The organism is Pseudomonas persica (assembly GCF_900291015.1).
Taxonomy (GTDB): Bacteria; Pseudomonadota; Gammaproteobacteria; order Pseudomonadales; family Pseudomonadaceae; genus Aquipseudomonas.
This window is the reverse complement of record NZ_OLKL01000006.1, coordinates 114,985-171,849: the sequence shown is the minus strand read 5'-3', so window position 1 is coordinate 171,849 and position 56,865 is coordinate 114,985. Positions and strand designations below refer to the sequence as shown.

The window sequence follows — 56,865 nt, the reverse complement described above, 5'->3', positions numbered from 1 at the left end:
TGGCATTCCTCACGACAGCCCTGCACCTCTGCCGCGGTCTCCCGCGCCAGGTCGGAAATCCCCTGCACCGTGCGGTTGATTTCCTCGGTCACCGCCGACTGCTCTTCCGTCGCCGTGGCCACCTGATGGTTCATGTCGCTGATGTGTTCCACCTGATCGGTAATCGCACCCAACGACGCCCCGGTACACTGGCTCGACGCCACCCCACTACCCGTCGCCTGCTGCCCCGCCTGCATCGAGCTCACCGCCGAACCCGCACCGTGTTTCAAGCGCTGGATCATCTGCTGCACTTCATCGGTGGACAGCTGCGTGCGCCGGGCCAGCGTGCGTACCTCATCGGCCACCACGGCAAATCCACGCCCCATCTCCCCTGCCCTGGCCGCCTCGATGGCGGCATTCAGCGCCAGCAGGTTGGTCTGCTCGGAAATGCTACGGATCACCGCCAAAACTTCATCGATCGAGGCCACTTCATCGGCCAATTGGCTGACCGCATCGGCCGCTTTGCCGATATCCCCCGACATACCCTCGATACCACGAATCGAGCGTTGCACCACCTCACGCGCCTGCAAGGCTTCTTCCCGCGCCGACTGCGAGGCCTGCGCCGCATCGCCGGCGTTGCGGGCAATGTCCTGCACGGTCAAACCCATTTCATGCACGGCAGTGGCGACCATCTCGGTCATTTCCTGCTGGCGCCCGGAACGCTCAGCGGTGTTGTCCACCACCTGCGTCACCTGCGCGACCGCCTGGTGCAGCCGCTCGGAGGTGTGCAGGACCTCGCCGATCAGCCGGCGCTGGCTGTCGAGAAAGCGGTTGAAGCCACGCGCCAGGTCGCCCAGTTCGTCCTGGCGTGAATCGTCCAGCCGGTGGCTGAGATCACCCGCACCACCGCCGATCTGCACCAACGCCGCAGTGACGCGGCGGATCGGCCGCACCAGGCCACGCGCCAGCAGCACCACCAGCAACAGCGACACCAGGGCCACGGCACCACCGATCAGGCTGGTCAGCCATACCGCCTGATGCATTTGTGCGTAGATCTCCTCCTCCGGCACCTCGGCCACCAAGGTCCAGTTGAGGTCGCGCAGGGGCATAGCGAGCGCCAGGTAGCTTTCGCCGTCACGGCTGAAGCGGCTGCTGCGCAGGCCTTCGCCACCGGTCATCAGCGCCTTGGCGGCATCCGCGCCGAGTTGTTCGGTGAGCTGGCGTTTACCGCTGAAGGCAGCGTCCGGGTGCACCTGGATCAGGCCATCGTTACGCACCAGGAACACCTTGCCGTGCTCGGCAAAGTTGAAGTCATGGATCAGCTTCGACAGCTCGGTCATGCGCAGGCCCATACCGGCTACGCCAACCAGTTGGCCATTCTTTTCCATGCGATAGTCGATGAACAGCGCGAGTTCGCCGGTGGTACCGTCGATGTCGATATTGATCAGGCGCTCGGCACCGCTGTCGATGTAGCCGTAGAACCATTTGTCCTTGGGGTTGCTGCGACTGAGGGTACGGTCCAGGCCATTCTCGTTGTAGTAGTGGCCGGTTTCGGTCGAGACGAACAGGGTGGTGAAGGCCTGATTGCGCTGCTTGGCGGCAGTCAGGTATTCGACGAAGGGTTCGGCCTGGGCGGGGTCTTCACCAGCGGCAAGCCAGTCGCGCAGCAGGGTGTTGCCGGCAATGTCCGCCGCGGCCACCAGAGGCTGGCCTAGCATGCGCTCGATATCGTTGCGGATGGCCTCGATACTGGCGGGCAGTGCGGTATCGACCAGGTAGCGTTCGGTGAGGCGATTGAGCGCCACCGTGAAGATAATGACCACCACCAGGATGCTCGCCAGCAGGGCGGCGCCCATGCTGGTGATCAACTGCCACTGGATGCTCTTACGCCAGATACGCATGCCCCTACTCCCCGCACATTATTGTTTTGCGGAAAGTGTATACACTTGCGTATCCAGTTAATCCAGTATTCTGAAGCAATCCGCCGCCCCCCCGTGGGAGCGGGTTCATCCGCGAGATGGTGAGGCCACTGACGCATTCGCGGGTAAACCTGCTCCCACAGGGGCCGGTGCAGGGCCTTATTGCTCGGCAATGGTCCGCACGATGGCATCCACCGTGGCGTCGATCTGCGCCTGGGTACGCTCCAGCGTCCTGCGGTGTTCGTCCTGCAACTCGATCTGTCGCGAACACAGGTTCAGCGCGGCCAGCACCAGCAGCTTGTCGCCGATCAGGGTCGGGTACTGACGCTTGGTCTGGGCCAGGGCGGTGTTGAGCATCTGCACCGCCTGGGCCAGGGTTGCTTCCTGGCCTTCAGGCGCCTTGATCGAATAGTCGTTGCCGAGGATCGACACGACATTGATCGGCTGCGCTCGCAGTGTCATGCGCCGACGACGCCGGCGTTGGCGCGCTCGAGCAGGGCCTGCAGGCGTGCGGCGGTGCTGCCATTTTTCTCTTCCTGCTCCATCAGCGACAGCTGCAGGGTTTCGTTCTCTTCCTTGGCCTGGGCCAGTTCCTGGCCGAGGGCGGCGTTCTGCTCGGTGAGTTGAGCGTTCTTCTGCATCAGGTCGCTGACCAGTTGCTCGATTTGATTCAGGGAAGCTTCCAGCATGGGTCTATCTCAGGTTGTTGCGAGGGGCGCACACGATAAAGAAAAGTGCGGCCCATCGCCATTAAATATCCGATTCACGAGGTGTCTAACCCGCAGATTGACAGAGGAACCAGCCCCTTGTTCCGACCTGGGTCAACCGCCGGTCAGGAAACGCCAGCAGTCGCACAATTTTCGCCGGGCGCACTCAAGCGTGACTCGACCCGACCGATACCCCGGAAAGTCATATTCCGTCGCACTGGGTGCGTCACCTTCACTAGCCTGGATCTGCCCAAACCATGTCATTACGCAACATGAATATCGCTCCGCGCGCGCTGCTCGGCTTTGCCCTTATCGGCCTGCTGATGCTCGGCCTCGGTATCTTCTCCCTGGTGCAGATGGGCAACATCCGCCAGGCCGGCCTGGTCATCGAGCAAATCAGCGTGCCCAGCATCAAGGTTCTCGACGAGATCAATGCGCTGAACCTGCGCCTGCGCAGCCTCTCCTACCGCCTGCTGGTGAACCGCGAGGCGCAGACCCAGCAGGAAACCCTGAACCTGCTGGACCAGCGCAACCTGGAGATCGACCGTGCCCGTCAGGTGTACCTGCCGCTTATCAGCGCCGCCGACGAACAGGCTGCGTACGACCAGTACGTTCAGCTGCTCACCCAGTACCGCCAGCTGGAGTCGCGCATGCGCAGCCTGAGCCAGGCCGGCCGTGTCGACGAACTGCGCGACCTGCTCAACCGCGACCTGCTGGCCAACTCCGAGCAGATCAACAAGATCATGGAGACCCTGGTGCGCATCAACACCGAGCAGACCCGCGCCACCAACCAGACAGCTGCCAGCCAGTACAGCACCGCCTTCACCCTGGTCATCAGCCTGCTGGTCACCGCCACCGTGCTGACCTTGCTCTGTGCCTTCCTGCTGACCCGCAGCATCGTCAAGCCGATCGAAGAAGCCCTCAAGAGCGCCGAGCAAGTCGCCGATGGCGACCTGACCCACGTCATCCGCGCCGAAGGCAGCGACGAAGCCGCCCGCCTGCTGCGTGCCATGGCCCGCATGCAGGACAAGCTGCGCGACACGCTGCAGCTGATTGCCGGCTCCGCCACCCAGCTGGCCTCGGCAGCGGAAGAACTCAACAGCGTCACCGACGAAAGCGCCCGTGGCCTGCAGCAGCAGAACAACGAAATCGAGCAGGCGGCCACCGCCGTGACCGAGATGACCAGTGCCGTGGAAGAAGTGGCGCGCAATGCAGTGAGCACTTCGGAAGCGTCCAGTGAGGCCAGCCGCTCGGCTGGCGATGGCCGTGACCTGGTCATGGAAACCGTGGGCGCCATCGAACGCATGAGCGGCGACGTGCAGGCCACCGCCACGCTGATCACCCACCTGGCTGAGCAGTCGCGTGATATCGGCAAGGTGCTCGATGTGATCCGTGGCCTGGCCGACCAGACCAACCTGCTGGCACTCAACGCGGCGATCGAGGCAGCGCGGGCCGGTGAGGCGGGCCGTGGTTTTGCCGTGGTAGCCGATGAGGTGCGGGCGCTGGCTCATCGCACCCAGCAGTCGACCAGTGAGATCGAGCGGATGATCGGCAGTATTCAAGGGGGTACGGAAGAGGCAGTGGAATCGATGCGCACCAGCACCGAACGCGCTGAGTCCACCCTCAATATTGCCCGTGGCGCGGGTATGGCGCTGGACACCATTGCCGGGGCGGTGGCGCAGATCAACGAGCGCAACCTGGTGATTGCCAGCGCGGCGGAAGAGCAGGCGCAGGTGGCACGGGAAGTGGACCGCAACCTGGTAAACATCAACGACCTGTCGGTACAGAGTGCTACCGGGGCACATCAGACCAGTGCGGCGAGTGCGGAGTTGTCGCGACTTGCTGTAGACCTCAACGGCCTGGTAGCCCGCTTCCGCACCTGAAGAAGCCGGGGCCGCTTTGCGGCCCATCGCCGGCAAGCCCGGCTCCCGCACCGACCGCAAGCGCAGTACCTGTAGGAGCCGCGCTTGCCGGCGATGGACTGCAAAGCAGCCCACTGCATTCCCGGATCAGTAATCGATCCGCACATCCCCTTTCGGCACACTGCAGCACGACAGGATGTAGCCCTCGGCTTCGTCCTCTTCGGTAATGCCGCCGTTGTGCTCCATCTCCACTTCGCCGCCCAGCTTGAGCACCTTGCAGGTACCGCAGATGCCCATGCCGCAGGCTTTCGGGATCATCAGGCCAACCTTGGCCGCCGCCGCGTGCACGGTCTCGCCCGGGGCGATGCGGATGCTCTTCTCGCTGCCGATGAACTCCACCAGGTTGAGGTCGGCCGCGTCCAGTTCCGGCGCGTCGGCAGCCTGCTCGGCGTGCTCCACTGCATCGGCCTTGGCCTCAGGCGGCGTCGCACCGAACGATTCCTCGTGGTAGTTCTTCATGTCGAAGCCGACCGCTTCGAGCATGCGCTTGACCGCGCTCATGTATGGCGTCGGGCCGCAGCAGAACACTACGCGGTCCATGTAGTCCGGCGCGATCAGCTCCATCAGGCGCTGGTTGAGGTAGCCGCGATAACCCGCCCATGGCTCACCCAGGCCATGCTTTTCGCAAATGATATGCAGGCTGAAATTGGGAATGCGCGAAGCCATCTGCTCCAGCTCGCGGTGGTAGATGATGTCCTTCGGCGAACGGGCACTGTGCACGAACACCATGTCGACATTGCCGTTGGTGTCGTAGAACCAGCGCGCCATCGACATGACCGGGGTGATGCCGACACCGCCCGAGAGGTACAGCACCTTCGGCGCCGGGAAGTCGATTGCGTTGAACAGCCCCACCGGGCCATGCACCGGCAGCTCGGTGCCTTCGTGCATGGTGTCGTGGAGGAAGTTGGACACCAGGCCACCCGGCACACGCTTGACGGTGATCGAGAAGCTGTAGGGCACCGACGGCGAACTGGAGATGGTGTAGGAGCGCATCACCGGTTTGCCTTCGATCTCCAGCTCCAGGGTGACGAACTGCCCTGGCTTGAAGAAGAACATGATCGGCTGGTCGGCCATGAAGCAGAACGTGCGCACGTCCCAGGTCTCCTGGATGACCTTGACGCAGCGCACGATGTGGCGGCCGTTGGCCCAGGTCTGGGTAGTGACCGGATTGAGGAAGGTATCGGACATGTTCATCTCCAGCAGCCGACTATTGGCCTTTTATGGCTTGGATAATGCGCAAGCTGAAGGCGACGTACATTCCTGCCAGCGACATCGGCGTGCTTATCGCGACCAGCCCCGCGCTGCAAGGGCTGGCGCGTCGTAATTCAAATCGGCCATGTCGCCCATGGATACGGTTCATGGCGCCTTCGGACGCACACTCCACGGCAAAACAACCAGCTGTTTCTTGATGAGCAGCCTTGCGGCACCACAACAACGATTAGCCACCTTTTGCCGGCCGCACACGGCCCCGAGGAATACACGATGGACGTCACCGCAACCCTGAGTCTGGGCGATCCACTGGAACCTGCACGCAAGGCCACCGCCGAGATGCTGCAGACCCGCGAGCGAACCTACTCGCTGCCCCAGCCTTTCTACAACGACGAGCGTCTGTTCCAGATCGACATGCAGGAGATCTTCCACAAGGAGTGGCTGATCGCCGGCATGACCTGCGAGATCCCGGCCAAGGGCAACTACATCACCCTGCAGATCGGCAAGAACCCGATCATCGTGGTACGTGGCGCCGAAGGTAAAGTGCATGCCTTCCATAACGTCTGCCGCCACCGTGGTTCGCGCCTGTGCGTCAGCGACAAGGGCAAGGTGGCCAAGCTGGTCTGCCCGTACCACCAGTGGACCTACGAGCTGGACGGCCGCCTGCTGTTCGCCGGTACCGAAATGGGTGCCGACTTCGACATGAACCAGTACGGCCTCAAGCCGGTGAACGTGAAGGTCGCCGGTGGCTACATCTTCATCAGCCTGGCGGAAAACCCGCCGGCCATCGACGAGTTCCTGGCCACCCTGGACCACTACATGGAACCGTACGACATGGAGAACACCAAGGTGGCGGTGCAAACCACCTTGATGGAAAAGGCCAACTGGAAGCTGGTGCTGGAAAACAACCGCGAGTGCTACCACTGCAACGGTTCGCACCCGGAGCTGCTGCAAACCCTGCTGGAATGGGACGACACCAACGACCCACGCGCCAGCCAGGAATTCAAGGACCACGTGGCCGCCTCCGCTGCCGCCTGGGAAGCCGAGAAGATCCCGTACCTGCACAAGAGCCACGGCCTGCGTAACCGCATCGTGCGCATGCCGCTGCTCAAAGGCACCGTGTCGATGACCATGGATGGCAAGCAGGCCTGCCAGAAGCTGATGGGCCGCATCAAGAACCCGGACCTGGGCTCGATGCGCATCCTGCACCTGCCGCACTCGTGGAACCACTGCATGGGCGACCACATGATCGTGTTCACCGTGTGGCCGATCAGCGCCCAGGAAACCATGGTTACCACCAAGTGGCTGGTGCACAAGGATGCCGTGGAAGGCGTCGACTACAACCCTGAGAACATGCGCAAGGTGTGGGACGCCACCAACGACCAGGACCGTCGCCTGGCCGAAGAGAACCAGCGTGGCATCAACTCCACCGCATACCAGCCTGGGCCATACTCGAAGACCTACGAGTTTGGCGTGGTCAACTTCATTGACTGGTACAGCCAGCGAGTGTTGAACAACCTGGGGGCGGAGCCGGCGCCTTATCTGAAGGAAGTGCAGGCGCAGTAAGCGATTGCACCGAACTTTGGAGGGGTTGAACCATGGCCCCTCCAATTCACCTCGAATGTCGTCGTTGTCTAACCCCCATCGTATCGCTCTGAAAAGCCCATGAATCTGGAGTCCCCTCGCTGGAACTTACTCGGTTGACTTCCGGAGCAGGACGGTTGATTACAGATTGCCGCACCGGCAGACCACGCTGAGGTGAGGTCTCTACGCTTTCCAATGCAATTTCCGCAGCAACCTCAGCCGGTATTCCCCCTGCCAGCAAATCGAAGTTCTTACTTACCTGCCTTAAAGGACTGGTCCCAGGGCCGACCGCAGCGTTGATAGCGCGTGCACCGGTAGCCGCCAGACTTATCGCCGTACCGACATTCGCCCCAAAAATTGCACCCTCCACTCCTGCGAATTGCGCCGCAGCACTTCCCAAGCTCAACAGTGAGCCGAATGTACTCGTTCGCGCAGCATTAAGCCCCAGACGATCGGTAGGCGAAGGTCCCAGGAAGTTGTACCCCAAGGTCAGTGCATTCGATGCCATCCCCAAACCTCGTAAAGTCAGGGCTGCCGTTTCGAAAACCTGGCCTGTCGGATCGTGCCGATTGACTGGCTCACCACCGCAGTAAGCGTAGACATTGATGCCCCCTCGGCCAAATGGGCTGAGGCTATCAGGGCTCAGAAATCGCATCAGAGTTGGGCTGTAGAAGCGATGACCGTTTCCCAACGGGTAATTGCCAGTCACTGGATCCCGATACTGTCCACAAAAAGCCAGCCCGGCAGCAACGGCTACGTTGATAACGCCGTGAGGCGTATAAGCACGAGGGCCGAAAAATGTTCCCATGAGTTATCCACAAATGCGAAGAATTGCGGACACGGTAATGGCTGGGTGGAACTTGGCATACTGGCAAAAATGTCAGGCCTGCCGTTGATCATTATTTGATCAGAATCGACAAGGACGCATGCTCACTGGGCTACAGCGGAGTTCATACACCTTGTCCACAGATACACCAACAGAGTTTGTGGGCAACTGATGATTTTTCTGCAATCGAGTTGTGGATAAGCGAATCAAGGCCCTGATTATCAAGGATCTCGCTGGATTCAGGAGAGATTGATCGTTTTTTGAACAAATCTATCAAGGCCTTTAACTACGCTGCTTGCAGCCGCTATCGAACAGATTATCCACAGACCGGCTAACAGCGATTGTGGGCAAAATCAGGAAGAGACTGACGCTTGCGCATGCGAAGGCAGGGAGAAATCCTGATCGTTTTTTGATCAACACCTTGAAGGCGCCGTAATACGAGGCCTGCAGCCATGCGCCAACACTTTATCCACACCTTGGCGAACAGATTTGGTGGGCAAAAACAGTTGTACCTGCAGTGCCTGTCTGTTTCGCAGGATTTGCCACAGTATCTGGATGCCAAATGCTTTTTGGTACCGCCCAGAGCGTTACTTATGCACAGCTTGAACGAGACATTGGGCAACTGGCGTTCAATGTGCTTCGGCAATGCCACTATGCTGCCTGCACCGGCCTCATCGTCGGCAAGCCAGCTCCCACAGGATCACCGCTGCCTTCGGGCTCGGTGCAATACCTGTGGGAGCTGGCTTGCCGGCGATGAGGCCGGTACAAGTTTCAGCGCAGCACGCCCTCTTCCACCAGCAGCTTGAGGATGGCTTCGGCGCCTTCCTGTGGCGAAACGTCCTTCAGCACCTTGCCACCGCCACCACTGGCCTTGGCGGTTGCCGCCTTCATCCGGTCGGCGCCGCTCTTGGCCTTGATCACCTTCAAGCGCTTGGGCCGTGGGCGAGCCGGTTGCAGCTCGGCTTCGGCCAGCAGTTCGTCTTCGACGATGGCCACGTTGCGCGCCGCCAGTACACCCCGACGCGCCGGCCCGAAAGCGCTCTGGCGCGGCTTGGGCGCAGCGTTATCCACAGTCGCCAGCAACGGCAGGCGCACCTTCAGCCGACGCCGCTGACCACGCGGCAAAGCCTGCAGCACCTGGGCGGTGCCGTTGTCGATCGACTCCACTTCGGCCAGCCCGACAATCAGCGGCCAGCCGAGCTTTTCGGCCAGCAGGAACGGCAACATACCCGATCCCTCGCCAGTCTCGGCCTGGCTGCCGGTCAGCACCAGCTGTGCCCCGGCGTCGCGCAGGTAATCGCCGAGCACGCCCAGTACATCGGCACCGGCCGGCTGCTCCAGAACATCCAGGTGGTCCAGGCCCATGCCCAGGTAGGCGCGCAGCGCCTCTTCCCGTGGGTCGCCGGCATGCACCACCTGCAAGTTATCCCCAGCCAGTTGCAAACCCAGCTCCACGGCGCGGGCATCCTGCTCGGCGCGGCGGGCGCGGCCGGAGCTGGGGTGGGCACCAATGGAAACCAGGCTGATGACTTTCGTATTCATGCTTGTGCCCTTATGCCGCGTCACGCTGGCCGCCGCTGCGGTAGTTGTCCACAGCCTCGATCAGTGCCTGGAGAATCGCCGAACTGTCGCCAATCACCGACAGGTCGGCCCGTTTGATCATGTCGCAGCCTGGGTCCATGTTGATCGCCACCACCTTGTCGCAGGCACCGATGCCCTGCAGGTGCTGGATCGCGCCCGAGATACCCACAGCCACGTAGACCCGCGCGGTAACCCAGGTACCGGTGGCACCCACCTGGCGGTTGCGCGGCATGAAGCCGTCGTCCACCGCCACCCGCGAGGCGCCTTCGGTGGCGCCCAGGGCCGCAGTGGCCTTGTGGTACAGGTCCCAGTCCTTGACCCCGTTGCCGCCCGAGACAATGAACTCGGCCTCGGCCATGGCAATGGTGGCCGGGTCCACGGCCACCGAACCGAGGTCTTCGATACGCGACAGGCTGCGCGCCACGCCTGTGGACAACTCCACCGGCAAGGCTTCGTGACGGGTTTCGCTGACCGGCTCGGCACACTCGGCCGCCGCCAGGATCAGGCGTGGTACGGCGCGCTGCAGGTCTTGCTGGCCGGCACCGGCACGGCCGATGCACTGGCCGTCCTTGACCTGCCATACCCGCGTTGCCGGGCGCTCGCCCAGTGCCGCGCCCAGGCGCCGGCCCAGTTCGCCGCCACCGGTGCGGCTGTCGGGCAGCAGCCAGTGACGCGGGGTGAACTGGTTATCCACAGCACGCAGGCCTTGTACCAGTTGCTCCGGTGCATAACCTTCGAAAGCTTCACCCTCGATGACCAGCAGGCGGTCGACCCCGGCTGTGGAAAAGTTGCTTTCCTTGTGCTCGCCAAACACCACCGCCAGCACCGCACCGTCGCTGCCGGCCAGGCTGTGGGCCAGGCCGAGCAGGTCGCGGTCGTGGCTGCTCAGGCGGCCACCGACCATGTCCGGCACCACGGCAATGTAGAACGCCGGCGCCGGCACCTGGTGCAGCGGCAGCTTGACCTCGGCCGCCGCCGTGCGCCGCCCGCCCACAGCAGTGCCCTGCTGGGCGCCGCTGCGGTCGATACGTTTGAGGCCGGCCGGGCCGATAAAACCTGCGGCGATGGCATGGGGGTTCTTGCGGATGAGGCCGTTGGGGCCCATCCAGCTGGTTTGCTGCGTCTGCATCGCTGCATGCAGCGGGTGCAGACGGTTACGGGCGATCCACTCGGCGCGCGGGTCGCGGCGGATAATGTCGCTCATCAGTGCACCTCCGCAGGTTCACGTTTAGCCGTTTGCGGCTTTGCGGCGGCAGCCGTGTCCTCATCGATCAGCACGTCGGCGACCAGCTCGGCCAGGTCCTTGATCTGTGGGCGCGGTTCGACCACGCCTTCGAGCATCGCAGTGCACTGTGGGCAACCCACTGCCACCAGCTCGGCCTCGGTCTCGCGGATGTCGTCCATGCGCATGTCGGGGATACGCTGCTTGCCCGGGATGTCGGTGATCGGCGCACCGCCGCCACCGCCGCAGCAACGGGAACGGAAGCCCGAGCGCTGCATCTCGCGCACTTCGATACCCAGCGCCTTGAGCACTTCACGCGGGGCTTCGTACTCACCGTTGTAACGGCCCAGGTAGCACGGGTCGTGGTAGGTGACGCTGCCGCCCTTGTGCTGGCCGAGGTTCAGCTTGTTGGCCGCGATCAGTTCGGCAATGTAGGTGCTGTGGTGCTGCACTTCGTAGTCGCCGCCCAGGGCGCCGTACTCGTTCTTCAGCACATGGAAGCTGTGCGGGTCGCAGGTGACGATGCGCTGGAACTTGTACTTGGCCAGGGTCTGGATATTGCGCTTGGCCAATTGCTGGAAGGTCGCTTCGTCGCCCAGGCGACGTGCCACATCGCCGCTGTCGCGTTCTTCCAGGCCGAGCACCGCAAAGTCCACGCCCGAAGCCTTGAGCACTTTGACGAACGAGCGCAGGGTGCGCTGGTTGCGCATGTCGAAGGCACCGTCACCGACCCAGAACAGCACCTCGGTGGTTTTCACCTCCGACAGCAGTTGCAGGTTGAGGTCGGCGGCCCAGTTCATGCGCCCGCCAGGGGCGAAACCGCCCGGGTTGTCGGTGGCGATCAGGTTGTCCAGCACTTCGGCGCCCTTGTTCGGGGTAGCGCCTTTTTCCAGGGTGAGGTGACGGCGCATGTCGACGATGGCATCGACGTGCTCGATCATCATCGGGCATTCCTCGACGCAGGCGCGGCAAGTGGTGCACGACCACAACGTTTCGGCATCGACCAGGCCATTGACGATCGGCTGGTGCGGGTGGCCGCCGTGTTCACCGATCGGTTTGCCCGGGTAAGGGCTGCCGGCGAATTGCGCGTCGGTGCCACCGGCCAGGCCGATGACCATGTCCTGGATGAGCTTTTTCGGGTTCAACGGCTGGCCGGCGGCAAAGGCCGGGCACATGGCTTCACATTTACCGCACTGCACGCAGGCGTCGAAGCCCAGCAGCTGGTTCCAGGTGAAGTCCACCGGCTTTTCCACGCCCAGCGGCGCATTCGGGTCTTCCAGGTCCAGCGGCTTGAGGCCGGTGGAGCGGCCGCCGCCGAAGCGTTCGGCGCGGCGGTGCCAGGCCAGGTGCAGGGCACCGGCGAAGGCGTGTTTCATCGGGCCGCCCCAGGTCATGCCGAAGAACAGCTCCGACACGCCCCACAGCACGCCCAGGCCGAGAATGCCGACCATCACCCAGCCACCGGTGTTGGCCGGCAGGATGCCGGCGACCGGCAAGGTGGCGATGAAAAAGCTGACGGCAAACGCCAGCAGACTCTTCGGCAGGCGCATCCACGGGCCCTTGGACAGGCGCGAAGGCGGGTTGAGGCGGCGTTTGAAGACGAAGATGGCGCCGCTGAACATGATCACCGTGGCGACCAGCAACGCGTAGCCGAGGATCTTGCTCTGCAGGCCGAAGCCGTGCACCAGGATCGCCAGCACGGCCGACAGCACGAAGCCGCCTGCGGTGGCCACGTGGGTCTTGGACATGTACTTGTCGCGCTCGACCACATGGTGCAGATCCACCAGGTAACGACGCGGCATGGCCAGCAGGCCGCCGATCAGGTTGACCTTGGACGGCCGGCCACGGCGCCACATGCGCACCCGGCGCAGGGCGCCGAGCACTGCCAGGCCAAGGGCAGCGAACAGCAGGATGGGTAGAAGGGTGTTCAACATGGGAGGCTCCCACAACAGCTGGATTCTTGCGCCACTCTGAAGATGGGATTGGCCCCCTGTGGGAGCGGGTTTACCCGCGAATGCGTCAGATCAGACAACGCTGTTGCTTGTGCTGACGCTTTCGCGGGTGAACCCGCTCCCACAGGGACCGCGCCCGGTGGTGACGATTTTTCTCGATCAGAAGTCCTTGCACAGGCGCAAGGCGTCATAGATCGCCGCATGCACGTTGCGCTGGGCCACGCAGTCGCCGATGCGGTACAGCAGGTAGCCTTCGCCTGGCTGGCTGAGGATCGGCTGTGGCTTGATGGCGAACAGCGCCTCCACATCGATCTGGCCTTTGTTGCGCGAACCTTCCTTCAGGGCGTAGTACAGCTGCTCGTCAGGACGCACGCCGTTCTCTACCACCACCTGGTCGACCACACGCTCTTCCTTGGCGCCGGTGTATTCGTTCTCCAGTACCGCCACCAGCTTGTCACCTTCGCGGTAGACCTTTTCCAGCATCATGTCGCCGGTCATGATCACTTCTTTCGGGTACATGCTGCGGTAGTAGGTCGGGAAGGTAGTACCACCCATGGCCACGCCCGGCTTGATGTCGTCGGTGACGATCTCGACCTGGCTGCCCTTGTCGGCGATGAAGTCAGCCACCGACATGCCGGTGAACTCGCAGATGGTGTCGTACACCAGCACGTTCTTGCCCGGCGCAACCTTGCCGTCGAGCACATCCCAGCTGCTGACCACCAGCCCTTCGGCGGCGCCCCAGTGCTCGTTCTGCTCCAGGAAGGAATGGCCACCCACCGCCAGCACGATGATGTCCGGGCGCAGATCCTGGATGGCGGCCACGTCGGCGGCGGTGCCCAGGCGCAGGTCGACCTTCAGGCGTGCCAGTTCCAGTTGGTACCAGCGGGTGATACCGGCGATCTGGTCACGCTGCGGGGCCTTGGCGGCGATGGTGATCTGCCCGCCGATCTGCTCCTTCTTCTCGAACAGGGTCACGTCGTGGCCACGCTCGGCAGCCACGCGGGCCGCTTCCATGCCGGCAGGGCCGGCGCCAACTACCACCACCTTGCGCTTGGCGCCGGTGGTCTTCTCGATGATGTGCGGCACGCCCATGTATTCACGGGAGGTCGCGGCGTTCTGGATGCACAGCACGTCCAGGCCCTGGTACTGGCGGTCGATGCAGTAGTTGGCACCGACGCACTGCTTGATCTGGTCGATCTGGCCCATCTTGATCTTGGCGATCAGGTGCGGGTCGGCGATGTGCGCACGGGTCATGCCGACCATGTCCACGTAGCCGCCTTCAAGGATACGCGTGGCCTGGTTCGGGTCCTTGATGTTCTGCGCGTGCAGCACCGGGACCTTGACCACTTCCTTGATGCCGGCCGCCAGGTGCAGGAACGGCTCCGGCGGATAGCTCATGTTGGGGATGACGTTGGCCAGGGTGTTGTGGGTGTCGCAACCCGAGCCGACCACGCCGATGAAGTCGATCATGCCGGTCGCATCGTAGTAGGCGGCGATCTGCTTCATGTCCTCGTGGCTGAGGCCATCGGGGTGGAACTCGTCACCGCAGATACGCATGCCCACGCAGAAGTCGTCACCAACTTCGGCACGCACGGCTTTCAGTACTTCCAGGCCGAACTTCATGCGGCCTTCGAAGGTGCCGCCCCATTCATCGGTACGCTTGTTGACGCGCGGGCTCCAGAACTGGTCGATCATGTGCTGGTGCACGGCCGACAGTTCCACGCCGTCCAGGCCGCCTTCTTTGGCGCGACGGGCAGCTTGCGCGTAGTTGCCGATCACGCGCCAGATCTCTTCCACCTCGATGGTCTTGCAGGTGGCACGGTGCACCGGTTCACGGATACCCGACGGCGACATCAGGGTCGGCCAGTTGAAGCCATCCCAGCGCGAGCGACGGCCCATGTGGGTAATCTGGATCATGATCTTGGCGCCATGCTTGTGCATGGCGTCAGCCAGGTTCTGGAAATGCGGGATGATGCGGTCGGTCGACAGGTTGACCGACGACCACCATTCCTGCGGGCTGTCGATGGCCACCACCGACGAGCCACCGCAGATCGCCAGGCCGATACCGCCCTTGGCCTTCTCTTCGTAGTACTTCACGTAGCGGTCGGTCGTCATGCCGCCGTCAGTGGCGTAGACCTCGGCGTGCGCGGTGCTGAGCACACGGTTGCGGATGGTCAGTTTGCCGATCTGGATCGGCTGGAACATTGCTTCGAATGCCATGACGCTATCTCCGGCTTACAACGGCTTGACGACGAACAGGCCATCTTCGTGGCCTTCTTCCGACCCGCCATAGACCTGTTCGGCCACGGTGCGGATCGAGCTGCCACGGGCAGCGAGAATCTGGTCCATGGCACCGGCGAACCAGCCGGTGAACATGTAGTCGACCTTGCGGCCGCACTTGCCATAGACATACACGAACGCGGAGTGCTTGAGCTTGACGCTGCAGGTGCCCTTGTCGAGGTCGATGTCCTGGATTTCGAACAGGCCCCAGCCACGCTGGCTCAGGCGCTTCATGTAGTGCTCGAACACCGCCACGCCTTCCAGACCATGGCACTCGGCTTCTTTTTCACACCAGTGCCAGGCGGACTTGTAGCCGGCCTTGTAGAGGATCTCGGCGTACTTGTCAGCGCCCAGGACTTCTTCGATGCCCATGTGGTTGTTGACGAAGAAATGGCGCGGCACATACAGCATCGGCAGGGCGTCGCTGGTCCAGACACCGGTCTCGCTGTCGACTTCGATTGGCAATTGCGGGGCGATCTTGGCCATGGAAACTCAACTCCATAAAAATTTTGTTTGGGATGCCCCGGCGTTGCTGGCAGGGGCTTTCAGGCTTGGAGAGCGGCTTACTCGCCCCACACGTCCTTGAGGACGTTGACCCAGTTCTCGCCCATGATCTTGCGCACCACGCGCTCGGAGTGGCCGCGCTTGAGCAAGGTTTCGGTGAGGTTGGGGAATTCGCCCACGGTACGGATGCCCAGCGGGTTGATGATCTTGCCGAAGTTGGTCAGGCGACGGGCGTAGCCCTTGTCGTGGGTCAGGTACTCGAAAAAGTCCTGGCCGTGGCCCTGGGTGAAGTCGGTACCGATACCGATGGCGTCTTCACCGACGATGTTCATGGTGTACTCGATGGCCTCGGCGTAGTCGTCGATGGTCGAGTCGATGCCCTTGGCCAGGAACGGCGCGAACATGGTCACGCCAACGAAGCCGCCGTGGTCGGCGATGAACTTCAGCTCTTCGTCCGACTTGTTGCGCGGGTGCTCTTTCAGGCCCGAAGGCAGGCAGTGCGAATAGCAGACCGGCTTTTTCGACTCGAGGATGACTTCTTCGGAGGTTTTGGAGCCGACGTGGGACAGGTCGCACATGATGCCGACACGGTTCATTTCGGCGACGATCTCGCGGCCGAAGCCCGACAGGCCGCCGTCACGCTCATAGCAACCGGTGCCCACCAGGTTCTGGGTGTTGTAGCACATCTGCACGATGCCCACGCCCAGCTGCTTGAACACGTCGACGTAGGCGATCTGGTCTTCGAAGGCGTGAGCGTTCTGGAAGCCGAAGAGGATGCCGGTCTTGCCCAGCTCCTTGGCCCTGCGGATGTCAGCGGTGGTACGCACCGGCATCACCAGGTCGCTGTTGTCGCGGATCAGCTTCTGGCTGGCGGCGATGTTGTCGACAGTAGCCTTGAAGCCTTCCCAGACCGACACCGTGCAGTTGGCCGCAGTCAGCCCGCCTTTGCGCATGTCCTCGAACAGCTCGCGGTTCCATTTGGCAATGATCAGGCCGTCGATGACGATGCTGTCGGCGTGAAGTTCGGCTGGGCTCATCAGGCTGTCCCCTTTTATTGAATGGGTTTGCGCCAAACCTTATTGCCGGCGCTTTGGGGCCAGCATATGCCTGTGCCCAAAGGCGCCCCGATGCAAAAACGACAGGGGGTTTGCCGAAAGCGTCAATGCGCGACAACACGCCTGTTCTGAGGCATTGACCGCGGCCTCTGGCGATGAGAGACAGTCTCGATAACGACGTTTGCGGCGGCTTTATGAACATTTCGTCAGGGAGCTACCGCCTTGCCCTCGGCTGAGCGAGAATCCCAGCGATTCGTCAGCCTGTTGAGGAGAAAACGGATGAAATCAATGGCATGGCTGGTACTGCTGGCTGTCGTATCGGGCGCCCAGGCCGGCGAGGAGGAAAGCACCCCGTGCGACAACGTCGAGACCGACCAGCAGAGCTACGCCTGCGCGGCGTTCAACAAGCAGACCGCCGAGCGCGAGCTGAAAGCGGCGTATGACGAACTGATCCAGCGCATCCGCGACCAGTATGCCGACGAAAGCGACCAGGCCAGCGCCCTGGTCGGGCGCATGGACGCCGCCGAGAAGCTGTGGACACAGTTGCGCGATGCTGATTGCAAGGTCGAGACCTATGCCGAGAAGCCCGGCAGCAAGGCGTTCCAGGCGGCGTGGGATACCTGCGTGGCGCAGCGCAGTGATGACCGTTCGGAGTACCTGCAGTCCATCGGCCAGCAGTAAACCTGCTCTGGCCTCTTCGCGGGTAAACCCGCTCCCACAGGACCTCGCCGCCTGTGAGCGTTGCGCAGTACCCGCGAAGAGGCCAGAACAGGAGGAAATCAAACCACCCGGGCCAAGCGGTCCTCCCGCGGGCAGCGCTGATAGCGGGCCCGGTAGCAGCGGGTAAAGTACGAAGCCGATTCGAACCCGCACGCCACCCCCACCTCCAGCACACTCATGTCGGTCTGGCGCAACAACTGCCTGGCCTTGTCCAGGCGCAGTCGCAAATAGAACCCACTGGGTGTGTCATCCAGGTGCACACGGAACAGCCGCTCCAGCTGGCGCCGGGTCACCTGCACCGCTTCGGCCAGCACCTGGGTATTGAGCGGCTGCTCGGTGTTGCGCTCCATTTCACCAATCACCTTCACCAGCTTCTTGTTGCTGATGCCATAGCGGCTGGCGATCTGCATGCGCTGGTGGTCCTGTCGCTGACGGATACGTCCGAGCACGAATTGCTCCGACACCTGCACCGCCAGTTCACTGCCATGGGCCTGGGCAATCAGGTCGAGCATCAGGTCGATCGAAGCAGTGCCACCGGCACAGGTGATACGCCGCCGGTCGATCTCGAACAGCTCCTGGGTCGCCTGCAGGTTCGGGTAGTTCTCCTTGAACGCCTCCAGCGCCTCCCAGTGCACGGTGGCGCGGTGGCCGTCGAGCAGGCCGGCCTCGGCCAGCACCACCGCGCCGGTATCGATACCACCCAGAACCACCCCCTCATGGTCCAGCCGGCGTAGCGCCTGCTGCAGCGTCGGCCCGTAACAGGCCAGCGGCTCGAAACCGGCGACGATCAGCAGGGTGCCGCCAGGCTCGCCCGCGGCCAGCGCCGCATCGGCGTTAACCGACATGCCATTGCTGGCCTGCACCGCCCCGCCATCCAGGCTCAATACCTGCCAGCGATACAACGGGCCCTTGAAGCGGTTGGCCACCCGCAGTGGCTCCAGGGCACTGATGAAACCCATGGCCGAGAAGCCGGGCAACAACAGGAAATGAATGATTTGCGGCATTGCATGCTCCACGGCAAAGGTGGTCGCCTCCGTGCAAGTGTTGGTCGCCAGGGTGCGATTTTCCACCCTGGCAGCAGCGTAGCGTGTTCACACGGCCCAGAGAGGCCGGCCCCTATAAAAAACGCCCTGCCGATGGAGAGCCACCATGCAACGCTTGATCCGCCGCAGCCTGTTATCCGTAGCCCTGACCACTATCGTCGCTTCCCCGCTGTATGCCGCGGAACCCGTGGCCTGCAAGAACGTCCGTCTGGGCGTGGTCAACTGGACCGACGTCATCGCCACCAGCGCCATGGCCCAGGTGCTGCTCGATGGCCTTGGCTACCAGACCAAACAGACCAGCGCTTCGCAGCAGATCATCTTCGCTGGCATCCGCGACAAACGCCTGGACATGTTCCTGGGTTACTGGAACCCGATCATGACCCAGACCATCACCCCGTTCGTCGACGCCAAGCAGGTCAAGGTGCTCGACAAGCCCAGCCTGGAAGACGCCCGCGCCACCCTGGCGGTGCCCAAGTACCTGGCCGACAAGGGCCTGAAGACCTTCGCCGACATCCACAAGTTCGAAAAGGAACTGGGCGGGAAAATCTACGGCATCGAACCGGGCTCCGGCGCCAACACCCAGATCAAGGCGATGATCGCCAAGAACCAGTTCGGCCTGGGCAAGTTCCAGCTGGTCGAGTCCAGCGAGGCCGGCATGCTCGCCGCCGTTGACCGCGCAGTGCGGCGCAACGAGGCCGTGGTGTTCTTCGGCTGGGCACCGCACCCGATGAACGTGAACATCGACATGGTCTACCTGGGCGACAGCCAGGACGCCCTGGGCCCTGACGAAGGCCGCGCGACAGTGTGGACAGTGACCGCGCCGGACTACGCCGAACGCTGCCCCAACGCCCACCGCCTGCTGGCCAACCTGAACTTCAGCGCTGAAGACGAGAGCCGCATGATGCAGCCGCTGCTCGACCACAAGGATGCGCTGGAATCGGCCCGCCAGTGGCTCAAGGACCACCCCGAGGACAAGGCCCGCTGGCTGGAGGGTGTGACCACCTTCGATGGCAAGCCAGCTGCCGACAACCTCAAGCTCAGCACCAACTGATCCGGCCCCTTCGCGGGTAAACCCGCTCCCACAGGTTACGCGCATGCCAGGAACACCACGGTGCTCCTGTGGGAGCGGGTTCACCCGCGAAAAGGCCACCACAGACACCACAAGGACCCCGCCATGAACCACGACGTCATCATCACCTGCGCTCTCACCGGCGCCGGCGACACCGCCTCGAAAAGCCACCTTGTTCCCGTCACCCCCAAGCAGATCGCCGAGTCAGCCGTAGAAGCCGCCAAAGCCGGCGCCACCGTGGTCCATTGCCACGTCCGCGACCCGCAAACCGGCCGTTTCAGCCGTGACGTGGCGCTGTACCGCGAAGTCATGGAGCGCATCCGCGAAGCCGACGTGGACATCATCGTCAATCTCACCGCCGGCATGGGCGGCGACCTGGAAATCGGCCCGGGTGAAACACCGCTGGAATTCGGCGCGGGCACCGACCTGATCGGCCCACTGGAGCGTCTGGCCCACGTCGAAGCACTGCTGCCGGAAATCTGCACCCTCGACTGCGGCACGCTCAACTTCGGTGACGGCAACTCGATCTACGTTTCCACCCCGGCACAACTGCGCGCCGGCGCCAGGCGCATCACCGAACTGGGGGTGAAAGCCGAGCTGGAAATCTTCGACACCGGCCACCTGTGGTTCGCCAAGCAGATGATCAAAGAAGGCCTGCTCGACGACCCACTGTTCCAGCTGTGCCTGGGCATCCCGTGGGGCGCCCCGGCCGATACCACCACCATGAAGGCGATGGTCGACAACCTGCCGGCCAACGTCACCTGGGCCGGCTTCGGCATCGGCCGCATGCAAATGCCGATGGCCGCCCAGGCGGTGCTGCTGGGTGGCAACGTGCGGGTGGGCCTGGAGGACAACCTGTACCTCGACCGTGGCGTGCTGGCCAGCAACGGCCAACTGGTCGAGCGTGCGGTGGAGATCATTTCGCGCCTTGGCGCCCGTGTGCTGACCCCGGCCGAAGGCCGGGAAAAGATGAACCTCAAACGCCGCTGATCCATTCAGGAGATCGATATGCCTTTCATCACCGAGATCAAGACCTTCGCCGCCCTGGGTAGTGGCGTGATCGGCAGCGGCTGGGTCGCCCGCGCCCTGGCCCATGGCCTGGACGTGGTCGCCTGGGACCCGGCGCCGGGCGCCGAACAGGCCTTGCGCAAGCGCATCGCCAACGCCTGGCCGGCACTGGAAAAGCAAGGCCTGGCGCCTGGCGCATCACAGGACCGCCTGAAGTTCGTCGCCACCATCGAGGAATGCGTCCGCGATGCCGACTTCATCCAGGAAAGCGCGCCAGAGCGCCTGGACCTGAAACTCGACCTGCACGCAAAGATCAGCGCTGCCGCCAAACCCGACGCGATCATCGGTTCCAGCACTTCGGGTTTGCTGCCCAGCGAGTTCTACGAGTCGGCCAGCCACCCAGAACGCTGCGTGGTCGGCCACCCGTTCAACCCGGTGTACCTGCTGCCGCTGGTGGAAATCGTCGGCGGCAAGCGCACCGCCCCCGAGGCCATCGAAGCCGCCAAGGCCATCTACACCGCCCTGGGCATGCGCCCGCTTCACGTGCGCAAGGAAGTGCCCGGGTTCATCGCCGACCGCCTGCTCGAAGCCCTGTGGCGCGAGGCCCTGCACCTGGTCAACGACGGCGTGGCCAGCACCGGCGAGATCGACGACGCCATCCGCTTCGGCGCCGGCCTGCGCTGGTCGTTCATGGGTACGTTCCTCACCTATACCCTGGCCGGTGGTGATGCCGGCATGCGCCACTTCATGGCCCAGTTCGGCCCGGCACTGAAGCTGCCGTGGACCTACCTGCCGGCACCGGAGCTGACCGACAAGCTGATCGACGATGTGGTCGAAGGCACCGCGGAACAACTGGGCGAACGCAGCATCGCCGCACTGGAGCGCTATCGTGATGACACCCTGCTGGCAGTGCTGGAAGCGGTGAAGACCAGCAAGGCCAGCCACGGCATGGCTTTCGGCGATTGAGGAGACCGTGATGCCCGCACTGATCACCTACCGCACCCCAGTCCAGGAGGACTGGGTCGACTACAACGGGCATCTGCGCGATGCCTTCTACCTGCTGATTTTCAGCTATGCCACCGATGCGCTGATGGAGCGCATCGGCCTGGATGCCGACAGCCGTGGGCAGAGCGGTAATTCGCTGTTTACCCTGGAGGCACACATCAACTACCTGCACGAAGTGAAGCTGGGCACCGAGGTGTGGGTGCAGACGCAGATCATCGGCTTCGACCGCAAGCGCCTGCATGTCTACCACAGCCTGCACCGGGCGGGGTTCGACGAGGTGCTGGCGGCCAGTGAGCAGATGCTGCTGCATGTAGACCTGGCGGGGCCGAAGTCGGCGCCGTTCAGTGAGCGAAGTAATGAACTGCTGCAGGGGCTGGTGGACGAGCAACAGGGGCTGCCGCCGGCTGAGTACCTGGGCCGGGTGATAGCCCTGCCTACGCCAAACTGAGCAGTTCCCACAGGCTATGTATTCAGGCAAAAAAATAACCCCGGAAAGCCGTGAGCATCCGGGGCCAAGAGCGAGCAACATCCACTGTGCACAAACACGGGTGACCAAACCCTGCGCTGTGGTAGATGGCTTGAGTGTGCGCACTTCCCGGCAGGTGGATTTAGCCGTAAACGACCTGTTCTTAGCCAAAGCAGCCATGGCGCCATTCTGTTGTTGCGGGCATGTCGCCGGCGTCACAGAATCGGTCGTAAATCACAGCAGCACTCTCTTAGCGATAAAAGGGACAACAGCCATGATGCATGCGGATTTGATTGACCAGGACGATCTGGCAGGCCACCTGCGCGCGCGCGGGTTCGAGATTCCGGCCGGGGCTACTGCCGAGCAGGCCTGCGAAGCGGTAGTGCGTGGGCTGACCGAGCCCAATGCGCGGGCGCTGAAGGGGATGGTGGAGCAGATGTATACCGGTAGCGCGACGATTCTGCCGGCGGTGCGCCAGGCCATCGACAAGCAGCTGTTGCCAGCGTTGGCGCAATTCAACAAGCGCGCCTGACCGATTTTCCTGTACTGGCCTCTTCGCGGCGGTTCGACGCCTCGATAAACCCGCTCCCACAGGTACTGCACTGAACTCAAAAGCAGTGCAGTACCTGTGGGAGCGGGTTTACCCGCGAAGAGGCCAGTGCCGTTTCAGAGCCTTACACTGGCAAAGGTCGACTCGTTGCGCGCCTGGCTCAGGGCCGCCATCGGCCCGCTGTGCGGCGACAGGGTCATGGCCTGCGGGATCGGCATCATCGCTACCTGCTGCGCGGTGTTGGAACCCACGCGCTCGTCACGCGGCGGAATGCCGAAGTACTCGCGGTAGCACTTGGAGAAGTGCGGGGTAGACACAAAGCCGCACACCGACGCCACTTCGATGATCGACATCGGTGTCTGCTTCAGCAACTGCCGGGCGCGGATCAGGCGCAGCTTCAGGTAGTAACGCGACGGCGAACAGTGCAGGTACTTCTGGAACAGGCGTTCGAGCTGGCGGCGCGATACCGACACGTATACCGCCAGTTCGTCCAGATCGATCGGCTCTTCGAGGTTGGCCTCCATCAGCGCGACGATTTCCTGCAGCTTCGGCTGGTTGGTGCCAAGCATGTGCTTGAGCGGTACGCGCTGGTGATCCTGTTCGTTGCGGATGCGCTCGTAGACGAACATTTCGGAGATCGCCGCCGACAGCTCACGGCCGTGGTCGCGGCTGATCAGGTGCAGCATCATATCCAGCGGCGCAGTGCCGCCAGAGCTGGTGAAGCGGTTACGGTCGAGGGTGAACAGGCGGGTGCTCATGTTGACCCGCGGGTAGGCCTCCTGCATGGCCGCCAGGCATTCCCAGTGCACGCTGCAATCGAAACCATCCAGCAGCCCGGCACAGGCCAAGGCCCAGCTACCGGTGCATACCGCGCCCAGGCGGCGCGACTGCCGGGCCTGGCTTTGCAACCAGGTGACATGTTCGCGGGTGACGCTGCGCTGGATACCCACACCGCCGCAGACAATCACGGTATCGATGGGGGGCGCACTGTGCATCGCGGCGTCAGGGGTTATCTGCAAGCCATCGCTGGCCCACACCTGCCCACCATCGGCGGTGAGGGTGTGCCAGCGGTACAGCTCACGGCCGGACAGCTGGTTGGCCATGCGCAGCGGCTCGACGGCCGACGCCAGGGAAATCAGGGTGAAATTGTCCAATAGGAGAAACCCGATGGACTGGGGGGCTGTGCGGTTCTGGGTTGGGTTCCCGGAGGTGTACGACGTCATCGCGATTTCTCCTCACACAAATGCAGGGGTGTGCCTCAGGCGAGCACTGATTCTTGTTATGTATGGCCCCGGGTTCATGTGCAGGGGCGCTTTGGTGCCAATTTCAACGCAAACGCCGTGCCTGAAATTGAACGGCCATCCAAAAAAACCTGAAAGCGACGCCTTTGTTCGGCAAATCAGGTGCTTGGATCGCGTGGGCCAATCTTCGTAAAACGGGCGTGCTAGGCGCCGTGCGTGTAACGGCTGAGCAATTTGGTGACACGCGCAGTGTAGGATGCCCAGAAACGACACTCTTGAGTGTCACCGACAATGCCCACACTGATAGCGACACCCGACGATCGGTATGCGTCGCGTTGCACCATAAAGAGGCATTGGTGGCTGTGCTGCACCTGCGTCAAACTCAAGGGCCTCTTCGCGGGTGAACCCGCTCCCACAAGTACAGCACCGCGAGTAAGAGCAACGCAGTACCTGTGGGAGCGGGTTCACCCGCGAAGAGGCCCTTGAGGTCGGATCAAGCTATCAGCACTCGATCGCGCTGACCGCCAGGCCACCACGCGAGGTCTCTTTGTACTTGTCGTGCATGTCGGCCCCGGTATCGCGCATGGTGCGGATTACCTGGTCGAGGGAAATGAAGTGCTCGCCATCACCACGCAGGGCCATCTGCACCGCGTTGATGGCTTTTACCGCGGCAATCGCGTTGCGCTCGATGCACGGCACCTGCACCAACCCGCCGACTGGGTCGCAGGTCAGGCCCAAGTTGTGCTCCAGGGCAATTTCCGCAGCGTTTTCCAGCTGCGGCGGGGTTGCTCCCAGTACTTGTGCAAGGCCGGCAGCGGCCATGGCACAGGCCGAACCAACCTCACCCTGGCAGCCTACTTCGGCGCCGGAAATGGACGCGTTCTTCTTGCACAGGATGCCGACCGCCGCAGCGCTCAGGAAGAAGTCGGTCACACTCGACTCGTCCACCGCATCGCTGAAGCGCATGTAGTAATGCAGTACCGCCGGGATGATACCCGCCGCGCCGTTGGTCGGCGCGGTGACCATGCGCCCGCCGGCGGCGTTTTCTTCGTTGACCGCCAGGGCGAACAGATTGACCCACTCCATGGCGCTCATGGTCGAGCCGATCACGTTGGGCTTGCCGATTTCCTGAAGGCTGCGGTGCAGCTTGGCGGCGCGACGGCGCACGTTCAGCCCGCCGGGCAGCGTGCCCTCGTACTTCAGGCCGTTGTTGACGCACTCCTGCATGGCTTCCCAAAGCTTGCGCAGGCCAGCGTGAATCTCTTCTTCGCTACGCCAGACCTTTTCGTTAGCCATCATCAATTGCGACACGCTGAGGTCGTTTTGCTTGCACAGCTGCAGCAATTCGGCTGCGCTGTTGAAGTCATATGGCAGCACCGTCTGGTCGGCGTCCAGCACACCACTGGCCGCCTGCGCGGCATCGACCACGAAGCCGCCACCCACCGAGTAGTAGGTGTCGCGGTGCAACTCGCCCCGCTCGCCTTCGGCAATCAAGGTCATGGCGTTGGGGTGGTACGGCAGGTTCTCGTCCAGCAACAGCATGTCGCGGGCCCAGATGAACTGGATAGGCAGGCGCCCGTCCAGCTTCAGGGTATTGGTTTCGCGCAGGTCAGCGATCCGCGGCCCGATCTGGGTCGGGTCGATGGCGTCAGGCCAGTCGCCCATCAGTCCCATGATGGTGGCGTTGTCGGTGCCGTGGCCGACACCGGTGGCCGACAGCGAGCCATACAGGCGCACCTCGATCCGCTTTACCTGCTCCAGTTCGCCGCGCTCACGCAGCCCCTGGACGAACAGGGCGCCAGCACGCATGGGGCCGACGGTGTGGGAGCTGGAAGGCCCGACACCGATCTTGAACAGGTCGAACACGCTGATGGCCATTGTCGAATCACCTCTTGCTGGGCTTGTCTCTGCGCGCCATGCGCAGGGCGCGGCAGCTGCTAGGCTGAAGCAGCAGGCCGCCTTGAATGCACGCATCATCGGGCTTTTACCGCCCCCCTCGCCGTCTGCAACCGACGTACTTTTGTCCAGCAGCGCCGCGCTGTTTTTACCTAAGGAGCTGCCTCGCCAGGCCGTTTTCCAGCGGACTGGTGACGCAAAAATGCGGCCGAGGGGGTGGAAAAATCCATAAGCGACATCGCCCATACTGGATACGACCCGTTCCGTACTGGTTACGACCCCACCAGTAGGCGATTGCCCGGCGCTGGAGGATTATCGAAAGCGACTCGTAAAGCACGGCCACGCATCCTGCCCTCTGCAGGCCTTGTCGACCGGACACCCAGAAAGCCCGGCGACCACGCGAACCCGAAGACAAAATCCACAGGAGTCCATCCATGAAAGGTTCACTCTCGCTGTTGCTGGTTGCGATGCTGACCGCGCCCGTGCTGGCCCAGGCAGCCGAGCCCGAGCAGTGTAAGACGGTCAGGTTCTCGGATGTCGGCTGGACCGACATCACGGTCACCACTGCGACCACCAGCGTTGTGCTCGAAGCACTGGGTTACAAGACCCACACCACCATGATCTCGGTACCGGTGACCTACAAGTCGCTGGCCACCGGCAAGGACCTGGACGTGTTTCTCGGCAACTGGATGCCGACCATGGAGAACGACATCAAGCAGTACCGCGACGCCGGCACTGTAGAAACCGTGCGCGCCAACCTGGAAAACGCCAAATACACCCTGGCCGTGCCCCAGGCACTGTATGACAAGGGCCTGAAGGATTTCAGCGACATTGCCAAGTTCAAGCAGGAACTGGACGGCAAGATCTACGGCATCGAGCCCGGCAACGATGGCAACCGCACCATCCAGAGCATGATCGACAAGAACGCCTTCGGCCTGAAGGACGCCGGCTTCAAGATCGTCCAGTCCAGCGAGGCCGGCATGCTGTCGCAGGTCGACCGCGCGCAGAAACGCGGCGAGGCCCTGGTGTTCCTGGGCTGGGAACCGCACCCGATGAATACCCGCTTCAAGATGCAGTACCTGACCGGCGGGGACGAGTACTTCGGCCCCGACTTCGGCAAGGCGACCGTATTGACCAACACCCGCAAGGGCTATGCGCAGGAATGCAGCAACGTTGGCCAGCTGTTGAAGAACCTGTCGTTCGAGCTCAAGGATGAAAGCACCATGATGGGCTATGTCCTGGACGACAAGATGAAACCCGAGGCGGCTGCCAAGAAGTGGCTCAAGGACAACCCTGGCAAGCTGGATGCCTGGCTGGCCGGCGTCACCACCGTTGATGGCAAACCCGGCCTTGAGGCGGCCAAGGCCAAGCTGACGCAATAACGAAATACGCAATAGCGCTACCTCGGGGCAGGTCCGTGTCTGCCCCGGGTTGATTTCAATCTATGCAGGTGGAAGCTCGCTATCATGCTCATCGATCAGAAAATACCCCTGGGCCAGTACATCGCGTCGTTCGTCGAGTGGCTGACCCAGAACGGCGCGAGTTACTTCGACGCCATCGCGCAAGGCCTGGAGTTCATGATCCATGGCGTCACCAGTGCCCTGACTTTCTTCAATCCGTTCGTGCTCATCGCGCTGTTCGCCGCCTTGGCGCATTTAATCCAGCGCAAGTGGGCGCTGACCGCATTCGTTGCCCTGTCGTTCCTGCTGATCCTCAACCTGGGTTACTGGCAGGAAACCATGGAAACCCTGGCGCAGGTCACCTTCGCCACGGTGGTATGCGTGGCCATCGGCGTGCCACTGGGCATCGTCGCCGCGCACAAACCGATGTTCTATACCGCCATGCGCCCGGTACTCGACCTGATGCAGACGGTACCTACCTTCGTCTACCTGATCCCCACCCTGACCCTGTTCGGCCTGGGTGTGGTGCCGGGGCTGATCTCGACGGTGGTGTTCGCCATCGCCGCGCCGATCCGCCTCACCTACCTGGGCATCTGCGACGTCCCGCAGGAACTGATGGACGCCGGCAAGGCCTTTGGCTGCTCGCGGCGCCAGCTGCTCACCCGTATCGAACTGCCGCACGCGATGCCGAGCATCGCCGCCGGCGTTACCCAGTGCATCATGCTGTCGCTGTCGATGGTGGTGATTGCCGCCCTGGTCGGTGCTGACGGCCTGGGCAAACCTGTGGTCAACGCACTGAACACCGCCGATATTTCCCTGGGCTTCGAAGCGGGCCTGGCGATCGTGCTGCTGGCGATCATGCTCGACCGTATCTGCAAGCAACCGGACCTGCCGGTAAGGGGTGAAGCATGAGCATCATTCGTTTCGAAGACGTCGACGTCATCTTCTCCAACAAGCCGCGCGAGGCGCTGGCGCTGCTCGACCAGGGCAAGACCCGCGAGCAGATCCTCAAGCAGACCGGCCTGGTGGTAGGCGTCGAGAAGGCCAACCTGGACATCCAGAAGGGCGAGATCTGTGTGCTGATGGGCTTGTCCGGTTCCGGCAAGTCGAGTTTGCTGCGCTGCATCAACGGCCTCAACACCGTCAGCCGCGGCAAGCTGTTCGTCGAGCACGAAGGCAAGCACATCGACATTGCCCACTGCACCCCGGCCGAGCTGAAGATGATGCGCACCAAGCGCATTGCCATGGTGTTCCAGAAGTTCGCCCTGATGCCCTGGCTGACGGTGCGCGAGAACATCAGCTTTGGCCTGGAAATGCAGGGTCGCCCCGAGAAGGAACGGCGCAAGCTGGTTGACGAGAAGCTTGAGCTGGTGGGCCTGACCCAGTGGCGCAACAAGAAGCCGGACGAGCTGTCTGGCGGCATGCAGCAGCGCGTGGGCCTGGCCCGGGCGCTGGCGATGGATGCCGACATCCTGCTGATGGACGAACCGTTCTCGGCCCTGGACCCGCTGATCCGCCAAGGCCTGCAAGACGAGCTGCTTGGCCTGCAGGCCAAGCTGAGCAAGACCATCGTGTTCGTCAGCCACGACCTGGACGAGGCGCTGAAGCTGGGTAGCCGCATCGCGATCATGAAGGACGGGCGGATCATCCAGTACAGCAAGCCGGAAGAGATCGTGCTCAACCCGGCCGACGAGTATGTGCGCACCTTCGTCGCCCATACCAACCCGCTGAACGTGCTGTGCGGGCGCAGCCTGATGCGCAGCCTGGACAACTGCAAGCGGGTGAATGGCTCGGTGTGCATCGATCCCGGCATCGACTCGTGGCTGGACCTTGGCGAAGGTGGCTCGATCAAGCGCGCACGCCAAGGGCAGAACGGGCTTGACCTGCAGAACTGGGCACCAGGGCAGGATGTGGAGCTGCTGGGCCGCCGCCCAACGTTGGTAAATGCCGATATCGGCATGCGCGACGCGCTACAGATTCGTTACCAGACCGGCAACAAGCTGGTGTTGCAGGACAACGACAAGGTGGTGGGGATTCTTGGGGATACCGAGCTGTATCACGCCTTGCTCGGCAAGAATCACGGTTGATGCAATTGGGGCCGCGTTGCGGCCCATCGCCGGCAAGCCAGCTCCCACAGGGACAGCGCAGGCCCTGAGCCTTGTGCCGTCCCTGTGGGAGCTGGCTTGCCGGCGATGGGCTGCAAAGCAGCCCCAATCAATCGATCAGCGAACGACGATCCCGCGCGAAGCCATGTAGGCCTTGGCCTCCGGCACGGTGTATTCGCCAAAGTGGAAGATACTGGCCGCCAGCACCGCACTGGCATGCCCTTCCAGAATGCCGTCAGCCAGATGCTGCAGGTTACCCACCCCGCCCGAGGCAATCACCGGAATACCCAGCGCATCACTGATCGCACGGGTAACCCCCAGGTCGAAGCCGTTCTTCATGCCGTCCTGGTCCATGCTGGTCAGCAGGATCTCGCCAGCCCCCAGGCCTTCCATCTTCTTCGCCCATTCAACGGCATCCAGCCCGGTCGGCTTGCGCCCGCCGTGGGTGAAAATCTCCCAACGCGGCTCCTCACCCGGGCCGGACACCTTCTTGGCGTCGATGGCGACAACGATGCACTGCGAGCCGAAACGGTCCGCTGCCTCGCCGACAAACTCCGGGTTGAACACCGCGGCGGTGTTGATCGAGACCTTGTCGGCACCGGCATTGAGCAGGTTGCGGATGTCCTGCACGGTGCGCACGCCACCGCCCACGGTCAGCGGGATGAACACCTGGCTGGCCATGCGCTCGACGGTATGCAAGGTGGTGTCGCGGCCATCGACGCTGGCGGTGATGTCGAGGAAGGTGATTTCGTCGGCACCTTGCTCGTCGTAGCGACGGGCGATTTCCACCGGATCTCCGGCATCACGGATGTTCTCGAACTTGACGCCCTTGACCACCCGGCCGTTGTCCACGTCCAGGCAAGGGATGATGCGCTTGGCCAGTGCCATGGTTCAGTCCTCAGCCTTGGTAGTTGTCGCAGAAGGCCTGGGCCTCGGCGACATCGAGGGTGCCTTCGTAGATGGCACGGCCGGTGATGGCGCCGATGATGCCCGGGGCCTTGGCGTCCAGCAGGGCCTTGATGTCACCCAGGTTGTGGATGCCGCCCGAGGCGATCACCGGGATCGAGGTGGCTTCTGCCAGCGCCTTGGTGAACGGTACGTTGCAGCCCTGCATCATGCCGTCCTTGGCGATGTCGGTGTAGACGATCGCCGAAACGCCATCGGCCTCGAAGCGCTTGGCCAGGTCGATGACCTGCACCGAGCTCACTTCAGCCCAGCCGTCGGTGGCGACGAAGCCGTCCTTGGCGTCCAGGCCAACGATGACCTTGCCCGGGAAGGCCTTGCACGCTTCGGCGACGAACTCCGGCTGCTTGACCGCCTTGGTGCCAATGATCACGTAGCTGACGCCAGCCTTGACGTAGTGCTCGATGGTCTCCAGCGAGCGGATGCCGCCGCCGATCTGGATCGGCAGGGTCGGGTAGCGCTTGGCGATGGCAGTGACCACTTCACCGTTGACCGGCTGGCCTTCGAAGGCACCGTTGAGGTCGACCAGGTGCAGGCGGCGGCAGCCACCCTCGACCCACTTGGCGGCCATGCTCACCGGGTCGTCGGAAAATACCGTGGAGTCTTCCATGCGGCCCTGGCGCAGGCGCACGCAGGCACCGTCCTTCAGATCGATAGCGGGGATAATCAGCATGCTTGTTCCTCAGAAAGTCACGAGCTGCAAGCTTGCTTGAGGCTTGCAGCTCGAAGCTTGAAGCTATGGGTTACCAGCGCCCGTCCCAGGCGACGAAGTTCTGCAGCAGCTGCAGGCCATGGGTATGGCTCTTCTCCGGGTGGAACTGCACGGCAAAGCGCGAGCCATCGGCCAGCGCAGCGGCGAAATCGACCCCGTAATGGCCGCGGCCGACCACCTGGCCCGGCTTGCCGGCATTGATGTAATAGCTGTGCACGAAGTAGAACCGCGCACGGTCGGGGATGTCGTGCCACAGCGGGTGGTCGTTGGTCTGGCCGACTTCGTTCCAGCCCATGTGCGGCACCTTCAGGTGCTCGCCGTCTTCTTGCAGGTCTTTGCCGAAGAAACGCACCTGGCCGGGGAACAGGCCGATGCAGTCGACACCGTCGTTTTCTTCGCTGTGGTCAAGCAGTGCCTGCATACCCACGCAGATGCCGAGGAACGGGCGGTCCTGGCTGACTTCGCGCACCAGGCTGTCGAAGCCCAGGCGGCGGATTTCGGCCATGCAGTCGCGAATCGCGCCCACCCCCGGGAACACCACACGGTCGGCTTCGCGGATGACCGCGGCATCACTGGTGACCAGCACTTTACCGGCACCTACGTGCTCGAGCGCCTTGGCCACCGAGTGCAGGTTGCCCATGCCATAGTCGATTACGGCTACCGTCTGCATTTACAGGCACCCTTTGGTGGAAGGCATCTGCCCGGCCATGCGCTCGTCGAGGGTAATGGCCATGCGCAGGGCGCGGCCGAAAGCCTTGAACACGGTCTCGATCTGGTGGTGGGTGTTGTGACCACGCAGGTTGTCGATGTGCAGGGTCACCAGGGCGTGGTTGACGAAGCCCTGGAAGAACTCCTGGAACAGGTCGACATCGAAGCCACCAACGCTGGCGCGGGTGTACGGCACGTGCATCTGCAGGCCCGGGCGACCGGAGAAGTCGATGACCACGCGCGACAGCGCTTCGTCCAGCGGCACGTAGGCGTGGCCGTAGCGGAAGATGCCCTTCTTGTCACCGATGGCCTGGGCGAATGCCATGCCCAGGGTGATGCCGACGTCTTCGACGGTATGGTGATCGTCGATATGCGTGTCACCCTTGCACTCGATATCCAGATCGATCAGCCCATGGCGGGCGATCTGGTCCAGCATGTGTTCAAGGAAAGGCACACCGATATCGAATCGGGCCTTGCCACTGCCATCGAGGTTGATCGAGCACTTGACCTGGGTTTCCAGGGTGTTGCGCTCGACGGAAGCCTTACGTTCAACCATCACCAGCTCCGCAAAATCATTGGGCGAAAAGGTCTTCATTATAGGCCTAGAACGCGCCGGCTTGAAACGCGGATGACATATGGCAAAACGAGGAATTACGCAGGCTGGATACCGTTACAGGTCTATACAACCCGGTAATTTGGGATGGTCTGGGGCTGCTTTGCAGCCCATCGCCGGCAAGCCAGCTCCCACCTGGACCGCGCTGCCCTCAAGGCCTGTGCAGTACCTGTGGGAGCTGGCTTGCCGGCGATAGGGCCGGTACAGCCAGCGAAGTCAGCCGGTTTTACCGCTGATCAATGGAACAGCACCGCCGTCTTCTGCAGGGTAACCCACACCCCCCAGGCCAACGGCACGACCACCACCGCCCAGGCCAACAGCACCAGCGGCAGGCTTCCCGGCGCCGCCTTCCACTCCAGCGACCGCGCCCCGTCGGCGCCCTTGTCATGGCTCAACGCCCGCTCGGCAGCCAGTTCGGCATCGCTCATGAAATGCTTGTCGGCCACCGGTCGCACCAGCATGTTGCAGACAAAGCCCAGCACCAGCAGGCCGGCGAGGATGTACAGGGTCATGTCATAAGCAACTGCACGCTCCACCCCCGCTGCCAACTGATACTCGCGCAGGTAGGTGATCAGCACTGGCCCCAGCACCCCCGCCGCCGCCCAGGCAGTCAGCAGGCGGCCATGAATGGCGCCGACCATCTGCGTGCCGAACAGATCGGCCAGGTAGGCCGGTACCGTGGCAAAACCACCACCGTACATCGACAGAATGATGCAGAACGCCGCCACGAACAGCGCCACGTTACCCAGGTGCCCCATGTTCGGCACCAGGCTGTACAAGCCCACGCCCAGGGCGAAGAAGGCGAAATAGGTGTTCTTGCGGCCAATGTAGTCCGAGAACGACGCCCAGAAGAACCGCCCGCCGATGTTGAACAGGCTCAGCAGGCCGGTGAAACCGGCGGCGATCGCGGCAATCTGCGCCAGCTGGGCGCTGTTCAGCTCGCTGAAGCTCAGCCCGTTGCCCAGCAGCTTGCCGGCGAACACTTCCTGCAGCAACGGCGAAGCCATGCCGAGGATGCCGATACCCGCCGACACGTTCAGGCACAGCACCAGCCAGATCAGGACGAACTGCGGGGTCTTCCAGGCCACGCTGACGTGCACGTGGCGGTCGGTGACCATGGTGTTGCCAGCCTTTTTCAATGGGGCACTCCAGCCTGCGGGCTTCCAGCCGGTCGGCGGCACGCGATACGCCAGGGCACCGGCGGTCATGAACACGAAGTAGATCACCGCCATGACCACGAAGCTCTGCCACACACCCACTTCCTGCGCATTGCCAAAGTGGCCCATCAGCGCGGTGGCCAGCGGTGCACCGACCATGGCCCCACCGCCGAAGCCCATGATCGCCATGCCGGTGGCCATGCCGCGCTTGTCCGGGAACCACTTGATCAGGGTCGACACCGGCGAGATGTAGCCCAGGCCCAGGCCGATACCGCCGATTACCCCGGAGCCCAGCCACATCAGCCACAGCTGGTGGGTTTTCACGCCAATGGCCGAAATCAGCATGCCGCCGCACCAGCACAGTGCCGACACCAGGCCGGCCTTGCGCGGGCCGGCGTGTTCCAGCCAGCCACCCAGCACGGCCGCCGAGCAACCGAGGAAGACGAAGAACAGGGTGTAGATCCAGCTCAGCATGGAGATCGGCCAATCGCATTCGGCGCTGAACATACGGGCCAAGAAGCCCATGTCTGCCGCGCAGGCGACCGGGGCGGTGATGCCGAGGGCCTGCGACAGCGGTAGCCAGAACACCGAGAAGCCATAGGCCATACCGATGCACAGGTGAATGGCCAAGGCGGCTGGCGGGACCAGCCAGCGGTTGAAGCCCGGGCGGGCGATAATGCGCTCCTTCGACAGGAAACCTGGCGCACTGGCCAAGGTCCCCGCCGCGACAGTACTGCTCATGGATCAGATCCTTCTTGTAGGGAGGGTGCAGGCAAAGCGGCGCAAGGGTAGCAGCATCAAGTAGCGTAAAAGCAATCTGATATCGCTCATTTTTGCTCGACTGAAACGGTCATGTTCCCTGTGCCGGCCCTTTCGCGGGTGAACCCGCTCCCACAGGAATAGTGTCGAAACCTGTGGGAGCGGGCTCACCCGCGAAAGGGCCGGCACAGGCAAAACACTAAGCTGTCGAAAGCCGTACCATCTGATACATGCGTAGGAAATGCTCTGTATCTCTAGTCGGATACGCAGAGACAACTGCCGCGGCGCTATACTCTGGCGCTTGAATTTCAATAACGGACTACAAGGACTCGCCCATGAAAGCGTTCGGCAAAATCCTGGGACTTGGGCTTCTCGGGTTGCTGCTGATCATCGTGGCGCTGGGCTTCGCCCTGACCCACCTCTTCGATCCCAACGACTACAAAGACGAGATTCGCCAGCTGGCACGTAACAAAGCTCACGTCGAGCTGACCCTCAACGGTGACATTGGCTGGAGCCTGTTCCCGTGGCTGGGCCTGGAGCTGCACGAGGCGAGCATCGCTACCTTGAACAAACCCAAGGAGCCGTTCGCCGACCTGCAGATGCTCGGCCTGTCGGTGCGGGTGCTGCCACTGCTGCGCCGCGAAGTGCAGATGAGCGACGTGCGCGTCGAAGGCCTGAACCTGACCCTGGCCCGTGACGAACACGGCCATGGCAACTGGGAAGACATTGGCAAGCCGCTGCCCGTGCAGGCCGGCGCCAGCGCCGATACACAGGCCAGTGCTCCGGCCCAGGCACCGGCCGAACAGGTGTCGGTACCGGCCGCCAGCAACGAACGCGCCGTCAAGCTGGACATCGACAGCCTGACCGTGAACAACGCCCGCGTGCTGTACACCGATGCCAAGACCGGCCAGAGCTACAGCGCCGAAAGCATCCAGCTGAGCACCGGCCCGGTCCACGAAGGCGCGAACATTCCGCTCAAGGCCAGCGCCTTCCTCAGTGCCAGCCAGCCGAACATCAAGGCCCGCACCGAACTGGCCGGCGAGCTGCGCTTCGACCGCAAGCTCAAGCGCTACAACTTCGAAGACATGCGCCTGTCGGGCGAAACCTCGGGTGAGCCCACCGGCGGCAAGGCCGTGACCTTCGCCGCCCAAGGCCAGTTGCTGGTCGACCTGGCCGCCAATGTCGCCTCGTGGAACGGCCTGAAAGTCTCGGCCAACCAGCTGCGCGCCCTGGGCGAGCTGAACCTGCGTGACCTGGACAAGGCGCCACAGCTGAGCGGCGGCCTGTCCATCGCCCAGTTCGACCTGCGCACGTTCCTCGACAGCATCGGCCGCCCGCTGCCGGCCACCAACGACCCGGCGGCCTTCGCCAAGCTGGAGCTGGTCACCCGCCTGCAGGGCACGCCGAACAGCCTGGCCCTGGAAGACCTGGCGGTGAAGCTGGACGACAGCACCTTCAGTGGCCGCGTGGCCGTCGAAGACTTCGCCAAGCAGGCCCTGCGCCTGCAGCTCAAAGGCGATACCTTCAACGCCGACCGCTACCTGCCGGCCAAGAGCGAAGAAGCCAAGGGCGCCACCGCTGCACGCCAGGCCGAAGTCAAGCAACAAGAGGCCAGCGCGGTCGCCGGTGCCGGCACCACGCCGCTACCCAACGCCCCGACCCAGGTGGCCTGGAGCGACGACAAACTGCTGCCGGTCGACCGCCTGCGCGCCCTCGACCTGCAGGCCGACCTGGCCTTCGGCGCGCTGACCCTGGACAAATTGCCGATCGAAGACGCCCAGCTCAAGGCCATCGGCCAGGGTGGCCTGCTGACCCTGCAAACCCTGCGCGGTGAGCTGTACAACGGCACCTTCGAGGCCAAGGGCACCGTCGATGTGCGCCCTGCCGTGCCGCAACTGGGCGTCAATACCAGCATCCAGCGGGTGCCGGTGGAACACTTCATCAAGACCGAGGGCAAGGAACAGACGCCACCGGTCAAAGGCCTGCTGACCCTGACCAGCGACCTGACCGCCACCGGCAACAGCCAGAAGGCCTTGGTCGATACCCTCAACGGCAACGCCAACTTCGTCATCAACGACGGCGTGCTGGTCAATGCCAACCTGGAGCAGCAGCTGTGCCAGGCGATCGCCACGCTGAACCGCAAATCGCTCAATGGCCTGCCACGCGGCAAGGACACCCCGTTCCAGGAACTGCGTGGCAGCCTGGTGGTGCGCAATGGCGTCGCCAACAACCCGGACCTCAAGGCGCGCATCCCGGGCCTGAGCGTCAACGGCCATGGTGACCTCGACCTGCGCGTGCTGGGCATGGACTACAACGTTGGCGTGGTCGTCGAAGGCGACCAGCGCGCCATGCCGGACCCGGCCTGCCAGGTCAACGAACGCTATGTGGGTGTCGAAATACCGCTGCGCTGCCGCGGCCCGCTGGAGCTGGGCGCCAAGGCTTGCCGTCTCGACCAGAACGGCCTGGGCAAGGTGGCCGCCAAGCTGGCCGGCAACCGCCTGCAAGACAAGATCGATGAAAAACTCGGAGACAAAGTGAGCCCGGAAGTGAAAGAAGCGCTCAAGGGGCTGTTCAAGCGATGAGCCCCGAGCAGTTCTCCAGCGCTGTGCTGGATTGGTATGACGAACACGGCCGGCACGACCTGCCCTGGCAACAGGGCATCACCCCGTACCGGGTGTGGGTGTCGGAAATCATGTTGCAGCAGACCCAGGTCAGCACCGTGCTCAACTACTTCGACCGCTTCATGCAGGCCCTGCCGACCGTGCAGGCCCTGGCCGAGGCGCCGGAGGACGAAGTGCTGCACCTGTGGACGGGCCTGGGCTACTACACCCGGGCGCGCAACCTGCAAAAGGCCGCGAAGATCGTCGTCGAACAGCATGGCGGTGAATTCCCGCGCAGTGTCGAGCAGCTCACCGAGCTGCCCGGCATCGGCCGCTCCACCGCCGGCGCCATCGCCAGCATCAGCATGGGCATCCGCGCACCGATCCTCGACGGCAACGTCAAGCGCGTGCTGGCCCGCTATACCGCCCAGGCCGGCTACCCTGGCGAGCCCAAGGTAGCCAACCAGCTGTGGGCCACGGCCGAGCGCTTTACCCCAAAACAGCGCGCCAACCACTACACCCAGGCGATGATGGACATGGGTGCCACGCTATGCACCCGCAGCAAGCCCAGTTGCCTGATCTGCCCGCTGCGGCGCGGCTGCGAAGCGCACCTGCACGGTGAAGAAACCCGCTACCCCGAGCCCAAACCGCGCAAGGCCCTGCCGCAACGGCGCACGCTGATGCCGCTGCTGGCCAACCACGAAGGCGCCATCCTGCTTTACCGCCGCCCGTCCAGCGGCCTGTGGGGTGGCCTGTGGAGCCTGCCGGAGCTGGACGATATCGCCCAGCTCGACGACCTGGCCTACCAGCACGGCCTGCGCCTGGCTGGCAGCCGCGCCATGGACGGCCTGACCCATACCTTCAGCCACTTCCAGCTGGCGATCGAACCCTGGCTGGTGCGCGTCGACCCGGTCGGCCAGCACGTGGCCGAGGCCGACTGGCTCTGGTATAACCTCGCCACCCCGCCGCGCCTGGGCCTCGCCGCCCCGGTGAAAAAGCTGCTCAAACGCGCGGCCGACGAATTGATTGCAGGAGACGCCCGATGACCCGCACCGTTATGTGCCGCAAGTACAAAGAACAACTGCCAGGCCTGGAGCGCCCGCCCTACCCCGGCGCCAAGGGCCAGGACATCTTCGAACACATCTCGCAGAAGGCCTGGGCCGACTGGCAGAAGCACCAGACCATGCTGATCAACGAAAAGCGCCTGAACATGATGAACGCCGAGGACCGTAAATTCCTCCAGGGCGAGATGGACAAGTTTTTTGCCGGCGAAGAATACGCCCAGGCGGAAGGCTACGTTCCCCCCTCGGAATGACCCCACGGAACGTAAGCGACGGAATTAATTTAAAATTTTTTCAAAAAGTCGTTGACGAGCGGTCTGAAAGTCTATTTAATTCACCTCGTCGCCCAGATAGCTCAGTCGGTAGAGCAGAGGATTGAAAATCCTCGTGTCGGCGGTTCGACTCCGTCTCTGGGCACCACCTTCAAGCTTCTGGTGGTTGCAAAGTTACCCGAAGCGACAACAAGAAACCCGCCTAGTGCGGGTTTTTTGTTGTCTGTGATTTTTTTGCTCATTGACCAGCATCAAATAGCCATCAAACGCTCACCTACATAATCGAAGACGGACATCCGAATCGATTTGCAAGGAACTCCATGAGCGAAGAATCCCCCCTCCTGCTCCCCGCCCCCAGCGAGCCCGCCATCACCAAAGCCCGCACGCGCCGTCCACGCCAGCGCAAGCCGGAACTGACGATCACCAGCATCAGCCAGCAGCCCGCTGCTCTGGAAGTTGCCACCGCCCCCAAGGGCAGCAACGAAGACAGCACCTCGGCCCGCCTGCCTGCCACCTACCCCTACCGCACCCGCCTGCGCCGCCAGGACTACGAAAAGGCCAAGCACGCGCTGCAGATCGAGTTGCTGAAGGTACAGAGCTGGGTGAAGGAAACCGGCCAGCGCGTGGTGATCCTGTTCGAAGGGCGCGATGCGGCAGGCAAGGGCGGCACCATCAAGCGGTTCATGGAACATCTCAACCCTCGTGGTGCGCGTATCGTTGCCCTGGAAAAGCCTTCCGAGCAGGAAAAAGGCCAGTGGTACTTCCAGCGCTATATCGAGCATTTGCCCACGGCAGGTGAAATGGTGTTCTTCGACCGCTCCTGGTACAACCGCGCCGGGGTCGAGAAGGTGATGGATTTCTGCACGCCGCTGCAGTACCTGGAATTCATGCGCCAGGCCCCGGACCTGGAGCGGATGCTGTGCAACAGCGGCATCCTGCTGTTCAAGTACTGGTTCTCGGTGAACCGCGAAGAGCAGTTGCGCCGCTTCATCTCACGCCGCGACGACCCGCTCAAGCACTGGAAACTGTCGCCCATCGACATCAAGTCGCTGGACAAGTGGGACGACTACACCGCTGCCAAGGAAGCGATGTTCTTCCATACCGACACGGCCGATGCACCGTGGACGGTGATCAAGTCCGATGACAAGAAGCGTGCACGAATCAACTGCATTCGGCATTTTCTGCATGCGCTGGACTACCCGGGCAAGGACCACAGCGTGGCCCATGCGCCGGATGCGCTACTGGTAGGGCGAGCTTCCCGCGGCTTCGAGGAAGATGAGGCAGAGCCGCAGGCCAGTTGACTCGTCGAGGCTGCTTTGCAGCCCCCTTCTGCGACACTTGGGTTTCCCCGGCAACTGCGCTTCAATACGCGCACTTTCAGGCAACCCCAGGATTCTCCATGGCTACCCCAACCAAACAACAGAAACGCGCCAAGCGCGCCGCCAGCAAGGCCAAGCAGAACCGCATGGTACGCAGTGGCCAGGCGGTCAAGGCCAGTGCCGGCGACAGCGCCAGCATCGAGCAGGTGTACAACAAGGCCATGGAGTCGGGCAGCTACGACCCGCTGTTCAAGAAGATGAAGGAAGCCCAGGAAGGCGGCCTGGTGCCGATGATCTCGGTGTTCCTGGTGGACCCGCTGCTGGCCCTGGTGCTCAAGGGGCACAAGGAAGAACATGCCACCGACTACATCGTGCTGGTGTTCAACGCCTACCGCAAATGGCTGGACGGGGCTGATGAAGAAGCCACCATGGCCTGGCTGGAGAGCGATGAGTTCCAGGCAGCCTATGTAGCGGCCTCAGAGCTGGTTGCCAAGCAGCAACAGAAGCAGTTTGGCTGATATCGCTGCGCAACCTATCCCGGCCTCTTCGCGGGTAACCCGCTCCCACAGGGCCCGCGCCGGCATCAAGGCCTGCGGCGAACCTGTGGGGGCGGGTTTACCCGCGAAAGGGCCGGAACAGACAACAAAAAAGGCCGCGCCCCACACAGGACGCGGCCTTTTCATTTCAGCCAGCGCGGATCAGTTATCCAGCGCCACCCGCCCGGCAGCTTCACGCTTGCGATGCACCAGCAAGCCAGCCGCCACCACACCAATACTCAGCAGTGCGGTCGCGATGATTTCGGCGCGGTGGTCCTCACGCAGCGCCATCACCACCAGAATGGCAATGATGAAGGCAATGGTCGCCCAGGTCAGGCCCGGGAACAGCCACATCTTGAAGGTGATCTTCTCGCCGCGGGCTTCACGCTGGGCGCGCATGCGCAGCTGCGATACGGCAATCACCAGGTACACCAGCAGTGCAATGGCACCGGAGCTGGCCAGCAGGAACTCGAATACCTGGGCCGGGGCCACGAAGTTGGCGAACACGCAAAGGAACGCCGCTGCGGTGGACAGCAGTACCGCCACGTGCGGGGTCGCCGCCTTGGTGGTGCGCTGGGCAATGACCGGGGCGTCACCACGCTTGCTCAGCGAGAACAGCATGCGCGACGAGGTGTACAGCGCCGAGTTCAGGCAGCTGGTCACGGCAACCAGCACCACGATGTCGACGATCAGCTTGGCATTCGGCACGCCAATGCGGCTCAGCACGGTCTGGTAGGAACCGGTCTCGGCCAGCGCCGGGTCGTTCCACGGCACCAGGGCCACGACCAGGAAAATCGACACCAGGTAGAACAGGCAGATACGCCAGATCACCGAGTTGGTGGCGCGGCTGATCTGCCTGCCCGGGTCCTTCGACTCGGCAGCGGCGATGGTGACGATTTCGGTACCCATGAACGAGAACATGGTGGTCAGCATGGCTGCCAGCACCGCGCCCAAGCCGTTAGGCATGAAGCCCTGGGTATCGAACAGGTGGCTGGCACCGCTCACCTGGCTGCTCGGCACAAAGCCGAACAAGGCAGCACAACCCACGGCGATGAAGCCGATGATCGCCAGCACCTTGAGCAGGGCGAACCAGAACTCGAACTCACCGTAGTTCTTCACGCTGCACAGGTTGGTCAGAGTCAGCGCCAGGGTAATGATGAGGGAGAAGGCCCACAGGTCAACCGCTGGGAACCAGGCATGCAGAATGGCCGCGGCGGCGTTGGCCTCCAGTGGAATCACCAGTACCCAGAACCACCAGTACAGCCAGCCAATGGTGAAACCGGCCCAACGCCCGATGGCGCGGTCGGCATATGTAGAGAACGAACCGGTGTCTGGCGAAGCGACCGCCATTTCACCCAGCATGCGCATCACCAGCACGACCAGCGTACCGGCGGCGGCGTAAGCCAGCAGCACGGCCGGGCCGGCAGCGGCGATGGCGTGCCCGGAGCCTACGAACAGGCCGGCACCGATGACGCCGGCGATGGACAGCATGGTCACATGCCGTTGTTTGAGCCCCTGAGCGAGGTCATTGGAATTGTTACCGCTCATTGAAACTACCTTTGTAAGGAGTGGACCACTCCGACTGCGGGTTACGGAGCGCGCCAGGGGTTGACCTAGGCGTCACTGCAATCGGCGGTTTCCTACTGGCAATAAGCGCGCCATGTGCTGAACGCACTCGTCAGAAAAGCCGGCGGGCCTTTTAACATGAGGTTTGGAGGGCTTTCCGCCAATCCCTGACCGAAAGACCATCAAATCATCGGATTACTGAAATACCCACTTACAAACGCACCAAAGGTGCTCCCCGGTAACACCCGTGCACCACTGCAATGCCAAAAAGTGCAACCTCAAGGTACAACCCGATATCTCGCAAAGGCCTTCGCGGGTAAACCCGCGCCTACAGGGTCGTCTGGCTGATAAGTCAGGTTTACCCCGTCGAATGGTCTAAAACCGCTTCCAAGAGCCGGCCAAAGCTGGCACCATCGCGCCTTTTTTCATCAAGGCTCTGGTGCTGGGCGAGACCTTCGCGGACATCCGCGCGACGTTACGCTGTAGCGATGCGACAAACTGCCCCACCAGCGCCCCGAGTCCCCGGCGACCCTGTTGGCCGTGATAATGCCGCTATGCTAGCTTGGCGCACGCCAGGAAGGCCCCCAACAGCTGGGAACGCACCCGAACACATGAGGACCGCACATGGCTCAGGCCACGCCCGCGCTGGAAATCCGCAATCTGCACAAACGCTACGGCGAGCAGGAAATTCTCAAGGGCATTTCGCTGACCGCTCGCGACGGTGACGTGATCTCCATCCTGGGGTCGTCCGGCTCCGGCAAGTCCACCCTGCTGCGCTGCATCAACCTGCTCGAGAACCCGCACCAGGGCGAAATCCTGGTCGCCGGTGAAGCCCTCAAGCTCAAGGCCGCCAAGAACGGCGACCTGGTTGCCGCCGACAACCGCCAGATCAACCGCCTGCGCAGCGAGATCGGCTTCGTCTTCCAGAACTTCAACCTGTGGCCACACATGTCGATCCTCGACAACATCATCGAGGCACCACGCCGCGTGCTCGGCCAGAGCAAGGCCGAGGCCATCGAAGCCGCCGAAGCCCTGCTGAACAAAGTCGGCATCTACGACAAACGCCACAGTTACCCCGCCCAGCTTTCCGGTGGCCAGCAACAGCGCGCCGCCATTGCCCGTACCCTGGCCATGAAGCCCAAGGTCATCCTGTTCGACGAGCCAACTTCGGCGCTCGACCCGGAAATGGTCCAGGAAGTGCTAAACGTTATCCGCGCATTGGCCGAAGAAGGCCGTACCATGCTGCTGGTGACGCACGAGATGAGCTTTGCCCGCCATGTGTCCAGTGAAGTGGTCTTCCTGCACCAGGGCCTGGTCGAAGAGCAGGGATCGCCGCAGCAGGTCTTCGAAAACCCGACCTCGGCGCGTTGCAAGCAATTCATGTCCAGCCACCGCTAACGGAGCAATACATGCACACTTACAAGAAGTTCCTCCTGGCAGCTGCTGCCACGCTGGTGATGTCGGCCAATGCCCTGGCCGCAGAAAAACTGCGCATGGGTATCGAAGCTGCCTACCCACCGTTCAACAACAAGGATGCCAGCGGTAACGTGGTCGGCTTCGACAAGGACATCGGCGACGCCCTGTGCGCCAAGATGAAAGTCGAGTGCTCGGTCGTCACCTCCGACTGGGACGGCATCATCCCGGCCCTGAACGCCAAGAAGTTCGACTTCCTGGTGTCGTCGCTGTCGATCACCGACGAGCGCAAGCAGGCCGTGGACTTCACCGAGCCGTACTACTCCAACAAGCTGCAGTTCATCGCGCCGAAAAACGCCGACTTCAAGACCGACAAGGCCTCGCTCAAAGGCAAGGTGATCGGTACCCAGCGCGCCACCCTGGCTGGCACCTGGCTGGAAGACAACTACGGTGACGACGTACAGATCAAGCTGTACGACACCCAGGAAAACGCCTACCTCGACCTGGTTTCCGGCCGCATTGACGGCATCCTCGCCGACAAGTACGTGCAGTACGAGTGGCTGAAGAGCAAAGACGGCTCGAACTTCGAGTTCAAGGGCGAGCCAGTGATGGACAGCGACAAGATCGGTATTGCCGTGCGCAAGGGTGACACCAAGCTGCGCGACGACCTGAACAAGGCCCTGGCAGAAATCAAGGCCGACGGCACGTACAAGAAGATCAACGACAAGTACTTCCCGTTCAGCATCGAATGATCCGCCCCGACCGGCGCGCCCCTGCGGCGCGCCAGTCCCTAGAATGACCTGCCCATGAATATCGACCTGCACGGATTCGGTCCGGCCATGATGGCTGGCACCCTGATGACCGTAAAACTGGCGCTTTGCGCCTTGCTGCTGGGCCTGGTTTTGGGCCTGCTCGGCGCCCTGGCCAAGACCTCCTCGATCAAGCCGCTGCAATGGCTTGGCGGCTTCTACTCGACCCTGGTGCGCGGCGTGCCCGAACTGCTCTGGGTGTTGCTTATCTATTTCGGCACCGTCGGGTTGATGAACGCCCTCGGCGAAGCCCTTAACCTGCCGGGCCTGGAACTCAGCGCCTTCGCCGCCGGCGTACTCGCCCTGGGCCTGTGCTTCGGCGCCTATGCCACCGAAGTGTTCCGTGGTGCCATCCTGGCGATCCCCAAGGGCCACCGTGAGGCCGGCCTGGCACTGGGCCTGTCCAAGGGCCGCATCCTGTCGCGGATCATCCTGCCGCAGATGTGGCGCATCGCCCTGCCCGGCCTTGGCAACCTGTTCATGATCCTGATGAAGGACACCGCCCTGGTGTCGGTGATCGGCCTGGAAGAAATCATGCGTCATGCGCAAATCGGCGTGACCGTGACCAAAGAGCCATTCACCTTCTACATGGTCGCGGCCTGCATCTACCTGAGCCTGACCATCATTGCCATGACCGGCATGCACTTCATGGAAAAACGCGCCGCTCGCGGCTTTGCGAGGGCTGAATAATGAATTGGGAAGTCATCATCAAATGGCTGCCACGCCTGGCCCAGGGCGCGACCCTGACCCTGGAGCTGGTGGCCATCGCGGTGGTTGCCGGGTTGATCCTGGCCATCCCGCTGGGCATCGCCCGCTCCTCGCGCCACTGGTACGTGCGCGCGGTGCCGTTCAGCTACATCTTCTTCTTCCGTGGCACGCCGTTGCTGGTGCAGCTGTTCCTGGTCTACTACGGCCTGGCGCAGTTCGACACGGTGCGTACGAGCTCGCTGTGGCCGTACCTGCGCGATCCGTTCTGGTGCACCGTGCTGACCATGACCTTGCACACGGCTGCCTACATCGCCGAGATCCTGCGCGGCGCGCTGCAGTCGATCCCCAAGGGTGAGATCGAGGCGGCACGGGCGTTGGGCATGTCGCGGGGCAAGACGCTGTTCTACATCATGCTGCCACGCGCTGCGCGCATCGGCCTGCCGGCGTACAGCAACGAAGTGATCCTGATGCTCAAGGCCAGCGCCCTGGCCAGTACCGTGACCCTGCTGGAACTGACCGGCATGGCCCGTACCATCATTGCCCGCACCTATCTGCCGGTAGAGATCTTCTTTGCCGCCGGGTTGTTCTACCTGGTGATCTCGTTCGTGCTGGTGCAGGGCTTCAAGCTGCTGGAGCGCTGGTTGCGCGTGGATGCGTGCCAGGGCCGCTGAGACCTCCTGGCCTTCTTCGCGGGTTCACCCGCGAAGTGGCCTCAAAACCCAACACACGTCCCCCCCATGCCCAACCACCTCCACAGCCCCCACCTAAGCCCCCGCTTCCAGGCCCTCGACCAGTTCCTGCTCGAGCACCAGCAGCTGTGGAAACCCCGCCCCTTCACCACCCTGCAACTGGGCTGGGAAACCGAATATCCCGAGCTTGCCGCCCACCTGCGCCAATGCTCCCTGGCAGACGCCGAAACCGACAGCACCGTTGCCCCCTTGCCTGCCCCGTTCCCGCAACTGGCACAGCAAGCCCGACAGCTTTCGGCACTCGGCTACCTCCCGGAAACCGATCTGCCCCCCGCCGCGCACCGCCTCGACGTCGCCGTCCCCGGCCGCAAATGGCAACAGATCGAAGCCTTCGCCAGCCACCTGGCGTTCCGCGGACAGCCCCGTCACTGGCTGGACTGGTGCTCCGGTAAAGGCCACCTCGGCCGCCGCCTGCTGCAACCCGGCCAGCAGCTGACCTGCCTGGAATACGATGCCGAACTGGTAACCGCCGGCCAGGCCCTGAGCGCGCACCACCACCTGCCAGCGCAGCACATGCACCAGGATGTGATGGCCAACGACAGCGCCCGCCACCTGGCTGGCGACAAAAGCGTGGTCGCCCTGCACGCCTGTGGTGACCTGCATGTACGCCTGATGCAACTGGCCAGCCAGCAAGGTTGCCGGCAACTGGCCGTGGCGCCCTGCTGCTACAACCGCATTGCGGCGCAGCAGTACCAGGCGCTATCCACAGCCGCGCAGGCATCGAGCCTGCAACTGTCGCTGGACGACTTGGGCCTGCCCCTGAGCGAAACCGTTACCGCCGGCGCCCGCGTGCGGCGCCAGCGTGACACCTCGATGGCCCGGCGCCTGGGCTTCGACCTGCTGCAGCGCCAGCAGCGCCAGAATGGCGAATACCTGCCGACGCCATCGCTGCCCGTGGCCTGGCTGGAGAAGCCCTTCGCGGAATACTGCCGCGACCTGGCCGAACTCAAGCAACTGCAACTGACTGGCAACCCGGACTGGACAGCCCTGGAAACTGCCGGCTGGCAGCGCCTGGCCGAGGTCCGCAACCTGGAACGCGTGCGCAACCTGTTCCGCCGGCCGCTGGAGCTGTGGTTGGTACTCGATCGCGCCCTGTTCCTCGAAGAACAAGGCTACAACGTGCGCCTTGGCCTGTTCTGCGACTATCCACTCACCCCACGCAACCTGCTCATCCTCGCCGAACGCGACTGTTAGCCGCAGCACAACCTGTGGATAACTCTGTGAACAAGCTTGTGATTACCTGTTGGATCCAAGCGCTATTTCAAGCACTCGGCTTATTCCGGCTTGTGCGTCAAGGCCAGTAAAAACAGGCGTTTGCGCAAAGACCGGCGGTGTGGCTGTCCGGCATGCCTTTCGCGCAAGGCGCCGATGCCACTTGTGCATAAACATTTCTTGTGGTTGGGGACTGCGGCTAAAGCCTTACCCAGAATGGCCTGATTTGCGCGGTCTCTTGTGGGAGCGGCCTTGTGTCGCGAAAGGGCTGCAACGCAGCCCCAGCGATCTCTGCAAATACGCCAAAAACGGGGGCCGCTTTGCGGCCCATCGCGACACAAGGCCGCTCCCACACAGACCGCGTCAGGGCTCAATGCGCCTTGTTCTTGGCAATCTCGATATCGTTCATCAGCGCCTTGGCCATGTCGCACAGATAATCGGCGGCGCCGAGGAATTTATGGTCGTCCTCCATATCCCCCTCGCGCACCAGGTGCTTGATGTAGCCCATCAGGATCGAGACATGCTCGTAGGCAGCATCGACCGGGACGCCGGGCTCGACGCGTAGCAGGTTGAGGGATGGGTTACCGGCTGCGAGGAAGGTTTCCACGCCTGCGGTGGTGATAGGTTCGACAATGGTTTTCTTCATGGCATAAGTCCTTACTCGAGGGAGGAACTGCCACAAATCTTTCTCACGGATTGGGGTGGCAGCCGTACGCGGGGTGAGAAACCGGTCGAATAAGGAAGCCCGGCCAGACCGAAGTCTGCCCGCGTACGGCCACCATAAATGGGTAGCGCTTATTCGAGGAGGGTTCTCACACCCGGTCGCCTGAGCGACCCGAGAACGGTATCCGTGAGCCATTTCCCCGACAACAGCGCTACTTCGGCGGCGCGCGTAGGATAGTTCCGAAGCCACCAAACCCTGAAGCTTTTAGCCCCCAAGTTCAGAATCTTCGTACAACTGATGACCCCTTCGCGGGTAAACCCGCTCCCACAGGTACCAAACAAGATGTGAGAACAGTGATATCCCTGTGGGAGCGGGTTCACCCGCGAAGAGGCCAGAACAGGCAACAAAAAGCTAAAGCCCCACCGCAGATCCCCACCCAACGGTGTATCATCCACCCCCCAAATCATTAAAAAGTGACGTCGCGCGCTGCCCGCCAGCCCCGCGACCTTCTGGCGTTGCGCCAGAACCGACATGGACTAACGGACCCGACCATCGTGACCCAGACCAAGCCCTTCGCCCTGCTGACCCTCACCCTGGCCCTGACCGGCTGCGCCAGCGGCACCGCCCCGCACCACCCCAGCAGCCTGGGCTGGAACCACCCCGGCATGCAGCTGGGCGGCGACAACGGCCTGCCCCTGCGCAGCGAAAGCCCCTGCCGCAAGCGCGGTTGCGACAACGACAAGCTGTTCTTCAACCCGGGCAAAAGCGAGCCAAGCGTCACCACCATTCACCGCGGCTGGTAGGAAAATTCTTCTTTTGGGCCGGTGACTTAGGTCATTTGCGAACATTCGCAACGAAGTGGTTTACAGGCGCCAACCGATCGTTATAATGACGCCCCATTGCCGGTATAGCTCAGATGGTAGAGCAACTGACTTGTAATCAGTAGGTCCCGGGTTCGATTCCTGGTGCCGGCACCATTCAAGGTTCCATAGAAAGCTTTCAAAATCTCTGGAACCCCCGAAAAACCCGCCTTCTGGCGGGTTTTTTCGTTTTGGCGTTCCGTCGGATTCCGAGGGTAGCCAGCGTTAATAAGGGTAGTTTTAAGGATAGAGGTCCGTTTCGATATCGGAGACTACCCTTATGGCCCGCACCACTGCGCCGCTTACAGACACCGCCTGCCGCACGGCAAAGCCCAGAGAGCGCGAGTACAAGCTTTTCGACGGCGACGGTCTCTACCTGCTTGTGCAACCCAACGGCCGCAAAGGCTGGCGGCTCAGGTACGTGAAACCCGATGGCCGCGAAGGCCTGACCGCCCTCGGCAGCTACCCGGTAGTCGGGCTGGGTGACGCACGCCGCAAGCGCTTCGAGATCAAGCAGCAGCTCGCCAACGGCATAGATCCCATCCAGTACAAGCAACAAACCAAGACTCAGGCCGTGATCAACGGTCGGAGCTTCGAAAGCGTTGCGCTCGACTGGCACGCGAGCATGGTGCCGAAGTGGGCGCCCGGCCACGCCAAGACTGTACTCAGCCGATTGAAAACCCACGTGTTCCCTTTAATCGGTGCCAGAGCAATCGTTGAGCTGGACACCCACGACCTCATGCAGCCACTGGAGGCCGTGACGAAGCGCGGCACCATTGATGTGGCGCTCCGGATCAAGAACTACCTGCAAAGCATCATGCGTGAAGCCAAACGGCTGCGACTGATTACGGCGAACCCGGCTCATGACCTCGATGGCTCGATCAAGACACCACGGGTAACTCACCGACCCGCACTACCCTTATCGCGGCTGCCAGAGCTACTGGCATGCATCGAGGACTACAGAGGTCGCCCGCTCACGAGCCTCACGGTGATGCTGTCGTTACATGTATTCGTACGCTCCAGCGAACTGCGTTTCGCCCGTTGGAACGAGTTCGACCTCAAGCGCGGAATCTGGGAGATTCCCGACACCCGCCCGGCGCTGGACGGCGTGCCGTTTTCCACAAGGGGTACGAAGATGGCCGGGGACATTCACGTTGTACCCTTATCGCCGCAGGCAGTGGCCTTGCTTGAGCAAATCCACGCGATCACCGGCAAGTTCGACCTGGTGTTCGCGGGAGATGCCAAACCGTGGAAACCGATGTCCGAGAACACGGTGAATGCCGCGCTCAGGACGATGGGCTACGACACCAAGGTGGATATCTGCGGCCACGGATTCCGAGCCATGGCGTGCAGTGCGCTGGTCGAGTCCGGGCTGTGGTCAGAGATAGCGATCGAGCGCCAGATGAGCCACAAGGAACGCAACAACGTGCGGGCGGCTTATACCCACAAGGCCGAGTTCCTCGAAGAGCGCCGGATGATCATGACCTGGTGGAGCCGGTTTCTGGAGGCGAACCGCGAGGACCATGTGACGCCGCATGAGTTTGCCAAGCAGACGGGCGAGAACGTCACGCGGCTTCGCAGTGCCAAGAGGACCGAGTAACCCGCCGCACCACCACCTCAACTCGCTGTGAAGTTACCCACAGCACCGTATGAAGCTCTTCCGCGCGGGTCCTTTCAAACGGGGCTGCAAAGCCGCCCCGTTTGAAAGGACCATACCTAAGAAAAAAACTGCTGGCACAGCTTACGTCTGTGGAAAACCACTGATGTCCACCGGGGGATAGTTTTATCCACAGGCGCTAAATCCCTGATATCGCGCTGCTTGACGAATATTGTCCACAAGCGTAGACCGGGAGTCGCAAGAGCTGTCGATGACAGCACCCCAGGTGACCCGAACCTTAAAGGTCACGCCGCTCCCGCGGTGGTTCACCCGCAAGTACGATTCGCGTCCGGCAGCTCGTACGGTCACTACCCATGTGATGGATGCCAACTCAATATCGTTGCCCCTGCGGCAACCACCCTACCCATCTGCTCAGCAGCAACCTATCCGCTTGGCCATTTCGCGTGCGCCAACCTGCGCCCGTCTCTTTCTCCTGGAAAGAGACGGGCGCTCCTGACACTGCTGCAGCCCTGATCGCACATGGCTCAGCGACAATTCCCCTCGTGACAATTGGCGTGACAAACGCCGATGTCACCAGCAACAGCCATGCAGATGATGGTGCCGCAGACCAAGGAATGGACTGCACCTGACTGACAGTCAGGCATGCCCCGGTCATCGCATCGCTGCGTTCACCCGGCTCAGGATCTCGCGGCACTGGTCTCGTCAGCCAATGCAGCCTCCACCCGCCCACCGGTAACGGTGCTCAGGAGGCCAGATCATGAGATGCCCTTGCTCCCGGAAGTAAGGAGCCGCCAGTCCCGCGTTAGAGGACATCCCCACAGGTCGCAGGGGCCTTGATCCCTGATAACACTCAACATTCTTGGCGGGATGACGTGGGGCGAGGATCGGAGAACGGTAGATGAGGTGATCGGCATGGCATTGGTGGGTAGACGCGATGGCCGCAATTTCGGTTACGGCAGGCAACTGAGCTACGCAGGGCCGCAGGCGTTGAAAGACATGTTCGGCGGCGGCCACTACGGCACGGTCAAGGCACACTGTGATCGGTGGCAGGCATTCGTGAAGTGGTGCCGCTCCGAACAGGGGCCCGGTATCAATGATGCGCGGCAGATTGATCGAAAGGTGATGGCCGACTATGCGGCGTACCTGCGCGAGGTGGTTAAGCGCGGTGACCTCACGGTCAGCACCGCACAAAACCGACTGTCCAGCGTTAACAGGACCATGGCTGCGCTTCGCGGTGATCAGTACGTGAAATTGCCCAGCCCGAGTAAGGCGTTGGGTATGCAGCGCACCGGAGTTCGCCACTCGGTGCCGCAGGGACAAGATCGCGAACAGGTTAAACAGATCGTCGATGCGCTTTGCCGGCATCATCAGCTACGAGCCGCTGCGATTGTTCTGTTGGCGCGAGCCACCGGTATGCGCTTGCGTGAGGCCATCTTGGCTGACCTGCCACGGCTAAGCCGTGAGGCTAACAACCTAGGCAAGATCAATATTCAGGATGGCACCAAAGGCGGACGCGCCGGTGCCTCGGCGCCACGTTGGATAACAGTGGACGATCATATTCGTGGTGCACTTGAGTTTGCACGGCAGATTTCGCCTGGGGGTAGCCGCAACCTGATTGCGCCACATGAAAGCTACCTGAATGTTCTGCAAGAAATCATCCGCCCTGCACGGGACATCCTGCAGGCACACAACCTCAAAGGCTTCCATGAGCTACGAGCGGCGTACGCGTGTGAGCGCTATGAGCAAGTCACCCAACACCGCGCGCCTATCAACGGTGGCCAATGTGGGCAGGTAGATAGGTGCCTTGATCGTGAGGCCCGGAGGCAAATCAGCTATGAGCTGGGGCACGGCCGGATCGACGTGGTCGCTGCCTATATCGGAGGTGGCAGATGAGTAAGCCATTCGATATGGAGTTGTTCTTGGCTGGCATGCTGACCGGGTCGCACGCGACGAGGCAACGCCACTTGCGGCAGGCAACACTTATCCAAGCCGAAATCGCAGACCGCTGGCAACTAAAAACACCTTGGGCCTGGCGGAGAAAGCATTTGGCTTGGTTTCTCGAACATCGCCTAGAACGGCGCAGCAAGGCGACGCGCTACTACTACTTACTGACGGTCCGGCTGCTCATTCGACGCTTAGAAAGGTCATGGGATTTTCAATCCACGCTTAAGACCGAATGCTAATAATGACTGGCAGCGGCCGGCTAAACGCAGATACGGTGCCGCGATAGGGACAAGTCTCGGTGAGCGACACACGCTTTGGAGCTTAATCATTCCAGCATGGCCGCAAACGAATGCCCTATGTCTATGATGGCATTTTGGTGTAAGATAAAACTTACCCTAAATATCATACGCCTCTACCGCTGTTCCAAAATTAACAAAAATAAGTCTTAAAATTTGCCAAATACGGCCTCATAGATAAGATAAAGAGCACATGGAAAGCCCATTAATCAACCTCGCACTTCTCGAAGCTCTTAAAACAGAAAAGTTTAGCGACGAAATTGATCTTTTCCTCCCATTTATAGCGGTTACAATCTCAGAGCTTGGATTGCCTACGGTCCAAGCTGCAGATATACAGACGAAGCTAAGCGAACTATTTGGATTTCACCCACCAATCTCCGCAATCCGGGTGTTGATGACCCGTGCAAAAAATAAAAATCTCCTAATCAAGGAAAATCACGCGTATATACCTAGGGCGGAAAAAATCCAAGAATGGTCAAACGGTTATTCCAAGAAAAAAGAAGATCTGGAAGTATCGCTTGGTAGTTTAAAAAGAGGTTTCGTCGAATATACTAGAGAACGCTTCCAAAAAGAGTTACCGTTAGCTGAAGCCGAGAGTTTGATTTTTCAGTTCATCGAAGAAAACGTTTCAGCAGCGGTTAGCCGTAGAGCCTATAACAAGGCAGAATTGGAAAACTCAATAAAAAACACCAGCCATATAACTGCATCATTTATTGGCCACATACACAAAAAAGAACCTGTGTTGCTGGAGCATTTTGGCAGATGTGTCAAAGGTATGTTACTTGCGAACTACCTTTACTTTGCCGACAAGCGAACACAAAAGAAAACATTCGAAAAAATAACAGTCTACTTAGATTCCCCGCTCATCATTGGCTTGCTAGGATTTAACGGACCGTTCAACAAACAAGCAAATGAAGAATTTGTTGAGCTTCTGACGTCACTGAAGATCAAAGTATGTATTTTTGACAAGACTCTAGATGAGATCGAACGACTTTTATCAGCGTGGGAAAAGCGATATAGCAAGAAAATCCTTCAGACGCTTTAATACAAAAACATTGGAACTACTTAGATCTCAGGGTTATGATGAAGCGCGGCTCGATACGGAAATAAAAACCCTCCATCGCACCATTGAAAATAAGGGCATTAGTATAGTCTTAGGATTTTCCGCAAAGGAACGATTCCAATGCGACGAAGATGCGCTAGAGAAAGCTATTGCCGAAAATTTCAAGAAAGAAAAAAACTTAGAGCATGACACTATCTGCATCTCGCGCGTTCACAACACGCGGGAAGGCCGTCACATACGCGAATTGAGTGAAAGCTTTTCTGTATTCGTAACTAGGAACACCGGACTAGCAAAATACGCGAACGGTTTTTTCAGCAAGAATGGTTATTCCAGCCCCATTCCAATTGTGGTTTCTGAGCAATGGATGACAATCATGTTCTGGCTTAAGAACCCAGACATGACAGGCAAGTTAGCTACAGACCAGGTAGTAGCGACTGCTTACAGTCTTCTTTACACCGACGACAAATTTTGGGATGCATTCCTCGACCGCCTCGACACGATTAAGAGGCGTGGTGACATTTCCGAGGAAGACTTTGTACTGGTTCGCTGGGATGCTGATCTTCTCCGAATGGTGCAAGATGCTTCCGTCGAAGTCGGCGATGAATTCTCCGAAGAAGATGTATTCGATATTGTTGATGGAATAAAGCGGAAGTACCTCGCTGACTCTGAACAGGCTATTGCGGATCTACAGCAACAGCAGGCTGAAGAAATCCACAAACTACAAGTTAACGCCCAAGCTGCATTGGCTACTGAACGAGAAGCTAGAGATACCGCGCAAGCAGAAAAAGACACAATAGTTTTAAGACATCAAGCTCTTGAGACGAAAATACGGAAATTTTCCAGGGTCCTCGCCCGCTGCATATCAACTCCAATATGTCTCACTCTTGTTGTCTTCCTGATAGTTGCGAGTATTCAATCACTGCCCGCCGGCGTTATCCCACAAATTCTACAAGACGCGACATTATTTGAAGGCCTGAAACTTTCAGCAACCACCATATCAATTACAGTCCTAACGACCTTGGCATGGGGAATATCAAGCTGGGTTTTTGGTCTAGATGTAAAAAAGGTTAACAAATTCATAGAAGATTGGTTGGCAGAAAAAATTCTTGCTTTGTTCATGGGTAAACCATGACATGTAGCATCTGCCCCTAAAATATAACTCCCTGCACAGAATATTTATTCCTGTGCAGGGGGTGAGGTTGATTCCCCCAAACAGAAAATTATTCATTTAGGATCTCAGTGCATCTTAGGTTTCTCTCTAGCCTAAGAACGATCACACGAATGCCAAAGGATAGTTTTAGAGATAGCGACAGAAGAAGATCAAGTCAAAAAATAACAAAATCATATAGTTACTGTCTTTTTCGACTCCTGGTGCCGCACCATAGGCAGTATCAAAAAAGGCTCACCGAAAGGTGGGCCTTTTTTGTTTTCAGGGTCACCCAACCACATCAGCCTTGGCCCAGCCTGGGTTAGTTGGAACAAATGGACTGAAGCCGGCGTGGTCGGTGTCGGAACAACTGTCTTGTGCTGCCTGTTCTGGCCCTATCGCCGGCAAGCCAGCTCCCACAGGTACTGCACAAGGCTCGAGGTCGATGCGGTCGGTGTAGGAGCTGGCTTGCCTGCGATGGGCTGCGCAGCGGCCCCCAACGATCCCAAAGAAGACACAATTTTCTTCTCAAAAGCGCAGCCAAAGCGCAGACACGTCTTCCAACAGAAACGCTTTGACTCACCGATCAAGCCCAGCTAGGATTTTATCGTAAATTTTAGATATTCCTACTGAGGCAAGCCAATGGCGCTTCAATTCCACGAAAGCCCTTTCCACGCCACCCACGATGCAGACACGGCCAGCAAAATGGCCTTGAAAATGGACCTGTCCATCTTCATCACCGACTGCATCAAAAAAATGGGCCTCAAGCAGCATGATGCTGCGGTCAGGCTGAACGTAACCCAATCCCGAATATCCGAGCTTGCAAATGGCAAGATCGAGAAATTCACCCTCGATGCCATGATGGACATGCTCGACAAGCTCGGCTTTCGCACGACCCTCACCCTGCCCTCGAACGATGCCGGTTCACCGCCGCAGATCGTGATCACTCAAGCGCCTGGCAGCTAAACCCTGTACCCCATTTTCCGCAGCTCGTGTTTGAACTCCTTCATCCGCTCTTCTGCAACCTGCATCGCGTGCCGGTCGGACCTGTTGGTCGTTTTTACGAATGAATGCAGCACCACGACCATGTCCGCAAATTTGGCTACATACACGCATCGGAATGCAGGGCTGCCGTTTATGATGAGCTCGATCGCACCCGCCCCTACGGACTCCGTCAACGACTTGATCGGCCGATCAGGGTCCTGACCATACTGGATGCGTCGAAGGTCTTTGCCGAAGTCGTCCTGAACGTCCTTGGGTAGGTCCTTGTATTCACGCTCCGCGGCAGCACTCACAAACGCAAACTTTTTCAACGGTCAACCTACGACGAGAGATTGGATGTGTAGACGGCATGGAGGCCAGTGGGCGGGGAATTTAGCGCAGTCGCTTGCAGTTGGCGGGAATAGAAATGTTTCGCGGTATGAGCCTGAAATATCGTGTTTCTTTCGTCCGTTAATACCAGTTCGACGGGGACATTCACGTTGAGCCCTTATCGTCTCTAGCAGTGGCTTTGCTTGAGCAGGTCCACGTAGTCACGGCAAATTCGACCTAGTGTTGGCGGGGGATGCCAAACCGTGGAAACCGATGTCCGAGAACACGGTGAATACCGCGCTCAGGACGATGGGCTACGACACCAAGGTGGATATCTGCGGCCACGGGTTCCGAGCCATGGCGTGCAGTGCGCTGGTCGAGTCCGGGCTGTGGTCGGGGACTGCTATCGAACGGCAGATGAGCCACAAGGAACGCAATCGCGTGCGCGCCGCCTATATCCATAAGGCCGAATTTCTGGAACAGCGTCGGCTGATCATGGCGTGGTGGAGTAATTACATCGATGCCAACAGATCGGGGCATGTCACTCCACATGAGTTCGCCCACCCAGCGGGCGACAACATCACCCCCTTGCCAAGAGGGCGTGACGCATTCAATCGTCATTAAACCTTCCAGATCGCCACTGGCCGCTCTTTAATTCGGGTCCATCCAAACAGGGCTGCAAAGCCGCCCTGTTTGGATGGACCTCGCTTTGCAAAGCTAAAAGCCGACACGAATCCTTTGGACACCACTGATTTCCACCGGTGGATAATTTCATGCACAAGCCTAGAAGCTAAGAAAATCAGGGCGTTGACCAACATTATCCACAGGCGTAGAACTGAGGTTGCAAACGCTGTCTTTGACAGCACCCAGGTGATCCGAACCTTCAAGGTCACGCCGCTCCTGCGGTGGTTCTCCCCCAAATGGCGATTCGCGTCCGGCAGCTCGCCCGGTCACCTCCCCGGTGATGGATGCCTACTTCAGATCATGGCCCTCGTGCGCCAGACAACACTTTCTACTTCGCTGCCCTGCAGCAACCTATCCGCTTGGCCGAATCTTGCGCCAACCTGCGCCCGTCTCTTTCTCCTGGAAAGAGACGGGCGCTTTTAGCACAGCTGCAGCCCTCATCGCTGTTGGCTTTGCGGATACTCTACTCGTGACAATCAGCGTGACAAACGCCGATGTCACCAGCAACAGCGATGTAGATGATGGTGCCGCAGACCGAGGAATGGACTGCACCTGACTGACAGTCAGGCATGCCCCGGTCATCGCACCACTGCGTTTACCCGGCTCAGGATCTTCAGGCGTTGGTCTCGTCAGCCAATGCAGCCTCCACCCGCCCACCGGTAACGGTGTTCAGGAGGCCAGATCATGAGGTGCCCTTGCTCCCGATCGTAAGGAGCCGCCAGTCCCGCTTTAAAGGACATCCCCACAGGTCGCAGGGGCCTTGATCCCTGATAACACTCAGCATTGTTGGCGGGAAGACGTGGGGAAGGTCTCAATCGTTTAAATCTGTGAAAAGGACTATGTCGTATTGGTTGGAAGGCAGGGCAACTCTGGTTACG

50 protein-coding genes, 2 tRNA genes and 3 pseudogenes (1 of these 55 only partly in view) are annotated in these 56,865 nt (G+C 61.3%); 32 read left to right on the top strand and 23 right to left on the bottom strand.

Translation table 11 applies throughout. The annotated features are described in order from the left end of the window. The 4 genes and pseudogenes from FQ664_RS28165 to FQ664_RS01995 form a co-directional block, all read right to left on the bottom strand. Positions 1–671, bottom strand: the 5' portion of a protein-coding gene (locus tag FQ664_RS28165) for a methyl-accepting chemotaxis protein (protein ID WP_474707132.1). It extends 58 nt beyond the left edge of the window; only the first 671 of its 729 coding nucleotides appear in the window; its start codon is at positions 669–671; the stop codon falls past the left edge of the window. 135 nt (positions 672–806) lie between these two features. Continuing rightward, a pseudogene (locus FQ664_RS28160) lies at positions 807–1,835 on the bottom strand (HAMP domain-containing protein); the annotation flags it as partial. A gap of 222 nt (positions 1,836–2,057) precedes the next feature. After that, complete coding sequence (locus FQ664_RS02000; RefSeq protein WP_144170219.1) at positions 2,058–2,360, bottom strand: cell division protein ZapA; 303 nt, start codon at positions 2,358–2,360, stop codon at positions 2,058–2,060. Next, on the bottom strand, positions 2,357–2,587 hold the full coding sequence (locus FQ664_RS01995; protein WP_003257514.1) for a hypothetical protein: 231 nt from the start codon (positions 2,585–2,587) through the stop codon (positions 2,357–2,359). The genes FQ664_RS02000 and FQ664_RS01995 overlap by 4 nt, the downstream gene beginning before the upstream one ends. Before the next feature lie 275 nt (positions 2,588–2,862). Between FQ664_RS01995 and FQ664_RS28155 the strand changes: the two are divergent. Both FQ664_RS28155 and FQ664_RS28150 read left to right on the top strand, forming a co-directional pair. Beyond that, positions 2,863–3,633: pseudogene (locus tag FQ664_RS28155) on the top strand (MCP four helix bundle domain-containing protein); the annotation flags it as partial. Beyond that, positions 3,616–4,488, top strand: coding sequence for a methyl-accepting chemotaxis protein (locus tag FQ664_RS28150; RefSeq protein ID WP_474707131.1), 873 nt, complete (start codon positions 3,616–3,618; stop codon positions 4,486–4,488). The pseudogene FQ664_RS28155 and the gene FQ664_RS28150, both read left to right, overlap by 18 nt. A 126-nt stretch (positions 4,489–4,614) precedes the next feature. On the opposite strand, the gene gbcB is transcribed toward FQ664_RS28150, so the two are convergent. Then, positions 4,615–5,715: a glycine-betaine demethylase subunit GbcB gene (gene gbcB, locus FQ664_RS01985; protein WP_144170217.1), complete on the bottom strand. Its 1,101-nt coding sequence runs from the start codon at positions 5,713–5,715 to the stop codon at positions 4,615–4,617. Positions 5,716–6,009: 294 nt separating this feature from the next. Here gbcB and gbcA point away from each other — a divergent pair, with 294 nt between their 5' ends. Then, a complete protein-coding gene (gbcA, locus tag FQ664_RS01975; RefSeq protein WP_144170215.1) occupies positions 6,010–7,302 on the top strand; it encodes a glycine-betaine demethylase subunit GbcA in 1,293 nt (430 codons plus the stop codon). Positions 7,303–7,348: 46 nt separating this feature from the next. Here the strand turns inward: gbcA and FQ664_RS28020 are convergent, their stop codons facing one another. The 7 genes from FQ664_RS28020 to FQ664_RS01940 form a co-directional block, all read right to left on the bottom strand. Continuing rightward, entirely contained in the window at positions 7,349–8,128 is a 780-nt protein-coding gene (locus tag FQ664_RS28020; protein ID WP_144170214.1) for an RHS repeat-associated core domain-containing protein, read from the bottom strand. Positions 8,129–8,917: 789 nt separating this feature from the next. Further along, on the bottom strand, positions 8,918–9,688 hold the full coding sequence (etfB, locus tag FQ664_RS01965; RefSeq protein ID WP_144170213.1) for an electron transfer flavoprotein subunit beta: 771 nt from the start codon (positions 9,686–9,688) through the stop codon (positions 8,918–8,920). A gap of 10 nt (positions 9,689–9,698) precedes the next feature. Next, positions 9,699–10,931, bottom strand: a complete 1,233-nt coding sequence (gene etfA, locus FQ664_RS01960; protein WP_144170212.1) for an electron transfer flavoprotein subunit alpha — start codon at positions 10,929–10,931, stop codon at positions 9,699–9,701. Continuing rightward, entirely contained in the window at positions 10,931–12,883 is a 1,953-nt protein-coding gene (gene dgcB, locus FQ664_RS01955) for a dimethylglycine demethylation protein DgcB (RefSeq protein WP_144170211.1), read from the bottom strand. The genes etfA and dgcB overlap by 1 nt, the downstream gene beginning before the upstream one ends. Positions 12,884–13,060: 177 nt before the next feature. After that, the gene (gene dgcA, locus FQ664_RS01950) at positions 13,061–15,121 is read right to left on the bottom strand and encodes a dimethylglycine demethylation protein DgcA (protein ID WP_144170210.1); all 2,061 of its coding nucleotides are present in this window, start codon (positions 15,119–15,121) and stop codon (positions 13,061–13,063) included. 15 nt (positions 15,122–15,136) lie between these two features. Continuing rightward, entirely contained in the window at positions 15,137–15,667 is a 531-nt protein-coding gene (locus tag FQ664_RS01945) for a DUF5943 domain-containing protein (RefSeq protein ID WP_046614486.1), read from the bottom strand. Positions 15,668–15,744: 77 nt separating this feature from the next. Continuing rightward, on the bottom strand, positions 15,745–16,722 hold the full coding sequence (locus FQ664_RS01940; protein WP_144170209.1) for a dipeptidase: 978 nt from the start codon (positions 16,720–16,722) through the stop codon (positions 15,745–15,747). 297 nt (positions 16,723–17,019) lie between these two features. Between FQ664_RS01940 and FQ664_RS01935 the strand changes: the two genes are divergently transcribed. Continuing rightward, entirely contained in the window at positions 17,020–17,421 is a 402-nt protein-coding gene (locus FQ664_RS01935; protein ID WP_144170208.1) for a lysozyme inhibitor LprI family protein, read from the top strand. Between the two features lie 98 nt (positions 17,422–17,519). Here FQ664_RS01935 and FQ664_RS01930 read toward each other — a convergent pair whose 3' ends face one another. Then, on the bottom strand, positions 17,520–18,464 hold the full coding sequence (locus FQ664_RS01930; RefSeq protein ID WP_144170207.1) for a GlxA family transcriptional regulator: 945 nt from the start codon (positions 18,462–18,464) through the stop codon (positions 17,520–17,522). Positions 18,465–18,609: 145 nt separating this feature from the next. On the opposite strand from FQ664_RS01930, the gene choX reads away from it, so the two are divergent. The 5 genes from choX (at position 18,610) to FQ664_RS01905 (ending at position 22,583) form a co-directional block, all read left to right on the top strand. Continuing rightward, complete coding sequence (gene choX, locus FQ664_RS01925) at positions 18,610–19,554, top strand: choline ABC transporter substrate-binding protein (RefSeq protein ID WP_144170206.1); 945 nt, start codon at positions 18,610–18,612, stop codon at positions 19,552–19,554. Positions 19,555–19,677: 123 nt separating this feature from the next. Then, the gene (gene cdhC / locus FQ664_RS01920; RefSeq protein WP_144170205.1) at positions 19,678–20,562 is read left to right on the top strand and encodes a 3-dehydrocarnitine:acetyl-CoA trimethylamine transferase CdhC; all 885 of its coding nucleotides are present in this window, start codon (positions 19,678–19,680) and stop codon (positions 20,560–20,562) included. An 18-nt stretch (positions 20,563–20,580) separates the two neighbouring features. Next, positions 20,581–21,546, top strand: coding sequence for an L-carnitine dehydrogenase (locus FQ664_RS01915; RefSeq protein WP_144170204.1), 966 nt, complete (start codon positions 20,581–20,583; stop codon positions 21,544–21,546). Between the two features lie 10 nt (positions 21,547–21,556). Further along, entirely contained in the window at positions 21,557–22,033 is a 477-nt protein-coding gene (locus FQ664_RS01910; RefSeq protein ID WP_144170203.1) for a thioesterase family protein, read from the top strand. A gap of 292 nt (positions 22,034–22,325) precedes the next feature. Further along, the gene (locus FQ664_RS01905) at positions 22,326–22,583 is read left to right on the top strand and encodes a hypothetical protein (RefSeq protein WP_046614493.1); all 258 of its coding nucleotides are present in this window, start codon (positions 22,326–22,328) and stop codon (positions 22,581–22,583) included. 134 nt (positions 22,584–22,717) lie between these two features. On the opposite strand, the gene gbdR is transcribed toward FQ664_RS01905, so the two are convergent. Next, positions 22,718–23,824, bottom strand: coding sequence for a choline metabolism transcriptional regulator GbdR (gene gbdR / locus FQ664_RS01900; protein WP_144170202.1), 1,107 nt, complete (start codon positions 23,822–23,824; stop codon positions 22,718–22,720). A gap of 519 nt (positions 23,825–24,343) precedes the next feature. Beyond that, positions 24,344–25,720, bottom strand: coding sequence for an L-serine ammonia-lyase (locus tag FQ664_RS01895; protein ID WP_144170201.1), 1,377 nt, complete (start codon positions 25,718–25,720; stop codon positions 24,344–24,346). 452 nt (positions 25,721–26,172) lie between these two features. Between FQ664_RS01895 and FQ664_RS01890 the strand changes: the two genes are divergently transcribed. The 3 genes from FQ664_RS01890 to choV all read left to right on the top strand — a co-directional run bounded on the left by FQ664_RS01890 (position 26,173) and on the right by choV (position 29,225). Then, entirely contained in the window at positions 26,173–27,120 is a 948-nt protein-coding gene (locus tag FQ664_RS01890) for a choline ABC transporter substrate-binding protein (RefSeq protein ID WP_144170200.1), read from the top strand. A gap of 81 nt (positions 27,121–27,201) precedes the next feature. Then, complete coding sequence (gene choW / locus FQ664_RS01885) at positions 27,202–28,050, top strand: choline ABC transporter permease subunit (protein ID WP_178090941.1); 849 nt, start codon at positions 27,202–27,204, stop codon at positions 28,048–28,050. Then, positions 28,047–29,225, top strand: coding sequence for a choline ABC transporter ATP-binding protein (choV, locus tag FQ664_RS01880; RefSeq protein ID WP_144170198.1), 1,179 nt, complete (start codon positions 28,047–28,049; stop codon positions 29,223–29,225). Before choW ends, choV begins: the two co-directional genes overlap by 4 nt. A gap of 135 nt (positions 29,226–29,360) precedes the next feature. Here the strand turns inward: choV and hisF are convergent, their stop codons facing one another. The 5 genes from hisF to FQ664_RS01855 all read right to left on the bottom strand — a co-directional run bounded on the left by hisF (position 29,361) and on the right by FQ664_RS01855 (position 34,137). Then, positions 29,361–30,131 carry an imidazole glycerol phosphate synthase subunit HisF gene (gene hisF, locus FQ664_RS01875; protein ID WP_013970495.1) on the bottom strand — a complete coding sequence of 257 codons (771 nt, stop codon included), beginning with the start codon at positions 30,129–30,131 and terminating at the stop codon, positions 29,361–29,363. Positions 30,132–30,141: 10 nt separating this feature from the next. Further along, on the bottom strand, positions 30,142–30,879 hold the full coding sequence (hisA, locus tag FQ664_RS01870; protein WP_003257484.1) for a 1-(5-phosphoribosyl)-5-[(5-phosphoribosylamino)methylideneamino]imidazole-4-carboxamide isomerase: 738 nt from the start codon (positions 30,877–30,879) through the stop codon (positions 30,142–30,144). A gap of 70 nt (positions 30,880–30,949) precedes the next feature. After that, complete coding sequence (gene hisH / locus FQ664_RS01865) at positions 30,950–31,588, bottom strand: imidazole glycerol phosphate synthase subunit HisH (RefSeq protein WP_144170197.1); 639 nt, start codon at positions 31,586–31,588, stop codon at positions 30,950–30,952. Then, positions 31,589–32,182 carry an imidazoleglycerol-phosphate dehydratase HisB gene (hisB, locus tag FQ664_RS01860; RefSeq protein WP_003255736.1) on the bottom strand — a complete coding sequence of 198 codons (594 nt, stop codon included), beginning with the start codon at positions 32,180–32,182 and terminating at the stop codon, positions 31,589–31,591. 293 nt (positions 32,183–32,475) lie between these two features. Further along, positions 32,476–34,137 carry an OFA family MFS transporter gene (locus FQ664_RS01855; RefSeq protein ID WP_144170196.1) on the bottom strand — a complete coding sequence of 554 codons (1,662 nt, stop codon included), beginning with the start codon at positions 34,135–34,137 and terminating at the stop codon, positions 32,476–32,478. Between the two features lie 353 nt (positions 34,138–34,490). Here FQ664_RS01855 and FQ664_RS01850 point away from each other — a divergent pair, with 353 nt between their 5' ends. From FQ664_RS01850 to FQ664_RS01825, 6 genes are all read left to right on the top strand, one after another. Beyond that, positions 34,491–36,737 carry an AsmA family protein gene (locus tag FQ664_RS01850; RefSeq protein WP_144170195.1) on the top strand — a complete coding sequence of 749 codons (2,247 nt, stop codon included), beginning with the start codon at positions 34,491–34,493 and terminating at the stop codon, positions 36,735–36,737. Further along, positions 36,734–37,801 (top strand): A/G-specific adenine glycosylase, encoded by a 1,068-nt coding sequence (gene mutY / locus FQ664_RS01845; RefSeq protein WP_144170194.1) that lies wholly within the window; start codon positions 36,734–36,736, stop codon positions 37,799–37,801. The genes FQ664_RS01850 and mutY overlap by 4 nt, the downstream gene beginning before the upstream one ends. Next, the gene (locus tag FQ664_RS01840) at positions 37,798–38,070 is read left to right on the top strand and encodes an oxidative damage protection protein (RefSeq protein ID WP_144170193.1); all 273 of its coding nucleotides are present in this window, start codon (positions 37,798–37,800) and stop codon (positions 38,068–38,070) included. The genes mutY and FQ664_RS01840 overlap by 4 nt, the downstream gene beginning before the upstream one ends. A gap of 90 nt (positions 38,071–38,160) precedes the next feature. After that, positions 38,161–38,236, top strand: a tRNA-Phe gene (locus FQ664_RS01835). Positions 38,237–38,408: 172 nt separating this feature from the next. Then, the gene (gene ppk2, locus FQ664_RS01830) at positions 38,409–39,389 is read left to right on the top strand and encodes a polyphosphate kinase 2 (RefSeq protein ID WP_144170192.1); all 981 of its coding nucleotides are present in this window, start codon (positions 38,409–38,411) and stop codon (positions 39,387–39,389) included. 98 nt (positions 39,390–39,487) lie between these two features. Beyond that, the gene (locus tag FQ664_RS01825; RefSeq protein ID WP_144170191.1) at positions 39,488–39,925 is read left to right on the top strand and encodes a hypothetical protein; all 438 of its coding nucleotides are present in this window, start codon (positions 39,488–39,490) and stop codon (positions 39,923–39,925) included. A 180-nt stretch (positions 39,926–40,105) separates the two neighbouring features. Here FQ664_RS01825 and gabP read toward each other — a convergent pair whose 3' ends face one another. Continuing rightward, positions 40,106–41,491: a GABA permease gene (gabP, locus tag FQ664_RS01820; RefSeq protein ID WP_144170190.1), complete on the bottom strand. Its 1,386-nt coding sequence runs from the start codon at positions 41,489–41,491 to the stop codon at positions 40,106–40,108. Between the two features lie 642 nt (positions 41,492–42,133). Here gabP and FQ664_RS01810 point away from each other — a divergent pair. From FQ664_RS01810 to FQ664_RS01790, 5 genes are all read left to right on the top strand, one after another. Continuing rightward, a complete protein-coding gene (locus tag FQ664_RS01810) occupies positions 42,134–42,907 on the top strand; it encodes an ABC transporter ATP-binding protein (protein WP_003257472.1) in 774 nt (257 codons plus the stop codon). Positions 42,908–42,918: 11 nt separating this feature from the next. Next, the gene (locus FQ664_RS01805; protein ID WP_144170189.1) at positions 42,919–43,674 is read left to right on the top strand and encodes an ABC transporter substrate-binding protein; all 756 of its coding nucleotides are present in this window, start codon (positions 42,919–42,921) and stop codon (positions 43,672–43,674) included. Between the two features lie 54 nt (positions 43,675–43,728). Next, on the top strand, positions 43,729–44,421 hold the full coding sequence (locus tag FQ664_RS01800; protein WP_144170188.1) for an ABC transporter permease: 693 nt from the start codon (positions 43,729–43,731) through the stop codon (positions 44,419–44,421). Continuing rightward, entirely contained in the window at positions 44,421–45,110 is a 690-nt protein-coding gene (locus tag FQ664_RS01795; protein WP_144170187.1) for an ABC transporter permease, read from the top strand. The genes FQ664_RS01800 and FQ664_RS01795 overlap by 1 nt, the downstream gene beginning before the upstream one ends. A 66-nt stretch (positions 45,111–45,176) precedes the next feature. Beyond that, the gene (locus tag FQ664_RS01790) at positions 45,177–46,382 is read left to right on the top strand and encodes a methyltransferase (RefSeq protein WP_144170186.1); all 1,206 of its coding nucleotides are present in this window, start codon (positions 45,177–45,179) and stop codon (positions 46,380–46,382) included. Between the two features lie 388 nt (positions 46,383–46,770). Here the strand turns inward: FQ664_RS01790 and FQ664_RS01785 are convergent, their stop codons facing one another. Beyond that, the gene (locus tag FQ664_RS01785; protein WP_144170185.1) at positions 46,771–47,046 is read right to left on the bottom strand and encodes a DUF3077 domain-containing protein; all 276 of its coding nucleotides are present in this window, start codon (positions 47,044–47,046) and stop codon (positions 46,771–46,773) included. Positions 47,047–47,618: 572 nt separating this feature from the next. On the opposite strand from FQ664_RS01785, the gene FQ664_RS01780 reads away from it, so the two are divergent. From FQ664_RS01780 to FQ664_RS01740, 8 genes are all read left to right on the top strand, one after another. Then, a complete protein-coding gene (locus FQ664_RS01780; protein WP_144170184.1) occupies positions 47,619–47,867 on the top strand; it encodes a hypothetical protein in 249 nt (82 codons plus the stop codon). Between the two features lie 98 nt (positions 47,868–47,965). Then, positions 47,966–48,041, top strand: a tRNA-Thr gene (locus FQ664_RS01775). A 163-nt stretch (positions 48,042–48,204) separates the two neighbouring features. Further along, on the top strand, positions 48,205–49,524 hold the full coding sequence (locus FQ664_RS01770; RefSeq protein WP_144170183.1) for a tyrosine-type recombinase/integrase: 1,320 nt from the start codon (positions 48,205–48,207) through the stop codon (positions 49,522–49,524). A 930-nt stretch (positions 49,525–50,454) separates the two neighbouring features. Continuing rightward, entirely contained in the window at positions 50,455–51,435 is a 981-nt protein-coding gene (locus FQ664_RS01760) for an integrase domain-containing protein (RefSeq protein ID WP_144170182.1), read from the top strand. Further along, positions 51,432–51,725: a hypothetical protein gene (locus tag FQ664_RS01755; RefSeq protein WP_144170181.1), complete on the top strand. Its 294-nt coding sequence runs from the start codon at positions 51,432–51,434 to the stop codon at positions 51,723–51,725. The genes FQ664_RS01760 and FQ664_RS01755 overlap by 4 nt, the downstream gene beginning before the upstream one ends. A gap of 250 nt (positions 51,726–51,975) precedes the next feature. Beyond that, positions 51,976–52,827, top strand: a complete 852-nt coding sequence (locus FQ664_RS01750; protein WP_144170180.1) for a hypothetical protein — start codon at positions 51,976–51,978, stop codon at positions 52,825–52,827. Further along, the gene (locus FQ664_RS01745) at positions 52,760–53,977 is read left to right on the top strand and encodes a hypothetical protein (RefSeq protein ID WP_144170179.1); all 1,218 of its coding nucleotides are present in this window, start codon (positions 52,760–52,762) and stop codon (positions 53,975–53,977) included. The genes FQ664_RS01750 and FQ664_RS01745 overlap by 68 nt, the downstream gene beginning before the upstream one ends. A 657-nt stretch (positions 53,978–54,634) precedes the next feature. Further along, the gene (locus FQ664_RS01740; protein WP_144170178.1) at positions 54,635–54,958 is read left to right on the top strand and encodes a helix-turn-helix domain-containing protein; all 324 of its coding nucleotides are present in this window, start codon (positions 54,635–54,637) and stop codon (positions 54,956–54,958) included. Here the strand turns inward: FQ664_RS01740 and FQ664_RS01735 are convergent. Then, entirely contained in the window at positions 54,955–55,305 is a 351-nt protein-coding gene (locus tag FQ664_RS01735) for a type II toxin-antitoxin system RelE/ParE family toxin (protein ID WP_144170177.1), read from the bottom strand. The genes FQ664_RS01740 and FQ664_RS01735 overlap by 4 nt on opposite strands. 155 nt (positions 55,306–55,460) lie before the next feature. On the opposite strand from FQ664_RS01735, the pseudogene FQ664_RS01730 reads away from it, so the two are divergent. Continuing rightward, positions 55,461–55,927 (top strand): annotated as a pseudogene (locus FQ664_RS01730) (tyrosine-type recombinase/integrase); the annotation flags it as partial. Positions 55,928–56,865: the final 938 nt, after the last annotated feature.

Excerpts from the sequence above, each read along its gene's own strand:
- FQ664_RS01935 (WP_144170208.1), top strand. The coding sequence starts at position 17,020 with ATGAAATCAATGGCATGGCTGGTACTGCTGGCTGTCGTATCGGGCGCC.
- gabP (WP_144170190.1), bottom strand. The coding sequence starts at position 41,491 with ATGAGCGGTAACAATTCCAATGACCTCGCTCAGGGGCTCAAACAACGG.
- dgcA (WP_144170210.1), bottom strand. The coding sequence starts at position 15,121 with ATGGCATTCGAAGCAATGTTCCAGCCGATCCAGATCGGCAAACTGACC.
- FQ664_RS02000 (WP_144170219.1), bottom strand. The coding sequence starts at position 2,360 with ATGACACTGCGAGCGCAGCCGATCAATGTCGTGTCGATCCTCGGCAAC.
- choV (WP_144170198.1), top strand. The coding sequence starts at position 28,047 with ATGAGCATCATTCGTTTCGAAGACGTCGACGTCATCTTCTCCAACAAG.
- FQ664_RS01850 (WP_144170195.1), top strand. The coding sequence starts at position 34,491 with ATGAAAGCGTTCGGCAAAATCCTGGGACTTGGGCTTCTCGGGTTGCTG.
- FQ664_RS01760 (WP_144170182.1), top strand. The coding sequence starts at position 50,455 with ATGGCATTGGTGGGTAGACGCGATGGCCGCAATTTCGGTTACGGCAGG.
- FQ664_RS01905 (WP_046614493.1), top strand. The coding sequence starts at position 22,326 with ATGATGCATGCGGATTTGATTGACCAGGACGATCTGGCAGGCCACCTG.
- FQ664_RS01805 (WP_144170189.1), top strand. The coding sequence starts at position 42,919 with ATGCACACTTACAAGAAGTTCCTCCTGGCAGCTGCTGCCACGCTGGTG.
- gbcB (WP_144170217.1), bottom strand. The coding sequence starts at position 5,715 with ATGTCCGATACCTTCCTCAATCCGGTCACTACCCAGACCTGGGCCAAC.
- hisH (WP_144170197.1), bottom strand. The coding sequence starts at position 31,588 with ATGCAGACGGTAGCCGTAATCGACTATGGCATGGGCAACCTGCACTCG.
- FQ664_RS01910 (WP_144170203.1), top strand. The coding sequence starts at position 21,557 with ATGCCCGCACTGATCACCTACCGCACCCCAGTCCAGGAGGACTGGGTC.
- FQ664_RS01890 (WP_144170200.1), top strand. The coding sequence starts at position 26,173 with ATGAAAGGTTCACTCTCGCTGTTGCTGGTTGCGATGCTGACCGCGCCC.
- hisB (WP_003255736.1), bottom strand. The coding sequence starts at position 32,182 with ATGGTTGAACGTAAGGCTTCCGTCGAGCGCAACACCCTGGAAACCCAG.
- FQ664_RS01840 (WP_144170193.1), top strand. The coding sequence starts at position 37,798 with ATGACCCGCACCGTTATGTGCCGCAAGTACAAAGAACAACTGCCAGGC.
- FQ664_RS01785 (WP_144170185.1), bottom strand. The coding sequence starts at position 47,046 with ATGAAGAAAACCATTGTCGAACCTATCACCACCGCAGGCGTGGAAACC.
- cdhC (WP_144170205.1), top strand. The coding sequence starts at position 19,678 with ATGAACCACGACGTCATCATCACCTGCGCTCTCACCGGCGCCGGCGAC.
- dgcB (WP_144170211.1), bottom strand. The coding sequence starts at position 12,883 with ATGTTGAACACCCTTCTACCCATCCTGCTGTTCGCTGCCCTTGGCCTG.
- etfA (WP_144170212.1), bottom strand. The coding sequence starts at position 10,931 with ATGAGCGACATTATCCGCCGCGACCCGCGCGCCGAGTGGATCGCCCGT.
- FQ664_RS01930 (WP_144170207.1), bottom strand. The coding sequence starts at position 18,464 with ATGCCGCAAATCATTCATTTCCTGTTGTTGCCCGGCTTCTCGGCCATG.
- etfB (WP_144170213.1), bottom strand. The coding sequence starts at position 9,688 with ATGAATACGAAAGTCATCAGCCTGGTTTCCATTGGTGCCCACCCCAGC.
- FQ664_RS01755 (WP_144170181.1), top strand. The coding sequence starts at position 51,432 with ATGAGTAAGCCATTCGATATGGAGTTGTTCTTGGCTGGCATGCTGACC.
- hisF (WP_013970495.1), bottom strand. The coding sequence starts at position 30,131 with ATGGCACTGGCCAAGCGCATCATCCCTTGCCTGGACGTGGACAACGGC.
- gbdR (WP_144170202.1), bottom strand. The coding sequence starts at position 23,824 with ATGACGTCGTACACCTCCGGGAACCCAACCCAGAACCGCACAGCCCCC.
- FQ664_RS01915 (WP_144170204.1), top strand. The coding sequence starts at position 20,581 with ATGCCTTTCATCACCGAGATCAAGACCTTCGCCGCCCTGGGTAGTGGC.
- ppk2 (WP_144170192.1), top strand. The coding sequence starts at position 38,409 with ATGAGCGAAGAATCCCCCCTCCTGCTCCCCGCCCCCAGCGAGCCCGCC.
- FQ664_RS01995 (WP_003257514.1), bottom strand. The coding sequence starts at position 2,587 with ATGCTGGAAGCTTCCCTGAATCAAATCGAGCAACTGGTCAGCGACCTG.
- FQ664_RS01795 (WP_144170187.1), top strand. The coding sequence starts at position 44,421 with ATGAATTGGGAAGTCATCATCAAATGGCTGCCACGCCTGGCCCAGGGC.
- FQ664_RS01740 (WP_144170178.1), top strand. The coding sequence starts at position 54,635 with ATGGCGCTTCAATTCCACGAAAGCCCTTTCCACGCCACCCACGATGCA.
- FQ664_RS01855 (WP_144170196.1), bottom strand. The coding sequence starts at position 34,137 with ATGAGCAGTACTGTCGCGGCGGGGACCTTGGCCAGTGCGCCAGGTTTC.
- FQ664_RS01770 (WP_144170183.1), top strand. The coding sequence starts at position 48,205 with ATGGCCCGCACCACTGCGCCGCTTACAGACACCGCCTGCCGCACGGCA.
- FQ664_RS01945 (WP_046614486.1), bottom strand. The coding sequence starts at position 15,667 with ATGGCCAAGATCGCCCCGCAATTGCCAATCGAAGTCGACAGCGAGACC.
- gbcA (WP_144170215.1), top strand. The coding sequence starts at position 6,010 with ATGGACGTCACCGCAACCCTGAGTCTGGGCGATCCACTGGAACCTGCA.
- FQ664_RS01810 (WP_003257472.1), top strand. The coding sequence starts at position 42,134 with ATGGCTCAGGCCACGCCCGCGCTGGAAATCCGCAATCTGCACAAACGC.
- FQ664_RS01800 (WP_144170188.1), top strand. The coding sequence starts at position 43,729 with ATGAATATCGACCTGCACGGATTCGGTCCGGCCATGATGGCTGGCACC.
- choX (WP_144170206.1), top strand. The coding sequence starts at position 18,610 with ATGCAACGCTTGATCCGCCGCAGCCTGTTATCCGTAGCCCTGACCACT.
- FQ664_RS01750 (WP_144170180.1), top strand. The coding sequence starts at position 51,976 with ATGGAAAGCCCATTAATCAACCTCGCACTTCTCGAAGCTCTTAAAACA.
- FQ664_RS28150 (WP_474707131.1), top strand. The coding sequence starts at position 3,616 with ATGGCCCGCATGCAGGACAAGCTGCGCGACACGCTGCAGCTGATTGCC.
- FQ664_RS01790 (WP_144170186.1), top strand. The coding sequence starts at position 45,177 with ATGCCCAACCACCTCCACAGCCCCCACCTAAGCCCCCGCTTCCAGGCC.
- FQ664_RS01895 (WP_144170201.1), bottom strand. The coding sequence starts at position 25,720 with ATGGCCATCAGCGTGTTCGACCTGTTCAAGATCGGTGTCGGGCCTTCC.
- hisA (WP_003257484.1), bottom strand. The coding sequence starts at position 30,879 with ATGCTGATTATCCCCGCTATCGATCTGAAGGACGGTGCCTGCGTGCGC.
- mutY (WP_144170194.1), top strand. The coding sequence starts at position 36,734 with ATGAGCCCCGAGCAGTTCTCCAGCGCTGTGCTGGATTGGTATGACGAA.
- FQ664_RS01940 (WP_144170209.1), bottom strand. The coding sequence starts at position 16,722 with ATGAGCCCAGCCGAACTTCACGCCGACAGCATCGTCATCGACGGCCTG.
- FQ664_RS28020 (WP_144170214.1), bottom strand. The coding sequence starts at position 8,128 with ATGGGAACATTTTTCGGCCCTCGTGCTTATACGCCTCACGGCGTTATC.
- FQ664_RS01825 (WP_144170191.1), top strand. The coding sequence starts at position 39,488 with ATGGCTACCCCAACCAAACAACAGAAACGCGCCAAGCGCGCCGCCAGC.
- FQ664_RS01745 (WP_144170179.1), top strand. The coding sequence starts at position 52,760 with ATGAGATCGAACGACTTTTATCAGCGTGGGAAAAGCGATATAGCAAGA.